49 protein-coding genes (2 of these 49 running past the window's edge) are annotated in these 57,671 nt (G+C 61.0%); 25 read left to right on the top strand and 24 right to left on the bottom strand.

Going from position 1 to position 57,671, the window contains the following annotated elements; genetic code table 11:
• The 3 genes in view from E0502_RS14580 to acsA are tightly spaced (each overlapping or abutting the next) and all read right to left on the bottom strand, a layout consistent with a single transcriptional unit that may run on beyond the window.
• On the bottom strand, positions 1–688 hold the 5' portion of the coding sequence (locus E0502_RS14580; RefSeq protein ID WP_137678697.1) for an alpha-ketoacid dehydrogenase subunit beta. Its footprint begins 287 nt before the window's first position; the window shows 688 of its 975 coding nt (coding positions 1–688); its start codon is at positions 686–688; the stop codon falls past the left edge of the window.
• A complete protein-coding gene (gene pdhA, locus E0502_RS14575; RefSeq protein WP_240049139.1) occupies positions 685–1,677 on the bottom strand; it encodes a pyruvate dehydrogenase (acetyl-transferring) E1 component subunit alpha in 993 nt (330 codons plus the stop codon). Before pdhA ends, E0502_RS14580 begins: the two co-directional genes overlap by 4 nt.
• On the bottom strand, positions 1,674–3,425 hold the full coding sequence (acsA, locus tag E0502_RS14570; protein ID WP_240049137.1) for an acetate--CoA ligase: 1,752 nt from the start codon (positions 3,423–3,425) through the stop codon (positions 1,674–1,676). The genes pdhA and acsA overlap by 4 nt, the downstream gene beginning before the upstream one ends.
• A 212-nt stretch (positions 3,426–3,637) precedes the next feature.
• On the opposite strand from acsA, the gene E0502_RS14565 reads away from it, so the two are divergent.
• A complete protein-coding gene (locus E0502_RS14565) occupies positions 3,638–4,081 on the top strand; it encodes a baeRF12 domain-containing protein (protein WP_161593793.1) in 444 nt (147 codons plus the stop codon).
• Between the two features lie 71 nt (positions 4,082–4,152).
• On the opposite strand, the gene E0502_RS14560 is transcribed toward E0502_RS14565, so the two are convergent.
• Positions 4,153–5,049, bottom strand: a complete 897-nt coding sequence (locus tag E0502_RS14560; RefSeq protein ID WP_137678694.1) for a fructose bisphosphate aldolase — start codon at positions 5,047–5,049, stop codon at positions 4,153–4,155.
• Positions 5,050–5,079: 30 nt separating this feature from the next.
• A complete protein-coding gene (locus tag E0502_RS14555) occupies positions 5,080–6,255 on the bottom strand; it encodes a DUF8173 domain-containing protein (protein ID WP_137678693.1) in 1,176 nt (391 codons plus the stop codon).
• Positions 6,256–6,496: 241 nt separating this feature from the next.
• Between E0502_RS14555 and E0502_RS15225 the strand changes: the two genes are divergently transcribed.
• Positions 6,497–6,673, top strand: a complete 177-nt coding sequence (locus tag E0502_RS15225; protein WP_192895967.1) for a hypothetical protein — start codon at positions 6,497–6,499, stop codon at positions 6,671–6,673.
• Here E0502_RS15225 and E0502_RS14550 read toward each other — a convergent pair whose 3' ends face one another.
• From E0502_RS14550 to E0502_RS14540, 3 genes are all read right to left on the bottom strand, one after another.
• A complete protein-coding gene (locus tag E0502_RS14550; RefSeq protein ID WP_137678692.1) occupies positions 6,674–7,495 on the bottom strand; it encodes a universal stress protein in 822 nt (273 codons plus the stop codon).
• Between the two features lie 532 nt (positions 7,496–8,027).
• Positions 8,028–8,651: a response regulator transcription factor gene (locus tag E0502_RS14545; RefSeq protein WP_137678691.1), complete on the bottom strand. Its 624-nt coding sequence runs from the start codon at positions 8,649–8,651 to the stop codon at positions 8,028–8,030.
• Complete coding sequence (locus E0502_RS14540; protein WP_137678690.1) at positions 8,644–9,801, bottom strand: two-component system sensor histidine kinase NtrB; 1,158 nt, start codon at positions 9,799–9,801, stop codon at positions 8,644–8,646. The genes E0502_RS14545 and E0502_RS14540 overlap by 8 nt, the downstream gene beginning before the upstream one ends.
• A 261-nt stretch (positions 9,802–10,062) precedes the next feature.
• Between E0502_RS14540 and E0502_RS14535 the strand changes: the two genes are divergently transcribed.
• Entirely contained in the window at positions 10,063–10,551 is a 489-nt protein-coding gene (locus tag E0502_RS14535; RefSeq protein ID WP_137678689.1) for an Hsp20/alpha crystallin family protein, read from the top strand.
• A 232-nt stretch (positions 10,552–10,783) separates the two neighbouring features.
• The gene (locus tag E0502_RS14530; RefSeq protein WP_137678688.1) at positions 10,784–11,227 is read left to right on the top strand and encodes a DUF2267 domain-containing protein; all 444 of its coding nucleotides are present in this window, start codon (positions 10,784–10,786) and stop codon (positions 11,225–11,227) included.
• A 25-nt stretch (positions 11,228–11,252) separates the two neighbouring features.
• On the opposite strand, the gene lptB is transcribed toward E0502_RS14530, so the two are convergent.
• Positions 11,253–12,056, bottom strand: a complete 804-nt coding sequence (gene lptB / locus E0502_RS14525; RefSeq protein ID WP_137678687.1) for an LPS export ABC transporter ATP-binding protein — start codon at positions 12,054–12,056, stop codon at positions 11,253–11,255.
• A gap of 307 nt (positions 12,057–12,363) precedes the next feature.
• On the opposite strand from lptB, the gene E0502_RS14520 reads away from it, so the two are divergent.
• Both E0502_RS14520 and E0502_RS14515 read left to right on the top strand, forming a co-directional pair.
• On the top strand, positions 12,364–15,045 hold the full coding sequence (locus E0502_RS14520; RefSeq protein WP_338047331.1) for a cation-translocating P-type ATPase: 2,682 nt from the start codon (positions 12,364–12,366) through the stop codon (positions 15,043–15,045).
• Positions 15,046–15,098: 53 nt separating this feature from the next.
• Complete coding sequence (locus tag E0502_RS14515; protein ID WP_204517971.1) at positions 15,099–15,689, top strand: CC0125/CC1285 family lipoprotein; 591 nt, start codon at positions 15,099–15,101, stop codon at positions 15,687–15,689.
• Here E0502_RS14515 and E0502_RS14510 read toward each other — a convergent pair.
• The 4 genes from E0502_RS14510 to E0502_RS14495 form a co-directional block, all read right to left on the bottom strand.
• A complete protein-coding gene (locus E0502_RS14510; RefSeq protein WP_240049133.1) occupies positions 15,686–16,819 on the bottom strand; it encodes an efflux RND transporter periplasmic adaptor subunit in 1,134 nt (377 codons plus the stop codon). The two genes, E0502_RS14515 and E0502_RS14510, sit on opposite strands and share 4 nt — an antisense overlap.
• Before the next feature lie 32 nt (positions 16,820–16,851).
• Positions 16,852–19,215 (bottom strand): ABC transporter permease, encoded by a 2,364-nt coding sequence (locus tag E0502_RS14505; protein ID WP_137678684.1) that lies wholly within the window; start codon positions 19,213–19,215, stop codon positions 16,852–16,854.
• On the bottom strand, positions 19,212–19,952 hold the full coding sequence (locus E0502_RS14500; protein WP_137678683.1) for an ABC transporter ATP-binding protein: 741 nt from the start codon (positions 19,950–19,952) through the stop codon (positions 19,212–19,214). The genes E0502_RS14505 and E0502_RS14500 overlap by 4 nt, the downstream gene beginning before the upstream one ends.
• Positions 19,953–20,029: 77 nt before the next feature.
• Positions 20,030–21,064, bottom strand: coding sequence for a sodium:calcium antiporter (locus E0502_RS14495; protein ID WP_240049131.1), 1,035 nt, complete (start codon positions 21,062–21,064; stop codon positions 20,030–20,032).
• A 320-nt stretch (positions 21,065–21,384) separates the two neighbouring features.
• On the opposite strand from E0502_RS14495, the gene E0502_RS14490 reads away from it, so the two are divergent.
• From E0502_RS14490 to E0502_RS14475, 4 genes are read left to right on the top strand one after another with little or no spacing between them, the layout of a single operon-like run.
• Positions 21,385–22,338: a universal stress protein gene (locus E0502_RS14490; protein ID WP_204517969.1), complete on the top strand. Its 954-nt coding sequence runs from the start codon at positions 21,385–21,387 to the stop codon at positions 22,336–22,338.
• Positions 22,335–30,557 carry a GH36-type glycosyl hydrolase domain-containing protein gene (locus tag E0502_RS14485; RefSeq protein ID WP_137678680.1) on the top strand — a complete coding sequence of 2,741 codons (8,223 nt, stop codon included), beginning with the start codon at positions 22,335–22,337 and terminating at the stop codon, positions 30,555–30,557. Before E0502_RS14490 ends, E0502_RS14485 begins: the two co-directional genes overlap by 4 nt.
• Positions 30,554–32,965 (top strand): phosphoenolpyruvate synthase, encoded by a 2,412-nt coding sequence (ppsA, locus tag E0502_RS14480; protein ID WP_137678679.1) that lies wholly within the window; start codon positions 30,554–30,556, stop codon positions 32,963–32,965. Before E0502_RS14485 ends, ppsA begins: the two co-directional genes overlap by 4 nt.
• A complete protein-coding gene (locus E0502_RS14475; RefSeq protein ID WP_137678678.1) occupies positions 32,965–33,891 on the top strand; it encodes a 1-phosphofructokinase family hexose kinase in 927 nt (308 codons plus the stop codon). Before ppsA ends, E0502_RS14475 begins: the two co-directional genes overlap by 1 nt.
• A gap of 4 nt (positions 33,892–33,895) precedes the next feature.
• Here the strand turns inward: E0502_RS14475 and E0502_RS14470 are convergent, their stop codons facing one another.
• The 4 genes from E0502_RS14470 to E0502_RS14455 all read right to left on the bottom strand — a co-directional run bounded on the left by E0502_RS14470 (position 33,896) and on the right by E0502_RS14455 (position 37,282).
• Entirely contained in the window at positions 33,896–34,570 is a 675-nt protein-coding gene (locus E0502_RS14470; protein WP_137678677.1) for a phosphoribosyltransferase, read from the bottom strand.
• A complete protein-coding gene (locus E0502_RS14465) occupies positions 34,567–35,223 on the bottom strand; it encodes a dienelactone hydrolase family protein (protein WP_204517966.1) in 657 nt (218 codons plus the stop codon). The genes E0502_RS14470 and E0502_RS14465 overlap by 4 nt, the downstream gene beginning before the upstream one ends.
• Before the next feature lie 12 nt (positions 35,224–35,235).
• Entirely contained in the window at positions 35,236–36,564 is a 1,329-nt protein-coding gene (locus E0502_RS14460) for an erythromycin esterase family protein (RefSeq protein WP_137678676.1), read from the bottom strand.
• A gap of 130 nt (positions 36,565–36,694) precedes the next feature.
• The gene (locus tag E0502_RS14455; protein ID WP_161593791.1) at positions 36,695–37,282 is read right to left on the bottom strand and encodes a Crp/Fnr family transcriptional regulator; all 588 of its coding nucleotides are present in this window, start codon (positions 37,280–37,282) and stop codon (positions 36,695–36,697) included.
• A 212-nt stretch (positions 37,283–37,494) separates the two neighbouring features.
• Here E0502_RS14455 and E0502_RS14450 point away from each other — a divergent pair, with 212 nt between their 5' ends.
• Positions 37,495–37,914: a CBS domain-containing protein gene (locus E0502_RS14450; RefSeq protein ID WP_137678674.1), complete on the top strand. Its 420-nt coding sequence runs from the start codon at positions 37,495–37,497 to the stop codon at positions 37,912–37,914.
• A 270-nt stretch (positions 37,915–38,184) separates the two neighbouring features.
• Here the strand turns inward: E0502_RS14450 and E0502_RS14445 are convergent, their stop codons facing one another.
• On the bottom strand, positions 38,185–39,003 hold the full coding sequence (locus E0502_RS14445; protein WP_137678673.1) for a universal stress protein: 819 nt from the start codon (positions 39,001–39,003) through the stop codon (positions 38,185–38,187).
• Positions 39,004–39,471: 468 nt separating this feature from the next.
• On the opposite strand from E0502_RS14445, the gene E0502_RS14440 reads away from it, so the two are divergent.
• Together E0502_RS14440 and E0502_RS14435 are read left to right on the top strand one after the other, a co-directional pair.
• On the top strand, positions 39,472–40,848 hold the full coding sequence (locus E0502_RS14440) for an NAD-dependent succinate-semialdehyde dehydrogenase (protein WP_137678672.1): 1,377 nt from the start codon (positions 39,472–39,474) through the stop codon (positions 40,846–40,848).
• A 50-nt stretch (positions 40,849–40,898) separates the two neighbouring features.
• Positions 40,899–41,498 (top strand): SDR family oxidoreductase, encoded by a 600-nt coding sequence (locus E0502_RS14435; protein ID WP_137678671.1) that lies wholly within the window; start codon positions 40,899–40,901, stop codon positions 41,496–41,498.
• Positions 41,499–41,580: 82 nt separating this feature from the next.
• Here E0502_RS14435 and E0502_RS14430 read toward each other — a convergent pair whose 3' ends face one another.
• Positions 41,581–42,366: an enoyl-CoA hydratase-related protein gene (locus tag E0502_RS14430; RefSeq protein WP_137678670.1), complete on the bottom strand. Its 786-nt coding sequence runs from the start codon at positions 42,364–42,366 to the stop codon at positions 41,581–41,583.
• A gap of 185 nt (positions 42,367–42,551) precedes the next feature.
• Here E0502_RS14430 and otsB point away from each other — a divergent pair, with 185 nt between their 5' ends.
• From otsB to E0502_RS14415, 3 genes are read left to right on the top strand one after another with little or no spacing between them, the layout of a single operon-like run.
• Positions 42,552–43,295 carry a trehalose-phosphatase gene (gene otsB / locus E0502_RS14425; protein ID WP_137678669.1) on the top strand — a complete coding sequence of 248 codons (744 nt, stop codon included), beginning with the start codon at positions 42,552–42,554 and terminating at the stop codon, positions 43,293–43,295.
• The gene (locus tag E0502_RS14420; protein ID WP_137678668.1) at positions 43,280–45,097 is read left to right on the top strand and encodes a glycoside hydrolase family 15 protein; all 1,818 of its coding nucleotides are present in this window, start codon (positions 43,280–43,282) and stop codon (positions 45,095–45,097) included. The genes otsB and E0502_RS14420 overlap by 16 nt, the downstream gene beginning before the upstream one ends.
• A 10-nt stretch (positions 45,098–45,107) precedes the next feature.
• Complete coding sequence (locus E0502_RS14415; RefSeq protein ID WP_137678667.1) at positions 45,108–46,496, top strand: alpha,alpha-trehalose-phosphate synthase (UDP-forming); 1,389 nt, start codon at positions 45,108–45,110, stop codon at positions 46,494–46,496.
• Positions 46,497–46,499: 3 nt separating this feature from the next.
• Here the strand turns inward: E0502_RS14415 and E0502_RS14410 are convergent, their stop codons facing one another.
• Positions 46,500–46,964, bottom strand: a complete 465-nt coding sequence (locus E0502_RS14410; RefSeq protein WP_137678666.1) for a response regulator — start codon at positions 46,962–46,964, stop codon at positions 46,500–46,502.
• A gap of 159 nt (positions 46,965–47,123) precedes the next feature.
• On the opposite strand from E0502_RS14410, the gene E0502_RS14405 reads away from it, so the two are divergent.
• Both E0502_RS14405 and trxB read left to right on the top strand, forming a co-directional pair.
• Positions 47,124–47,918 (top strand): tyrosine-protein phosphatase, encoded by a 795-nt coding sequence (locus E0502_RS14405; protein ID WP_137678665.1) that lies wholly within the window; start codon positions 47,124–47,126, stop codon positions 47,916–47,918.
• Between the two features lie 40 nt (positions 47,919–47,958).
• On the top strand, positions 47,959–48,933 hold the full coding sequence (gene trxB / locus E0502_RS14400; protein ID WP_137678664.1) for a thioredoxin-disulfide reductase: 975 nt from the start codon (positions 47,959–47,961) through the stop codon (positions 48,931–48,933).
• 21 nt (positions 48,934–48,954) lie between these two features.
• On the opposite strand, the gene E0502_RS14395 is transcribed toward trxB, so the two are convergent.
• The 3 genes from E0502_RS14395 to E0502_RS14385 form a co-directional block, all read right to left on the bottom strand.
• Complete coding sequence (locus tag E0502_RS14395) at positions 48,955–49,398, bottom strand: MAPEG family protein (RefSeq protein ID WP_137678663.1); 444 nt, start codon at positions 49,396–49,398, stop codon at positions 48,955–48,957.
• Complete coding sequence (locus tag E0502_RS14390; RefSeq protein WP_137678662.1) at positions 49,395–49,844, bottom strand: MAPEG family protein; 450 nt, start codon at positions 49,842–49,844, stop codon at positions 49,395–49,397. The genes E0502_RS14395 and E0502_RS14390 overlap by 4 nt, the downstream gene beginning before the upstream one ends.
• A gap of 62 nt (positions 49,845–49,906) precedes the next feature.
• The gene (locus tag E0502_RS14385; RefSeq protein WP_137678661.1) at positions 49,907–50,869 is read right to left on the bottom strand and encodes a threonine ammonia-lyase; all 963 of its coding nucleotides are present in this window, start codon (positions 50,867–50,869) and stop codon (positions 49,907–49,909) included.
• A gap of 62 nt (positions 50,870–50,931) precedes the next feature.
• On the opposite strand from E0502_RS14385, the gene E0502_RS14380 reads away from it, so the two are divergent.
• From E0502_RS14380 to E0502_RS14360, 5 genes are all read left to right on the top strand, one after another.
• Positions 50,932–52,143, top strand: coding sequence for a saccharopine dehydrogenase family protein (locus tag E0502_RS14380; RefSeq protein WP_137678660.1), 1,212 nt, complete (start codon positions 50,932–50,934; stop codon positions 52,141–52,143).
• Positions 52,104–52,565: a hypothetical protein gene (locus tag E0502_RS14375; RefSeq protein ID WP_137678659.1), complete on the top strand. Its 462-nt coding sequence runs from the start codon at positions 52,104–52,106 to the stop codon at positions 52,563–52,565. The genes E0502_RS14380 and E0502_RS14375 overlap by 40 nt, the downstream gene beginning before the upstream one ends.
• Positions 52,566–52,719: 154 nt before the next feature.
• Positions 52,720–53,412: a hypothetical protein gene (locus tag E0502_RS14370; RefSeq protein ID WP_137678658.1), complete on the top strand. Its 693-nt coding sequence runs from the start codon at positions 52,720–52,722 to the stop codon at positions 53,410–53,412.
• 9 nt (positions 53,413–53,421) lie between these two features.
• The gene (locus E0502_RS14365) at positions 53,422–54,069 is read left to right on the top strand and encodes a hypothetical protein (protein ID WP_137678657.1); all 648 of its coding nucleotides are present in this window, start codon (positions 53,422–53,424) and stop codon (positions 54,067–54,069) included.
• A 94-nt stretch (positions 54,070–54,163) separates the two neighbouring features.
• Positions 54,164–55,351 (top strand): carboxynorspermidine decarboxylase, encoded by a 1,188-nt coding sequence (locus E0502_RS14360; protein ID WP_137678656.1) that lies wholly within the window; start codon positions 54,164–54,166, stop codon positions 55,349–55,351.
• Here the strand turns inward: E0502_RS14360 and E0502_RS14355 are convergent.
• On the bottom strand, positions 55,348–56,298 hold the full coding sequence (locus E0502_RS14355; protein ID WP_137678655.1) for a DUF3137 domain-containing protein: 951 nt from the start codon (positions 56,296–56,298) through the stop codon (positions 55,348–55,350). The two genes, E0502_RS14360 and E0502_RS14355, sit on opposite strands and share 4 nt — an antisense overlap.
• Before the next feature lie 72 nt (positions 56,299–56,370).
• Here E0502_RS14355 and E0502_RS14350 point away from each other — a divergent pair, with 72 nt between their 5' ends.
• Complete coding sequence (locus tag E0502_RS14350; protein WP_137678654.1) at positions 56,371–56,928, top strand: LemA family protein; 558 nt, start codon at positions 56,371–56,373, stop codon at positions 56,926–56,928.
• A gap of 204 nt (positions 56,929–57,132) precedes the next feature.
• Positions 57,133–57,671 carry the beginning of a type III PLP-dependent enzyme domain-containing protein gene (locus tag E0502_RS14345; protein ID WP_137678653.1) on the top strand. It continues 664 nt past the right edge of the window, so 539 of the gene's 1,203 nt are visible here — the first part of the coding sequence; its start codon is at positions 57,133–57,135; the stop codon falls past the right edge of the window.

Here is a 57,671-nt window from a genome sequence, read left to right as displayed (position 1 = left end):
CGGCAGAAATGCCCTGGGCAGCAAGTGCATCGGCAGCGCTCAGCGTCTTGCCGAGTGAGCCGCCATAGGTAATCAGGCTGATGTCGGCGCCTTCGCGGCGGATCGCGCCGTGATCGATGTCGACCTCAACCAGATCTTCCACATCATCGGTGTCGTTGTAGAGCAGCGCGTTCTCGAAGATCAGGACCGGATCGGGATCTTCAAGCGCCGGGCCGAGCATGCCCGCCGCATCCTCGACCGTGGCCGGGGCAAGCACCCTGATGCCGGGAATATGCGCATACCAGCCTTCGAGACTGTGCGAATGCTGCGCGGCCAGTTGCCGACCTCCGCCCGTCGCCATGCGGATGACAACCGGGACAGTAAACTGCCCGCCCGACATGTGCCGGATGGTCGCCGCATTGTTCATGATCTGGTCGAGCGAGAGCAGCGAGAAATTGCAGGTCATCAACTCGACTATTGGACGGATCCCGCCCAGCGCGGCGCCGATGCCCGCACCGGTGAAGGCGCTTTCAGACAGAGGGGTGTCGCGGATGCGCTCCGGGCCGAATTCCTCAAGCAGACCCTGCGAAACGGCATAGCAGCCGCCATAGCGGCCGACATCCTCGCCCATCAAGAAGACTCGCTCGTCCGCCTGCATCGCCTTGCGGATCGCTCTGCGTACGGCTTCGCGATAGGTCATCAGCGTCATGTCCGACGCTCCGCCCCAACGTGCTGCAGCAGATGTTCGGCAGGCTCAAAGGTCCCAGCCTCGGCGAATGCGACCGCTTCGGCAACCTCGCGCGCGACTTCTTCTTCGATCTCTTGCACGTCCTCCGGGTGCAATTCACCAGAGGCCAGCGCCCATTCCTGAAACCGCCTGATCGGTCCGCGTTCCTTCCACTGCTCGACCTCCTCCTTGGCGCGATAGAGCTGCGGATCGTACATCGAATGGGCGCGGAACCGGTATGTCCGGCACTCAAGGAATTGCGGCGCACCAGTTTCATGAAGTGAGGCAACCGCGCGCCGTGCGGCCACCTCGACCGCGACCACGTCCATTCCGTCGACCGTCTTGGCACCCATGCGGTAGCACGCCGCTTTGGCCGCGATGTCGGTCTCGGACTCGCTCAGGTCGAGAGCAGTACCCATCGCATAGAGGTTGTTCTCGCACACGAAGAGGACAGGCAGCCGCCACAGCGCTGCGAGATTGAGGCTTTCGTGGAACTCTCCCTCTGCCGCCGCGCCTTCGCCGAAAAAGCAGGCTGTCACTCGCTTGCGGCCGGACAACTTGTCGGCGAGAGCAAGGCCGACTGCGATCGGCAATCCGCCCGCGACAATGGCATTCCCGCCATAGAACCGCGTCTCTGCGTCAAACAGGTGCATGGAGCCTCCGCGCCCGCGGCTGCAGCCTTCCTGCTTGCCATACATTTCGGCCATGATCGCCTCGGCGGATACACCTTTGAGCAGCGCATGACCGTGCTCACGATATGTGGCGACGACCGCGTCCTCGGGGCCCAGTGCCTGCATGACACCGGTCGCGACGGCCTCCTCGCCAATATAGAGATGAAGGAAGCCGCGGATCTTTTCCTGTGTGTAGAGTTCGGCGCATTTCTCCTCGAACCGGCGAACGCGCAGCATCTGGTGGAGCAACGTGCGGCAATGCTTGCGCGTGAGCCGGACCTTGATCGCCGGGTCGCTCACCCTGGAGCCTCGAGAGTGGAGGTGTCGCCTTCAGGCAGGCCCAGTTCGCGCGCTTTCAGCAGGCGCCGCATGATCTTGCCCGAGCGCGTGCGCGGCAGGTCATCCCGCACTTCTATCTGCCGCGGCGCGATTGCCGCGCCCAGCTTCTTGCGCGCGTGGCCGAGCAGGTCCTTGATCAGATCGTCGGATGCTGCGAACCCTGCATTGAGCGTTACGAACGCCTTTACGATCTCGCCCGCGCGTTCGTCCGGCACGCCGATCACCGCAGCTTCGGCGACCGCAGGGTGCTCGACCAGCGCACTTTCGACTTCGAACGGACCGATCAGGTGCCCGGCAGACTTTATGACATCATCGGCCCGCCCGACGAACCAGAAATAGCCGTCGGCATCCTGCATCGCGAGATCGCCGGTCAGATACCAGCCATCGCGGAACGATTTTTCGTAGCGTTCATGCTGATCGAGATAGTCACGGAACATCGATGGCCAGCCGCTGCGAATTGCGAGATGCCCGGGGGTCATGGGTTCTGCAATCGGCGTCACGTAATCTTCGCCGACTTCCAGGATACCCGCTTCAACGCCCGGTAGCGGTTTGCCCATCGAACCTGGTTTGACGTCCATTGCCGCGTAGTTCGCGATCATGATCCCGCCGGTTTCGCTCTGCCACCAATTGTCGTGGAACGGCATGCCGAAAGTCTCGTTGCTCCAGACCACCGCTTCGGGGTTGAGCGGCTCGCCGACGCTGGCGAGGAAATGCAGGTGCGAAAGGTCGTGCTTGCGGGCAAGCTCGGCGCCTGCGCGCATCAGCAGCCTGATCGCGGTTGGCGCGGTGTACCAGATAGTGACCCGCTCCCGCTCGAGCAGCGCATACCAGCGCTCCGCCTCGAATTCCGCTTCTTCGATAACCAGCGTCGCGCCGACGCACAAAGGTGCGATGATGCCGTATGAAGTGCCGGTGACCCAGCCGGGGTCGGCAGTGCACCAGAAGATGTCTTCAGGCCTCAGGTCGAGCGCGAGCCGGGCGGTCGCATTGTGCATCACCACAGCTTCATGGACATGGAGCACACCCTTCGGCTTGCCCGTTGTTCCGCTGGTGAAATGGAGCAGCGCCGGGTCTTCGGGCATGGTCTGAACACATGTGAATTCAGATGAGGTTGCATCCAGAGCTTCGGCCAAATCCACCGTATCAGGCACGAGCTCCTCGGTGCCTGGCGTGAGCAGGACGAGTTCAAGGTCAGGCAGTGTCTTGCGAGCTTCGGCGATTTTCTTTCTGTAGTCCTGCGGACTCACGAGCAATACCTGGGCCCTGCCCAGTTCCATGCGGGCCCGGATCGGTTCCGGCCCGAATGCCGAGTAAAGCGGACAGAAGATACCACCTGCCTTCAAGGTGCCGAGCGCGGCGCAATAAAGCTCCGGCACCCGCCCAAGCAACGAGAAGACCCGCGTTCCCATACCGAAGCCGCGATCGGCGAGCAGGCGAGCGAACCGATCCGTTTCACGCTCGAGATCGGCATAGGTAAGCGATCGGCGCTCGCCATTCTTGCCGAACCAGCGCAAGGCGTCCTTGCTTCCACCACCATGCATGACATGAGCGTCGACCGCCTCGTGAGCGATGTTGAGCCAGCTGTCGGGCTCTGAATCGAGCCATGATCGGAAAATGTCCCAACTCAGCTGTCTGGAAGCGGTTTCATATTCCTGCATGACAGCCGCACGCTTGGCGGAAGTGGGTTTGGTTATGGTGGCAAAAGCCAAGCCAATTCTCCCTGTTCCGAGAAATCCTGACTGCGCTTTCATCGGGCAGGGGCGGGACAGGTGTAACTACGCAATGTTCCGCAATCACGGGAGGCAACTGCCGTGGCGGCAGATCAGGAGCTTCCCGTAATGAGCGGCGACGTTGCGCCGATTAGCATCAGCCAGGCCAGGCATTCTGGCGCATGGGTATTCTGGAAACCGGGAGAGGTCAGTTGAAGATCGCACATGGAACGCTGGTCATGGCCTTGGATGGCGGGAAAATGCTGCTGATGCGCAACACAGGGGATGTGCCGACACCTGTGCTCCAGACTGTCGAGGAACGGGCGACGGAGAATCCGCGGACGAGCCTGAAGGGTACGGATCGTCCGGGGCGTTCCTTCTCCCGCATAGGGTCGCGGCGCAGTGCAGTGGGCGATACGGATTGGCATGAAGAGGAGGAGCGCCGCTTCGCCATCGATGCGGTCCAACTGCTGGCCGAAGCTCAAGCAAAAGAAGGCGCTTCGGTGATCGTGCTCGCCGCACCATCGGTCCTCGGCACTTTTCGCAAGCACTGCCCGCACATGCTTGAGCAAAGCATAATTGCGGAAATCGGCAAGGACGTTGTCAATTTGGCGGCTGACGACATCGTCAAGGTCGTCACAGCCTACGAGCCATGAATCGCGCACCCGGCGACATTCGCCACAAGGCGCCATGCCCGACCATGCCCGACGATGCCCTTGGCAAGCATTCAAGTCTCGATCGCGTTTGCCACCTTTTCGGTCGAGGCGCGGTAGATTTGCTCGATGGCGGCCCCAAGGGTGCGATCGAACTCGGCGTCGCTCATCGTGCTGCGCAGATCTTGGAGCAGTGCGCGCGAGAAACTCGCGATCATGCCGCTATTCCTGGCCAGCTCAGCGCAGGCCTGCTTGCGCGAGTGGCCACCGGAAAGCGCCGCGACGCGCGCGGTTCTCGGGTGGTCTATCAGGTCTTCATAGAGGTTGGGGTGGACAGGCAATGATAGCTTCAGGATAACCTGCCTGTCCTCTGAAAGCATATCGAGCTGCGTCGCCAGCTCCCGCGTAAGGATGGCGTCGCATCGTTCGCGATCCTCACTCTCCAGATGCACTTCCGGCTCGATAATGGGCACGAGTCCACGATCCATAATGCGTTTCGCGAGCATGAACTGTTGCGCAACAACCGCCCTTATGCCACTGGGCGAGGGGGCATGAATGAGTGAGCGAGCCTTCGTGCCCGCCATGCCCGCCGAGCGCGCGTTGTGGAGCACGCGATCAAGATCCGGTATGGACCGCATCAGCTGCACACCGTCGGCCTGATCTTCCAATCCCTTGTCGATCTTGAGGAAGGGGACGATGTCACGTTCACGCAGAAACGCGGGCACCGGCTGACCGTGAACGGCGCCTTCAGCAGTCCGGTCGAAAAGGATCGCGCCGATGATCTTGCCGTTCCCGAAGCTGGGGGATGTCATGATCCGCACTCGCATTTCATGGATCAGCGCAAACATGGTGGTTTCGTCCGGATAGACATCGCGGCGGATTCCGTAGACTTCGAGTGCGCGCGGCGTCGATCCACCGCTCTGATCAAGCGCTGCAATGAATCCCGGTGCGCTCTGGATCCGGGAGAGCATCCTCCGGTCGACTGCGTGCGCAGCCACTGGTCAAGCGTTCATGGCAAGAGCGCGACCTCCCCGGCTTGCTACTGCGCCCAGGCCGAAGAGCAGAGCGAAGAGCCAGACGAGGATGCCCAGGAAAGGTATCATCCCGAGCAGCAGTATCACCAGCGCGCCCAGCCCGGGCCAAAGCACGCGTCCGCCCCAACCGGTCGGGGGCTCCTCCGCCTTGGTCGCGACCCTGCGACTTTCCATGCCAACGAAGAACGCGGTCGCCGCGATCGCCACTGGAGTAATCGCCAGGCAGATAGCGATCAGGAGCATGGCGAGGGGAGCACCGATCACGCTGGCGAATAGCAGGACGATTGCGACCGGCGTGCCGATCGCTATCAGTGCGCCGATCCCCGCGCTCTGCAGGGGCCTGGATTTGATGAACGCTGCGGAGGATCGCATGAGGCTGGGAACAGCTGCAGCGACTGCCAGGACGAGCACGGCAAAACCAAGCGTCGCAGCAAGGAAGAGCTTGCCGAAAAGTTCACCCGCGCCGCGGCCCCAGGTTTCGAATGTGGAATGGTCCTCGGCCGGCATAGCCCTGCGCTGACCGGTTACGACCGCACCGGGCTCGATCACCAGATTCTCCGTCTGGTAAAGAAGATCGCCATCAACCACCGCTTCGGGTCCGAGCGTGACCGTATCGCCGCTAAGGCGTGCATCGCCGCCCACACGGGAATTGAGGTAGACTGTCCCTGCGCCAACGCGAAGATCGACGGGCACGGGTGCTTCGATCAGCGCCTCTCCACCCGCAATCACGGCGGAGCCACCTATTTCGAATGTCTTTCTCACTGTGATCTGACCGCCCGCCACGACGATATCGTCAGCGACTGTTCCGGTCACCAGATCGAGTTCACCGCCGGCGGCGAACAGGTCCTCGATGGTCACGTTTCTGACCTCAACTTCGCCGCCGGCGATGACCAGATGATCTGCACTAGTCGTGTTTACATTCACCGTACCACCAGCTGCAAACACATCGTCCGAGCTGTTCACCTCGAGGTTGATCTTATCGGCCGAAAAAAACGACATGTCGGGCGCTTTCAGCCCGATATCGATGTCTTCCCCGATTTCCCCGGTGATTTGCGGGTAGCTCCTGCTGGCGAGGAAAACCGCGAGCAAGATCACGGCAAGAATGGCCGCCATTCGCGCGATTGTCTTGATCTCGAAGGTCATGATGGTCCTTTCTTCATCGGCGCAGGAATTGCCCTTGGAACATGGTCTGCGCGCGATTTTTGGCGGATTTGCCCGATCGGTCTTTAGGGGATGCTCCTTAGACTGGGGGGCGCCCGGTCGGTGAGCTCCTGCTGCCGCGAAGTAGTTTTTTGATGACCATGCGGGAGGTTACGTATCGATCATCAAAGTCCATGGACCGAAGGTGGCGTGATCGGACCCAAGCCAGGACAAAGGACGCCCCATGGCAAGTACTCCGCCGCACGAGCCCGACCGGATCGAGCCGCAGTCGCCGCCTGAAAGACCTGTGCCGCCCGACCCGCCTGCTCCGGCCAGCCCACCGGAAATTGAGCCACCTGCGCCGGATGTTGCCGAGCCGGATCGGGGCCCAGACGAATTCCCGCAAGAGGCAGTGGGATAGCTAGTGGCTGAGCAGCAGAGGTGTTGCCGGATCGCACAGCATGTCGCGGGTAACCCCGCCAAGCACGCGTTCGCGGAAACGGGAACGGCCATAGGCGCCCATCACGAAAAGCCCGACCTTGCGGACCTGTGCAGCGTCAATCAGCGTGGCCGCAATCGAGTTGCCATCCTCGTGTGATAATTCGGTGATGATCGGCTCGATTTGATGTCTCGAGAGAAATTTTGCGGCATCCATCGCGGACAGGCGCTTGCCGTTGTTTCTCGTTTTTCTCTCGCGGACCGGAAGTATATGGACCTCCGCCGCCTGCCGAAGCAGTGGCAACGAAGCCTGCAGCGCATGGGCACACTCGGAAGAACCATTCCAGGCAATAATGGCTGGCGCGTCAAGCTTGAGGCTTGCAGCAGTCGGCGGAACCAGCAGGACCGGCGGCCTGACGCTCACAACCGTTTCGGATGCAAGGCGCGAGGGAAGTCCCGGTTCGCCAGTGGGATTCCGCGCGCCGAGAACGACGATCTCGGAAAGTGGCGCCAATCGTGCGATCTCATCGAATGCATCGCCGCTGCTGCGGATCCAGTCCCACCTGACATCCTCGCCCGCCAGTTTGCTCTCCAACTCTTCCTGGAACCGATCTGCGCTTGCGCGGAAAGCAGCCGCCATCTCCATCGCCTTGGAGAGATACGAGTCGCTCGGCACTCCGAATTCGAATGGCACCGCCTGCACGCAGGTCACATGGCCATCGAAACTGCGGGCCAGGTCTAACGCCGCCTGCAGCCGTGCCTCCAACCCTTCATCATCAAATATGTGGAGCAATATCGAGCGCATGGCATTCCCTCCGCCTATTGGCTTGCAGTTCCGGTTTTTAGCGATCGCAAGGACATTTCGAATTACGCAATTGTCCTGAAATGAACTCAGGCAATTTGCGTATTCGCAGGGGTGATGTCCGCTCCGATAGTGGCTGCCAGAAAGGCAAAGCAGCACCACATGAGCAGTTGGAGTCTTGTCACACTCGAGCTTGCCCCTTCAGCCGACGTTCGCGAGGGATCAGCCTGTCGAGGCTATCTGCTGCGCATCCCCGTGGACGGTTCGGGACACATTGACGAGGCTATGGTCAGGAACGAGCCCAGGAGGGCCACGGTGCGAAGATTTTGGCCCAGCCAGCGCGACCAGTCCGGATACCTCACAAAAATCCCGCACGGTTGGCGGTTCTGCGATGTAGGCGATGACGCGACCGAGTGTTGCTTTGCAAGCATGTCTGATTGCAGGATGGTCTTGGGCGCGACAGTTGAAGTGACCGAGCCCGACAATCAGCTCTTGCCGTTCATAGTCGCAAAACTGGTGCCGGAATGAGCCGCGCCTAATCCTCGGCGACGTCACCCACGCCTGCAGCAAAGGCGACACGCAACAAATCGGACAGATTGTGCACTTCGAGCTTGGACATGAGATTGGCGCGATGGATTTCGACTGTGCGGGGGCTGATGCCAAGGTCGTAGCCAATGGTCTTGTTCGGATAGCCGTTGACCAGTCCTTCCAGAACCTCGTATTCGCGTGTGGTGAGGGGTCCGAGCCGTGCCCGTGCTTCGGCCCGGGCTTCGCTTCGCCGGTGCTTGTTATTCAAGCGCTGCGATGCTTCGTTGATCGCAGCGAGCAGGACGGGTTTGTCGAACGGCTTTTCAATAAAGTCGACCGCGCCGGCCTTCATGGCTCTGACGGCAATATCCACGTCTCCGTGTCCGGTCATGACGACGACCGGCAACCCAATTCCCCGATGTACAATCTCTTCCAGAACTTGCAGGCCGTCGGGTCCGGGCATCCGGACATCGATGAGTATGCAGCCGGGATCGAGTTTGTCGACCTTGCCGAGCAATTCGGTTCCGCTGTCAAAGGTCTGGACCTGGTGGCCGGAAGTGCGCAGCATGAACCCGACCGAGCGCCGGATGGATGGATCGTCATCGACCAGATAGACCGGATATTCAGTCATTGTCGCCTCCAAGTTCCGCGCTCTTGAGGGTGAACGAGAAATCCGTCCCTCCCAGTTCCGAGGGTCCAGCCTCGATCCTGCCGCCGTGAGCGTTGATGATCGTATGGCATATCGACAGTCCCAGTCCCATGCCGCTCGCTTTCGTGCTGATGAAGGGATGGAAAAGGCGTTCAGCAATATGCGGATCCAGCCCCGGACCGCTGTCGCTGACGGTGACACGAACCATTCCTCTCGGCTCGTAAGAACTTGATACCCGGATGCGCTTGCTGGCCGTTTCATGCATGGCTTCGAGCGCATTGCGGATTAGATTGACGAGGACCTGTTGTATCTGGACCGGGACAGCCAGCACGTTTTCGCAGCGCGGATCGAACTGACTTGCGAAGTCAACGTCACGTCCATCGCCATTGACAAGCGCAAGAGCCGTTGCCGAATTCACCAGCCGGCGCAGATCGGCTATCTCGAGAGTAGTATCCCCGTGCGCAATGAATTCACGCAGTTTGCGAATGATGTCTCCCGCACGAAGAGCTTCTTTGCGGCATTCGGTCAGGGCGTGGCGCACATCATCGATATGGGATGCAGAGGCATCTTCCAACAGATCGATCGCCGCAGCGGAATAGTTCGTGATCCCCGTAAGCGGCTGGTTCAACTCATGTGCAATCGAGTTGGCCATTCCGCCCATCGACGAGATTCGTGACACATGCGCAAGATCGGCCTGCAGGGCCTGCAGCGTTTGCTCCTTTTGTTTGGAATCTGTCAGATCGCGGATGAATCCCGAAAAATGGCGTTTTCCTGACACAGGCATTTCGCCCACCGACAATTCGATTGGAAAAGTGTTGCCGTTGCGTCGGCGAGCGGTCGTGATGCGCCGCGTCCCGATCATGCGTTTCTCGCCGGTGCGAAGATAGTGACTGATGTAGCCGTCGTGGGCTTCGCGATCGGGTGAAGGCATCAAGACGCTTACGTTTTCGCCCAGCACCTGTTTTTCGCTATAACCGAACATGTGTTCCGCACCCTTGCTGAACGCCTTGATGGTGCCTCTTTTATCGATAATCACCATCGCGTCCGGGATCATATCGATAAGAGCATGCAGTCTTTCGATCTCGCTGAAGGCCTCAGCGAATTGTTCAGAACCAGCTGCAGTATCGGTCATTTATCACGCTCTCGTAACTTTCCTCCGGCTGGACATTGATTGCCAGCATATGCGTATCGGAAGTCAAGCCCGATACGATCCGATTCGTGCATAGAGGACTTCATGACATTTTACGATACATCTGAATTGCCATCGGTTCTCGTCAATATGAAAGTGATCGGCCAGGCGGAACAGGGTTGCTGCTACGGAAGTTTGCGTATCGTCGGGGCCCGTCTCCGCAGGTAGCCAGGTTTGATAGTTCTCGGAAGGAAGGATCAGACCATGGAAAATCAGACACAGGTTGCACCGCGCCGAAATATTCAGCCCAGCTTTGCCGAGCGTTTTTTCGAACCACTCAACAGAGTGCGGACTGGCGTAGATCATCTTATCGAGGACCTTCCCACCCGGTGGTCTGCGTTTCAGTTCCCGGCTGCGCCCGCGATCGAAATGACCGAGACGGACAAAGCCTATACGATCACTGCCGAGATCCCCGGAGTATCAAGCAAGGATATCGAGCTGCAGATCGACCGCGACATGCTGATCCTCAAGGGAGAGAAGAAGGAAGAGCGCCGCGAGGAAGACTGTGACTATGTGATCAGCGAGCGCGCTTACGGATCGTTCGAGCGGCGGATTTCCCTGCCGGCCGACGCGCTTACCGAAGACATCGATGCGGAAGCTTCAGACGGAATGTTGCGCATCTCGATACCGCGCAATTCCGATTCCAAGGCGCAGAAACGGAAAATCGAAGTTCATACCAAGACAAGTGCTTAGGCCGGGCTGTCCGGGGGTTTCGGAATTCCGTTCCCCGTCTCCTGACAGCCGTTAAAGAGCGAGATGGTTGATGCCGCTCGCTACGGCTTTGGCCCCGGTGTCTCAGCGAGCCGGGGCCATGTTCCTTCGATGCTCCGCTTGCCCGGACCAAATCCGGAAGTTCCCTTAGTGTGGCGTCGCCAAGGCCGGCCTAGACTGATTGGATCATGGCACCGCAACCAAGGAAATGATCATGAGCACGACCGGCCTCGAAGTCTTCGACAAGACCCTGCAAGCGACGCATATCTGGCTCGATGAAATCATGGAGGAGATCGGTCCGGACCGGGGTCTGGCCTGGAGGGTGCTTTCCGTCGTTCTGCAAACGCTGCGTGACCGTCTTCCGGTCGAACTGGCGGCCCACTTCGGTGCCCAGCTTCCACTGCTTGTTCGCGGTACCTATTACGCAGGATTCGACCCATCGAAAATGCCGGCAGGATGGCATACGGCCGACGAATTCCGCCAACACATCGCCGATGGTCTTGCCGACGCGCGAACGGTCGGTGCAACGGCGGCTATCGAAGCCGTTGTCGGAGTGCTCGACCGGCATCTGTCCACCGGGCAGGTCGAAAATGTTTATCGCGCCTTGCCCAAGCCTATTCGGGAACTGTGGCCGACTTTTGCGCCATGGGATGCCTGATCAAACCGGGGCGGGCAGGCAGCGCTCAATCCTCGGAGCCAAGATAATGTTCGATCACGATCGGATTTTGCAGCATTTCCTGCGGCGACCCCTCGAAGATCGGCACTCCCTCGTCGATGACGCAGGCACGATCGATCAGCTCCATCATCACGTCGACGTTCTGGTCTGTCATTAGCACTGCGATGCCGCGTCTCTTCATTGCCAGTATCAAATGCTCGATGCTTTCGATTGTGAGCGGGTCGATTCCCGCAAAGGGCTCGTCCAGCAGCATGATGACAGGTTCCGCCGCGAGTGACCGCGCAATCTCGCAGCGTCGCCGTTCCCCGCCTGACAGGGCGGTGGCGCGCGTGTCTCGCAAATGTGCGATACCGAGGTCGGCAAGCAAGCCGTCAAGGCGTTCGGCCCGCAGCCGCGGATCGGGTTCTACAGACTCGACCATTGTCATGATATTTTGAGCGACCGTCAAACCTCTGAAAATCGACGGCTCCTGCGGCAGAAACCCCATTCCGAGAAGCGCCCGGCGATAGAAAGGGAGCCGCGTCACGTCCTGTCCCTGGAGAATGATCTGACCCCGATCGGCCTTCATCAGACCGAGGATGCATTGCAGTGCGACTGTCTTTCCTGCACCGTCCGGACCGAACAATCCGAGGATCTCGCCCTCGCAAATCGACAGGGAGAGCCCGTTGAGCACGGACCGCTTTCCCAGGATCTTGAAAATTTCTATGACGTCCAGAATCGCGGGCTTGGCCAGTCTGTGTTCTGTTGCACCCTGATTGCCAGCGGTCTCGATTGCAGGATCGGCTGCCCGCTGGTTCACTTCGCGTTCCATTCCTTTCGGTCCCGATAGTTCAGGCGACGAAAAACCTGCTCCATCATCGCAAGCCATCACCGGTTAGGCATCAGGAATGTCCCCTAGGCCTTCTCGTCGATGCCAAGACCCGGTGAGCGGTTGCTGACCGCCGACCTAGGGCATTTACGGATAGTTGCACCCAGGTTGCCAGGGCAGGCTCCGCATTCCAAACCAGGTGACAATCCATGACCGAAGTTCGAGACGCATCCGAGTTGCCTGCCGGGTTTTGCAGGGGCGCAATTGTGGATCGAGCGTGACATGTGCCGCTGAATAGCGATGGGTCCGGGTGACGCATGTGAAAGGCTCTTGGAAGAAATCTCCCGTTCCGCGTGAGGAGCCACCCGCTGTTGGTGGCTGGCATGCAGTCGGCGCAATGGACGCGCTCGCAAAGCTCGACGCTTCGTATAGCGGACTCAGTCACACTGATGCGGAACGGCGCCTCCTCACCGGCGGACCCAACGTGCTGCCGCAGCCGAGCCAGGTCGGACTCTTGGCGATATTCCTGCGACAGTTTGCCAGCCCCCTGATTTATCTCCTTGTTTTTGCTGGCGCGCTCTCACTTGCCATCGGAGATCGATGGGACGCGCTGTTCATTTTCGGAGTTCTGATCTCGAATGCGCTGGTCGGCAGTTATCAGGAGTTCAAGGCCGACGCCGGCGCGCGTGCCTTGCGCGATCTGGTCCCTCAGGTTGCCCGGGTCAGACGCGAGGGATCGATACAGGAAATCCCTTCCGTCGAGATCGTACCCGGTGATATCGTCGAGCTGGAAAGCGGGATGAAGGTAACTGCCGACCTGCGCCTGGTGGACGCTCATGGCCTCCATATCGATGAAAGCTCCCTCACCGGTGAATCCTTGCCTGTCGTGAAGGATGCGGCTCTCGTTCTCGACCCGGGGACTGTCGCTGGCGACCGGCGGAACATGGCTCACGCCGGTACGATCGTGGTTGAAGGGCGCGGGGCGGGGGTGGTCGCCGCAACTGGACAGGCAACTTTGCTCGCCGGTATCGGATCGATGCTCTCCGACAGTGCTCGCAGCGCTGTCGATACCCCCTTGGTCAGGCGGATGGCCAAACTTGCACAGCGCATTGCCGCGGCGACCGTGTCTCTGATTCTCGTGCTCTCGCTGTTGCTCGCGCTGCAGGGAGAAGGGTGGCGCGAGATCGTGCTGCTTGCGATCGCGCTTGCCGTTGCCGCGATTCCCGAAGGCCTGCCGATCGCGGTCACTATTGCCTTGTCCGCCGCCGCCAGCCGCATGGCCGATCGCAACGTCATCGTCCGGGCGCTTCCTGCGGTCGAAGGTCTGGGATCCTGCACGCTGATTGCCACCGACAAGACGGGGACCCTGACGCTCAACCGATTGACCGTCAATCGGATCGTACTGCCTGACGGAACGACGGTAGATCGCGAGCAATGGCTGGATGGGACGCGCCATGAAATTCTCGGCGAAATCGGCTGTGCGGCCGCAATCTGTAATGAAGCCCATCTAACAGACACAGGCAGCCCGGTAGGCGATGCGGTCGATATTGCGTTGCTCGACCTTGCGCGCGAAACGGGCAATGACCCGGAGAAATTGCTCGGCATTCACCGACTGGGCATCGTGCCCTATGAACCGGTTGCCAGATTTGCAGCGGTCGAAGCGGATTTGCCCGATGGCAGTCGTCTCGTAGTGAAGGGGGCGCCCGAGACGGTTCTGGCTATGTGCTCCGACCTTCCCGACGATGTGCTGGACCTGGCCGAGCGGATCGCGCGCGATGGATACCGTGTGCTGGTGCTGGCGGATGGAAAATTTTCGCAAAGCTCCGGACCCATCTCCAACCGTCTGCACGGGCTCCGGCTGTTGGGCTTTGTGGGCTTGTCGGACCCTCTGCGATTTGGCGTGGTCGAGGCGATCGCAAAGTGCCGTGAGGCGGGGATATCCGTTCGCATGATAACCGGCGACCATCCAACCACGGCGTTGGCGATCGCCAAGCAGCTGGCCCTCGATGAGGGCGGCGAACACGTCACCACGGGGGCCGATCTCGCCCGCATGCAGGAGGGCAGCCGGTCTTTCATCGAGGCAGTGGAGGAAGCGGAAATCTTTGCGCGCATCGAACCGGCGCAGAAGCTGGCCATCGTAACCGCCTTGCAGCGCAGCGGTCATATCGTGGCGGTCACCGGTGATGGGGTGAACGATGGTCCAGCTCTGCACGCAGCAGACATCGGTGTGGCGATGGGCAAGGGCGGGACCGATGTGGCCCGGGCCGCCTCGGATCTGGTCATCGCCGACGACAATTTCGCGACCATCCTTGCGGGGATCGAAGAAGGCCGGGTGACCTTCCTCAATATTCGCAAGATCGTGATCTTCATGCTGGCGACGGGCTTGGCGGAAATTCTCATGTTCATCGCGGCGCTTGCCGCCGGCCTTCCGATGCCGCTCACGCCGGTTCAACTGCTCTGGTTGAACCTCGTTACGAATGGCATGCAGGACGTGACGCTGGGCTTCGGCAAGGGCGAGGGCGACGAACTGCGCCAGGCACCGAGGAGCAAGTTGTCCTCACTGATCGATCGCGATGCTCTCATTCTGATGCTGCCCGGAACGCTGGTCATGACGTTGGTGGCGGTCTGGTTGATGGCGGAGCATCTCGCGGCGGGCAAAAGCGTGGACGAAGCCCGCAATGCGGTCCTCTTTCTGGTCGTTGTTTTCCAGAACGCCTTCCTCCTGAGTGTGCGAAACCTGCATCTGCCATTCTGGCGGTGGCATCCTCCCGAAAACGGGTGGCTATTCGCAGGACTAAGCACGGCTCTCCTGCTGCATCTTGCTGCTCAACATGTGCCGCTGACACAGAAGCTCCTCGGCGTCAGCCCGATCGGGATCGAAGTTGCACTGCAGAGCCTTGCTGCCGCCCTGGCAGTGCTTCTGGCAACCGACGCTGCAAAATGGTGGCTTGGACGCCAAGCGCCAGCCACCGGAACATTACTTATGGAGTGACCCATGGCCATTGCCGACAATGCTCCCATGTCCATTTGTCGGGGAGAAATACCATGCGCCGAAAAACCCGCAAAGCTGCACTGGCAGCCCTAGTGGTCGGCCTGCTGGTGACAACTGGCTGCGTTTCCACCAGCACGCCTTACCAGCCTCTCTCATCGGCCAACAGGATTGCCGGCGGCTATAGCGATCAGCAACTGAGCGAGAACCGCTTCCGTGTGTCATTTGCGGGCAATTCGCTGACCTCTCGCGAGCAGGTGGAAAGCTACCTTCTGTTTCGCGCCGCCGAATTGACACTCGAACAGGGGCACAGATGGTTCGTCATCGAGGACCGTCTGGTGGAACATGATGTCCAGCGGACGGCCAGGCGCGACCCGCTCTACGATCCCTGGTTTCACACCTACTATGGCTATTGGCGGCCCTACTGGCGTTACTACGACCGGCGCGGCTGGCGCCCATGGTACCCATATTACGGCCATTCCTTCTGGACCGACCACGTCGACATCCGCGAGGTTGAACGCTTCGAGGCGATTGCCGAAATCCGGCTGGGCGATGGCCCGCTGCCAAACGGAAATTTGCGATCCTTCGACGCACGCGAGGTGATCGAGCGTATCGGCCCGCGCGTGGTCTATCCCGGCGAGCGCTAGTCGCGGGGCGCAATCCTCGTGCCGTCCTCGATATTGCCCGACGGGTTGAGCACGACCCGCTGATCCTGCTCGAGCCCTTCGAGGACCTCGCCGAAATCCTCGTTCAGCTGGCCGATCCTGATATCGCGCAAGCGTGCTTTGCCGCCTTCTTCGACGAACACCTGCCACCCGCCGTTACCGCCCCGGAACAATGCGCCGACCGGTACGCGCAGGGCATCGGAGGCCTGCCACAGGATGACCGTGGCATCGATCTGGTAACCATGGCCGAGTCGCGCGACCTGCTTCGCAGCTTCCGGCGCAAAGTCGATAATGACATTGACGCGTTGCTCCTCAATTCCCAGTGCGGAAATCTTGAGCTGGCCGAATGGTTCGATACGGCGGACCCGGCCGGGCAATGCTCCGTCTCCGCCCCACCGGGTGATCTTGACGGCATCCCCCGGTTCGATCTGCGCTGCCTCGCGCGAGAGAAGATCGGCGACAACTTCGATCCGCGCCGGATCACCGATCTCGACAAGCGCCGCGCCCTGTCCCACCACGCCTTCGCTCTCGACAAGCCGCCTCAGAACGACGCCGCTTTCCGGCGAACGGACCGCGATGCTACCGCCTGATGGCGTGCCGGCGGCGGCGGGTTCGGTCAGCAGGCTACGCAGGCGACGCGTTTCGGCTCGGTTGCGGGCGAGTTCACTGCGGGCCGAGGAGGCGGCGGCACGGCGCGCATCAAGGTCGGCTTTGGACAGAAAACCGCGTTCCGCCAGCGCTTCAGCGCGCTCCAGATTTGCTTCCGCAAGCGTTAGCGCAGCAGCAGCGCTGGCCTCGCCGGCCCGAGACGCCGAAACAGCGTTGCCAATCTCTGCCCGGCTGCGCCTGTCGAGCGGCTGCGAGGGGGCTCCTGCCATGCGGGCGATAATTGTCCGGCCGGCGACAACCTCGTCTCCCGGTTCGAGCTCGATTCGAGTGAGATAGCCGGTCACCGGGGCAGTGACCGTGTAGAGATCGTGCACGCGCGTGACCCCGTCATCGGTCAGGCCGACCTCCATCAGTCCCTTGCTTACGGTTCCGAGATCGACCGCCTCCGCTTCCGGCCAGAAGCTGTAGGCGAGGCCGCCCACCAGCAGTGTCGTGATTGCCATGGCCCAACGCCAGCTCCTGATCCGCTCCCACATCAGTCGCGCGCCTTCAACACGCGGACCATATCCAGCCGCGCCACCCGCCGCGCAACGATCAGCGCGGTTGCACCGGCTGCGGCGAGGATCACCAGAGAGGCAAAGCCGTAGCTTGACCTATCCGGTGCAAAAGGCAGCCGAAAGAGATCTGAGCTGAACATTGTCACCATCAGTTGCGCGAGCCAGTAACCGGTCAGGCATCCGACCGGCACGGCAACCACGACCAGCAGCGCCAGTTCTCCCAGCAGGACAAGGCCGACTTCGCTGCGATGATACCCCAGCACGCGCATGGTGGCGAGTTCGTGCGCGCGCTCTGAGAACAGGATACGCGCACTGTTGTAGACAACGCCGACCGCGATCGCCGCCGCAAAGGAAATGTAGAAACCCATCATCGACATGATATTCTCCTCGATGATTTCCTCGAACAGATTCATCGCCGCATCGCGCTCGGTCAAGCCAAGGACTTGAGGCATGTCGCCCAATTCGGCGATCAGCTCGTCGCGGTAGAGCGGGTCGATCAACAGGTTTGCGCTACCCACGGGGGTTCCGTCGCGCGTCAGATGGGTCAAGGCTTCAGGCGTTGCATAGGCCCGCGTACCGATCAGCTCGTCGATTATGCTGGCGACGGTCAACGTCGTTTCGGTCTGCCTGCCACCCAGCAACTCGACTTGCGTCCGGTCGCCGGGAGAAAGGTCCAGCTTGGCAGCAAGCGACCGGCTCAGCATCAGTCCGGAAGCGGGGATGGGGACCTCGTAACCGTTCGCATCCACCCGTGCCGTCAGCCGGTCAGTTTCACCGGCAGATTCGATCGCAACGCGTTCGGACCGGGCGCCGTTGCGAAGCAATACCGGAACCGCACGCGCAGCCTCGACTCTTATGACGCCTGGCAGCGACGCCAGTTCCGTCAGGATCTTCTCGTTCTGCGGCTCGATGAAAGTCACGGAAAGATCCTGTCGCTGCGCGCGAAAGAAGTAGTTGTCCAGCATGGCCCGCGAGCTGTCGATGAACTGGATTGTCGCGAACAGCAGGCCGAGCGAAAGCGCCACTCCGAAAACGGTCACCGCCGATCGTCCCGGCCAGCGTGCGATGTGCCGGACGATCATGTTGCCGACCGAAGACAGCTTCGCCCAGCTGCCCAAGCGCTCGATAAGACCAGCGCGATAGATCGGCGGGGGCGGAGGCGACATTGCGACGGCCGGTGTAAGTGAAACAGCTGCGCGTACTCCGCCGATCGCTCCGATGGCCGCGGAACCGAGCGCGAGAGCGGCGCCCGTCGCGAAGACATTGGTCGACACCTGGTAAAACAGGAAAGGGAACCGGTAGTATTCGGCATATTGCTCGGTCATGGAAAGGCCCATCCACCAGCCCACTGCCGATCCCATCGCGATCCCGATGAGGGCGACGGCTATGGCAAACTTGAGATAATGCCAGCCGATGGCACCGTTGCCGTAACCGAATGCCTTCATAAGGCCGATTTCCTCTCGCTCGGTGCGGATGGTGCGTCCGAGGACGACATAAACGAGGAAGGTCGAGACCAGCAGGAAGATCGGCGGGATGATCGTAGTCATCGCCTCGAGCTGGTCGAGCTCGCTCGTCAGGAAAGCATTGGAGACATGGTCCTGACGCCCGACCGCTCCGGTGCCGCCATATTGTGCCACGATGCTATCGACATGGCGGATAACCTCCGGCTCGCGCGCGCCGTGCTCCAGTCTGAGCGACAGCGCGTTGATGGCGCCCGTGCGGCCCGAAGCTGCCTCAAGCGCTTTCTCGCCCATCCAGAATATTCCGAAGCGGCTGGCATCGGGGACCAGTTCACCCGGTGCAATCGACCAGATGTAATCCGGGGCAAGGCCTATGCCGACCACTTCCAGTCGGCTGTGGCTGCCGTAAATGACTGCGTCAATCCGCGCGCCGAGCTCGATGTCGTTGGCGTCGGCAAAGGCCTTGTCGATCACCACTTCCGCCTCATTGTCGATCACTGGCCCGCGTCCGCGCAGGATAACCAGGTTGTTGAGCCTGCTTTCGCCGCCGCTTGCCACTGAGTTGATGATTGCGCGGATCGGCTCGATCCGTCCGGGCAATTCGAGCGTGGCGAACTGCTCGATCCGGCCTTCAGCCACCGCGACGCCTTCGATTGCCTCGACCCGTCCCGCGACGCTGCGCGGGGCCCTGGTCATGCTGACGAAGACATCGCCGTACTGGTATCGATCATAATAGGCGTCGCGCGTCTGCGTGAGTGAATGATGGACGCCCATCGCCATGACGAAAGTCGCCATCGCGGCCCCGATCACCAATCCGATCGCGAAGGCCTGTCCGCGCAGCCGCCACAGGTCGCGCAGGAGCTTGGTGTTCAAAGCGTTCACCAGACCATCTCCGCAGCAGATATGCGCGTGTCGTTGGTCTGGATCGACGCAATTCGGCCATCGAGGAAGTTGAACACCCGGTCGGCCATGGCGGCAATGCCGGCATTGTGGGTGATGAGGATCAAGGTCGTCCCGAGTTCGCGGTTCGCCTCGGCCAGCGTTTCAAGCACTCTCACTCCGGTCGCGCTGTCGAGAGCACCGGTAGGCTCGTCGCACAGCAGGACGCCGGGGCGTTTTGCAATCGCCCTTGCCACCGCCACCCGCTGTTGCTCGCCGCCGGACAGCTGGGCCGGAAAATGGTGGCGACGAGGTGCGAGGCCGACGAGGTCGAGGGCTTCCTCTGCGGACATGGGATCCTCCGAAATATCGGTGACCAGCCTGACGTTTTCCTCCGCAGTGAGGCTTGGAATGAGATTGTAGAACTGGAAAATGAAGCCGATATTCTTCCGCCGGAAGCGAGTCAGGTCAGCATCGTCGAGCGAGGTCAACTGCGTGTCGCGATACCACAGCCGGCCCGAAGTGGGCCGGTCGAGACCGCCGACGATGTTGAGCAAAGTCGACTTGCCGCTACCGGAGGGGCCGAGAAGGACCAGTATTTCGCCCGCGAAAATCTCGAGATCGACTCCGCGCAAGGCTTGAACTTCAGTCTCCCCGGTAACGTAGATCTTGCGCAAATTGTCGCCCACAAAGGCGGTCTCGCGTCCGGGCGCTGGCTGGGTTTTGACCGCAGGTGGCATAGGTCGAGCCTAAGGCGGAGAATCCCGTCTGCGCGTTACGCAACATTCCTTATTCCAGCGACCCGCGTTGCAGCCTGTCAGAGAACCGGCGACACACCCAGAAGAAAGGCGAGGCCAACCGCGTAGACCAGCAGAACGGCGAGCGAATCTTCGCCCATGCGAAAGATCGTGCGATCCCGGCGCTCGACCAGTCCGAGCACGAAGACCCCTGACATCAGCAGCGCAAGCAACGCGGCCATCGCCTCGAATGCGCCCGCCCGCATGAGGACCGGGTCACCTGAGGCCACCACTTCGATGACCAGGATCAGGGCAAAGTTGAACAGGTTGGACCCGAATACTTCACCGATCGCGAGTTCGTAGCGCTTGTGGCGGATGGCCCCGATGATGGCGGAAAATTCCGGCAGCGACGTCGCCGCCGAAACGAAGAGAAAACCCATCAAGCTTCCGCCGATCCCGGTTTGTCCGGCAATCTGCGTCGCGGTCGCGGCCAGGATCGCCCCGGCAGCGAGGATGATCAGGGCCAAACCAGCGAGCCAGAGCAGCAGGCGATGCCATCCGATGTCGCGCTGCTTTGCGGCTTCTGTGAAAGCGAGCTCCGGCTGGTTGATCACCTGCCACATTGGCCGGCGCTCGGCCCGGTCGGCGATGTGGATCGAACCGAGTGCCGCCACGAATATGATGATCGGCCAGATGTAGGAACCGGCCAAAGGCGCGCGACCGTCAGCGGTTATGGCGGCGATAATGAGCGCCAGGACCATCATTCCCGAGACGCCCTGAATCAGGGTCACGGGCCGTGCGACAACCGATGTCAAAGGGCGTGGACCGAGGAGCATGTCTGCCACTGCGAGAAGCAGGACATTGAAGGCCGCGCTTCCCAGGACATCGTTCATGGCCAAGAGCGGTGCACCGATTGCCGCAGCAGTCGTCGCGGTCGTGAGTTCAGGCAGCGAGGTGATTCCGCCAAGAACGAGCATCCCCGCAAACCCCTGTCCGAGGCCGGTTTTGTCGCTGAGTGCGACGACATAGCGTGGCAGCCGCGTGCCTGCCCACCAGACTGCGCCTGCCGCAAGGCCGAAAAAAAGAACCAGCAGGGCAAGCGGAAAGGGACTCACCGACAGTTATCCGTCTGTCCTGCGCGGGGCAGGGGTGGCGCGCTGCCCGGAAATCCAGTCGAATGCATGATGACCCAGCCTCGCAGAGGCAGGCGGCCGGTTTCCATCCGTAAGTGTCCTGACTGACCCACTTACGGAGGGTTCCGTATAGGCTGCCTCCCGGCCCGATCCCATCCTTGATGAAATGGCGGGAGAATCACTTCCGCCTCCAATTTTTCGAGGAGTTCGTTGTGATCGCGAGTCAGTCCAGAGATTATGTAGAGACCGGGCCGCGAGCCGCCCCCGCTTCTTTTCACACGCGGGCATCGTCGCGAGCAAACTTGCGGGCGGAAAACAGTGTACCGCGTCTTATCGCCTGCATCGATGACGGCGAAATGGCGCGCTCGATATCGTCGCATGCCTTGGCAATCGCCTGCAGTCTTGGCCTTGAGGTCACCTTTGCGCGGGTGATCGACGCACCTGGCCAGTTCGCATCTCCGGCCGACCCGATCGAATGGCAGCTGCGCCGGCGGGCGCAACAAGACAGCCTGCGGCACTTCGCAGGTCGCAAGGAGACGCAAGTCGTTGCCAACAGCGTCCTGCTGGCCGGCGCGCCGGCCCAGGAACTTTCCGATTGGGCGCTGGAGCATGGCGGGACCATGCTGGCGACAGGCCGGCGTCGCAGTGAGGATGGAAAAGGGCTGGGTTCCACCGCAATGTCGCTTCTGGAACGCGGCGAACACTCACTGTTGCTGATCCCGCCCGGATCTGAGCGCGACGCCGGTTATCGCAGGATATTGGTTCCGGTCGACGGATCGGATCGCGGCGACGCGGTTCTGCCCGTCGCTCGCCGGATCGCGCGAACGCACGGGGCGGACCTGATTTTTGTCCATGTCGTGCCGCAATTGGAACTTAACGGAAAGGGGCAGGGCGGGCAGATCCATCATCTCAGCAGCGAACTGCACAAGCACAGGGAGCGGTGCGGCATCGAGCACCTGGAAACGCTGCGCCGCCGAAGTCAGGAGGATGGGGTCGGGGTGCGTACGATCATTCGTGGACCCGGTGATCCGCGTTCGATTTTGCGGGACGTCGCGGTCAGCGAGCAAATCGATCTTATCGTCATGGCTTCGCACGGCGTCACCGGCCTGAGCGATGTCGCCTGCGGCAGTGTTGCCGAGTACCTCGCAGGTCATTCCCCGACCCCGCTACTGATCGTCAGGCCGAATCTGCGCTGCAGCTTCGGTCCGGAAGTAGCTGACTGCCGAAATCAGTCCGCGTTCCGCTTCGACGGGTGACGGCGTCACTCGATCTGGAAACGCCGCTGAAGCAAGCGGCACACGATCTGGCTGCGCAACACAGGCTCGCTGGATCCTCGCCGGAACCTATTGCGCTGTTGCGGGAAGTGCCCCGGACCAAGCTTTGGCTGAAGGCGGTGCGGCAGGCTTCGGTCGATCCCCCGCCGGGTGCCGAAAAGGCGGCCGAGTGGCTGCTCGACAACGATTATCAGGTCTTTCGCGCTCTGCAGCGTATCGACGAAGACCTGCCCATGAATTTCTATCGGCAACTGCCCGCGCTGCATTCTGACCAGCGCAGGGTTCCGCGAATTCATGCCGTGGCGATCGCGTATCTGCGGGTCAGCCATATGCAGGTCTCGACCGCCAGTCTGGCTACCTTCGTCGAGGCCTATCAGGACCATTTTCCGCTGAACATCGCAGAGATATGGGCGCTGCCCACTATGCTCCGTGTGGCCTGCATCGAGCAGCTCATGACTTCCCTTGTTTCGCTCTTGCCAAACTTGCCTGATCTGCCTTTTCAACCGAACGACGCATGTCAGGAAACGCTGTCGCTCGACGCGACCGAACGGACTGCGCGGTCAATCTCGAATCTCGCCAGCGTCGCCGCAATCCCGTGGGATGACTTCTTTGATCGGGTCAGCCTCGTGGAAGCCATATTGGCCCGCGATCCGACACAGCACTATGCTCACATGGATTTCGAAACCCGCGACCGTTACCGCGATGCCGTCGAGCAATTGGCGCAGGCCAGCAGTCGCGACGAAATCGAGATCGCCGAAATGGTCGTCCAACGGGCGCGTCTGAGCCATGATGATCGAGCGGAGAGCCATGTCGGGTACTGGCTGATTGATCGGGGCCGCGCCGAACTGGAACGCGAACTTGGAGCCGCGCTTCACATGGAGCAGCGCCTTCGCCGTATGGTCGGGAGGCATCCCGGAAAATTCTACGCGATAGCAATTCTCTCGAGTGGTCTCGCGACTATGATCTTGCCCGCGCTTTATCTCGCGTTGGTCGGCGCGTCCCTTGCCGGTTGGATCGGCGCCATGCTGGTGAGCACGGTACCGGCCTCTGTGCTCGCAATCACCGCGGTCCACTGGACGATCACGCGCGTCGTCCCCCCGACCGTGCTACCGAAGATCGATTGCCGGGAAGGACTGCCGCGGGACGCAGCATGTATCGTCGCAGTTCCGGTGCTGGTCTGCGCAGCCGAGGAAGCCGCCGACCTTGGCCGACAGCTCGAAACACATTGGCTCGCAAATTCCGACCCAGGGTTGCAAGTGGCCCTGCTGGCCGATCCGGCAGACGCATCAAGCGAAAGCACACCGCAGGATGAGGCAATCGAGGAGGAGCTTGCCAGGGTTATCGGTGACCTCAATCGTCTCCATGGCGACGGGCCTTCGAAAGGGCCGTTCCACCTGTTTTTGCGTTCGCGCCGGTTCAATCGGTCGCAAGGCTGCTGGATTGCCTGGGAACGCAAGCGCGGAAAGCTCGAGCAATTCAACCGGCTGCTGGTCGAAGGAGACTGGGGCGGGTTCACGCGACACATCGGAAACCGGGAGGCGCTGGAAGACATCCGCTACGTTGTGACAGTGGATGCCGATACCATGCTGCCACCGGGCGCTGTCGCACGGCTTGTCGGAACGCTTTCCCACCCGCTCAATCGTGCGCGTTTTGATCCCGGAACCGGCAAGGTCGAGCGTGGATATGCGCTGATCCAGCCACGAGTGGAGATTTCACCGCAGGCGGGCAATCGCAGCCTTTTTACAAGACTGTTCACCGGCGACACGGCCATCGACATTTACAGCCGCGCCGTCTCGGACGTCTATCAGGACCTGTTCGGCGAAGGCATCTTCGTGGGCAAGGGGATCTACGACGTATATGCCTTTCATGCGGCGGTGGACGGTCGTGTGCCGGAAAACCGCATCTTGAGCCACGACCTGTTCGAAGGGGCGCACGGCCGCGCCGCCCTGGCGACAGACATTGTGCTCTATGAAGGCTTTCCGACCAGCTATCCCGAATACGCCCGCCGGCTGCACCGCTGGATCCGCGGCGACTGGCAACTTCTTGCGTGGCTCTGGCCGCGTGTCCCCGGGCCGGATGGAACGCGGCTGATCAGCCGGATCAGCGGGATTGACCGGTGGAAGATGCTGGACAATCTACGCCGTAGTCTGGTCGCCCCCGGGCTCGTGCTGATGGCTATTGCCGGATGGTTCGTGCTTCCGGGGAACCCGCTGTTCTGGACCGCTCTCGTCATCCTTGCACCCGGTTGGCAACTGATGACCGATATTGTGAGCGGGATGGCACGCGGACGGCGGCTGGGGGCCACCTTCGGCTTGCGTGCGCAGCTGGCGGACCAGACGGGGCGCTGGCTGCAACTGATCGTCTATCTCATGAACGAGGCGGTGCTTTCGCTGCACGCGATCGTGATTACCTTGTGGCGCACATTCGTCAGCGGCCGCAACATGCTTGAATGGACGGCAGCTGCGCACGTCGCCTCGCGCATGGCGCAACAAAGCGCGCGCATACTCGTGTGGCGCGAAATGTGGTTGGGATCGGTATTGGCGGCTGTCATCGGCGTGATGCTGGCCGTGCTGCGGCCAAGCGCCTTGCCGGTTGCACTTCCGTTGCTCGCGGTCTGGCTGGCGGCACCTGAAATTGCCCTGATCAGCGGTCGGCCGCGCCAGTCGCAGGCAAGGCCGCTGGACGAGGGCGACAGCAATTTCCTCCGGTTGCTCGCGCGCAGGACCTGGTATTTCTTCGAGCGGTTTGCCGGCCCCGAAGACAACTGGCTGCCGCCGGACAATTATCAAGGTCCGCCCCACGAAGAGATCGGTCATCGAACATCCCCGACCAACATCGGAATGCTTCTGGTCTCCACCGCCGCGGCATGGGATCTGGGTTTCCTGGGCCGGGCCGAGCTTTTGGCGCGCGGCAGCAACGTGCTTGACGCGCTGGACCAGCTGGAGCGGTATCGCGGGCATTTTTACAACTGGTATGACACGCGCCACTTGCGCCCGCTCGAGCCCCGCTATGTCTCGACTGTCGATAGCGGGAATCTGGCTGTCAGCCTGATCGCCTATGCTGAAACACTCCGCCAGGCCGCTTCGGGTGTCGGGATAGAGGCGCAGCGCTGGCAGGGTCTGGACGATGTTTTCGAATTGCTCGACCAGGCCGCCACAGACATTCCCGAAACGGCCGATCTTCGCGCTCTGGTAAGTGCAATCCGCTCGCGCGCGAAAGTCGTCGCTGCGACGGGTGAAGAAGCCGAGCATGCAGCCTGCATCCATCGCATGAGAGACCGCGAACTTCTGGAGCTCGCCGAATGCGCCGAGGCGATCGTCGATGCCGTCGGGGAGGAAGCGACCGAGCGGATGGGTGATATGCTCGTCTGGCTGGATCGGCTGCGTCACCATGTCGATGAGATGCATCGTGATCTCGAGCCGCAAGCTGCCCAAGCCGGTGCGCTTCACGCGCTGGCAGAAAAAGCGGTCGCACTGGCATGGTCGATGGACTTCAGCTGGCTTTATGATCGCGACCGACGGCTGTTCTACATCGGCCACAATGTCACCGCCAGCCGGTTGGATACGCACCACTACGATTTGCTCGCCTCGGAGGCCCGTCTGGCAAGCTACTTCGCGATCGCAAAGCGTGACGTGCCAATCGACCACTGGTTCCACCTCCAGCGCCCCGTGACGCGCGCACAGGGCGGTCTCTCGCTCGTGTCGTGGAATGGGTCGATGTTCGAATATCTCATGCCGCGCCTCCTGCTGCGGGGCGAACCGGAGACATTGCTCGGAGAGAGTGAGCGCGTGTCGGTGGCAATCCAGCAGCGACATGCCCGTTCGCTCGATATCCCTTGGGGCGTATCGGAATCCGCCTATGCCGAGCGCGATCCGGAGCACCGCTATCGCTATCAGGCATTTGGGACGCCGGGTCTCGGCCTCAAACGTGGGCTCGCGCGCGATCAAGTGGTATCGCCCTACGCCTCAGCTCTGGCCTTAGCCGTCGCTCCCGCAGAAGCCACGGCGAACCTGAGGAAGCTTTCCGATCTGGGCGCGCAAGGCCGCTATGGAATGTGGGAAGCGCTGGACTTCACGCCCGAACGCGCGCCTGCGTCCCAGCGCTTCATGCCCGTGGTCGCCTATATGGCGCATCATCAAGGTATGATCCTGTGCGCGATTACCAATGCGCTCATGGCCGACCGGATGGTCCACCGATTCCTGCGCAATCCGCAGATGAAACTTGTTTCATTGCTGCTCAGCGAGCGCGTCCCCAACGAGATTCCGCCCGAGATCGAACGACTCGAGACCATCACAGAAGGCGCTGCCGTGGTCGACGCCGCTTCGATCGGACCGTGGACGCCGGAGGCCACGCCTTTCCCTCAGATGCACGTGCTCGGCAACGGCCGCCTGTCCAGCTGGATTGGCGAAAGCGGCGCAGGCGTTCTTCGCTGGCAGGGACAGGGCCTGACACGCTTTGCCCCCGACGCGACGCGCGAGGCGGATGGTATATGGCTCTATCTGGTCGATCTCGACAGCGCGAATTTGTGGTCTGCGACGCGCCAGCCAACCGGCGCCATTCCCGACGAGTATCGGGTCCAGTTTCAGCCCCATTGCGCCGAGTTCCATCGCCGGGACGACGGCATCGATTTGCGGCAGGAAGTGTGTGTCGGGAGCGGCGAGGATATCGAGATTCGCCGGGTCACGCTGATCAACGAAACCGCACGTGTGCGCCGGTTGCGCCTGACCAGCTATGCCGAAGTGGTGCTCGCTAGACCGGTGGAGGATGAGCGGCACCCGGCCTTCAGCAAGCTTTTCGTGGCCGGGCACCATGTGCCGCGGATGGGCGGGTTGTTGTTCACGCGCACACCGAGAAGCGCAAGCGAGACTCCTGCCGCAATGGTCCAGTTCGCGATCGACGAAAACGGACCGATCGAAGGTCTTTGTTACGAGACGGACCGCCGTGGCTTTATCGGGCGCGGCCGCACGCTCGAGGCTCCGCTTGGCGCATCGCGGAATCTGTCAGGAACCAGCGGCTTCACTCTCGATCCGGTCTCGGCGCTTCAGTGGGAGGTCGTGTTGCGCCCCGGCGAGATGAAGGTCATGTGCCTCGTGACCGCTGTAGCCGCCAGTGCCTCAAGTGCGCTGGAAGTGGCAGAGCGCCATGCGACGCTCGCGGCTATGGAATGGATCTTCGGGGACGCGGCACTGGAGGCAAGCCGCACCGTTGCCCGCTGCAAGCTTGCCGGGTCCGATCTTCCGCTGGTGCAAACACTGGGATCACTGATGATCCTGCCGCATGGCACTCTGCGGGCCGAGCCTGCACGGATCAGGGAGAACCGGCTCGGACAATCAAGCCTGTGGGGCCTTGCCCTTTCTGGCGACCTCCCGATCCTTCTCTTGCGCGTCAATCGCGGAAACGAGGCATTGCTGCCGCTTCTGGCAAGCGCGCACGAACTCTGGCGGCGCACAGGTTTGCCGGTCGACCTCGTGATCTTGCAGAACACCGGCTCCGCTTATGTCGAACCGCTGCGCGGCGAACTGATCGAGCTTCTGAGAGATATGGGCGCGACCGACATGCTGGGGCGAAACGGGGGCATTCACTTGCTGTTTGCGGACCAGAGCGGTGCGGACCAGGTGCGCATGCTGGAGGCGGTCGCCTGGGCCATACTGGATGATACTGCCGGTTCGCTTGGGCAACAAATCGCTGCCACCCGGCACCCCGGGCTCATGCCGCCGCCAATCCTGCCGACTCTGCCGCAGAATGGCTCTGCGCCCGCGGATCCGTCAGAGGATGCCGGCCAGGCGGCGGCCAAGGTCCTGGGAAGTTTTTCGCCAGATGGCCGCGAATATGTCATCCGGCTGGGGCCGGGCCAGACCACGCCCGCGCCTTGGTCCAACGTACTGGCCAACGATGATTTCGGCACGCTTGTGACCGAGACTGGCGGCGGCTTCACCTGGTCGATCAACAGCGGCGAGAACCGCCTTACCCCATGGACCAACGACCCGGTCTGCGATCCGCCTTCGGAGGCGCTCTATTTGCGCGATGAAGAAACCGTGGCGATCTGGACGGTCACACCGGGACCATCCGGACAGCACGGTGCCTGCGAGGTCACGCATGGCCTGGGTTATTCCGACTGGCGCAGGAACTCGCATGGCCTGGAACAGTCGCAACGGGTGTTCGCCGCGCCCGACGCGCCGGTTAAACTGATCCGCTTGCGGCTTCACAACAGGACCGACCGCAACCGCAGGCTTACTGCCACCTATTACGCGGAATGGCTGCTGGGTTCGCTGCCATCGGTGTCCCGGCGGCATGTCCGCTGCCGGTTCGACGAGAGCGCTCAGGTATTGCTCGCGTCGAACCCGTGGAACGCCGATTTCGCCGAGCGCAGTGCTTTCCTGTCTGCCACGGTCGGAGCACACAGCTTTACGACGGATCGGGAAGAGTTCCTTGGGCGCGAGGGCCGTTATGCCGAGCCTGAAGGTCTGCGACGCTGGGGTCTTGCCGGCACGCAAGTCGCCGGACCGGATGCGTGCGGCGCCTACCAGGTCCATCTCGATCTGGCACCGGGTGAAAGCCAGGAAGTGACCTTTCTGCTCGGGCAAGGCGAAAGCGAAGCACAGGCCGTTGCTCTGGCCAAGAAGTGGAAAGATCCTGCCACTATCGCGAGTGCGGAAAGCGCCTTAGCCGGCAAATGGGAAGAGCGACTGGGCGCGGTCCAGGTCGAGACTCCCGACCCTGTCTTCGACACGATGATCAATCACTGGCTCATCTACCAGTCGCTTTCCTCCCGGATTATGGCCCGGGTTGGCTTCTACCAGGCGAGCGGCGCGATCGGTTTCCGCGACCAGTTGCAGGATGTGCTCGCGTTGTTGCCCAGCGATCCCGCACGAACCCGAGCGCATATACTCACTTGTGCCGCCCACCAGTTCGAGGAAGGCGATGTGCTGCATTGGTGGCACCCTCCTGCCGATCGCGGCGTGCGCACGCGCTTTTCCGACGATCTGTTATGGTTGCCATATGCGGCGGGGACTTATGTCCGCGCGACCGGTGACGCGGCTATCCTGGAGGAAAGCGTGCCGTTCCTCTCCGCGCCGCCTCTCGGCCAGCAGGAAAACGACCGTTACGCTCAATTCCCGGTTTCCGGGACGAGCGCGTCCCTGATCGAACATTGCGAGCGAGCCCTCGAACGGGTGTCTCTCGGCGCTCATGGGCTCCCGCTGATGGGTACTGGTGACTGGAACGACGGCATGGACCGTGTCGGAGATCATGGCCGCGGCGAGAGCGTCTGGCTGGCCTGGTTCGCTTCGGTGGCTGCGAGCATGCTATCCGATCTCGAAGCACGATTGGACCGCGTGCATCAATCAGAGCACTGGTCCCGATTGGCCGGTGAATGGCGGCGTAACGCCGAGGATGCAGGCTGGGACGGCAGTTGGTATCGCCGGGCGTACGACGACGAGGGGCATCCGCTTGGTTCGGCTCGCAACGAAGAATGCCGGATCGATTCCATTTCGCAGAGCTGGGCGGTGTTCGCCGGCGCTGACCGGCAGCGCACCGCCCGGGCAATCGAATCCGCGCGTGGGGAACTAATCGACCGGGAGGCAGGGCTCGCCCGACTGTTGTGGCCGCCGTTCGACCGAAGCGCCATCGATCCCGGTTACATCGCCGCCTATCCGCCGGGTCTGCGCGAGAATGGCGGGCAATACTCCCATGCGGCTGCCTGGCTCGGCCTTGCGCTTGCGCAAAGCGGAGAGCCCGAAGAAGCGCTCGAAATATTCCACATGATTTGCCCGGGCCGGCGAACTGCCAGCAGCGAAGGCACCGAGCATTACAGGATCGAACCCTATGTGATTGCAGGCGATATTGCTTCGGCCCATCCGCATCGCGGGAAGGGCGGGTGGAGCTGGTACACCGGCGCGGCCGCATGGACATGGCGTCTTGGCGTTGAAGGCCTGCTCGGTCTTACTCTCGAGGATGGCAAGTTGCGCGTTGCGCCATCGCTGCCTGCGGATTGGCCAGGATATCGCGCAGTCATGCGGCGGGGCGACGCAAAAATTGTCGTTGAAGTTTCGCGTCACCGCGAGGGACGCGAGCTCACAATCGTGGTCGATGGCGAAGACTTTGCCGGGGATGCAATCGCCTTCCCTGCGGAGGGCATGACGCGGCACGTCCTGGTTCGCTGCGGAGCGGCGCAACGCGAGCCGGTTGGAGAACCAACATGACAAACGCTCTCGTCCTGAAATTCGAAGACGTAACCAGAGAGGATGTGGGCCTGGTCGGGGGCAAGAATGCCTCGCTCGGCGAATTGATCGGCGCGCTCGTCCCGAAGGGCATTGCGGTTTCACCCGGCTTTGCCACCACCGCGCACGCGTTCGGGTTGTTTCTCGAACACAATGGTCTGCGGGCGGTGATCTCTCAACACTTCGCCCGGTTCGAAGCGGGCGAAGTCGATCTCGCGAAGACCGGCGCAGCGATCAGGGCCGTCATCTCCGGCGGTGAATGGCCGGAGGAACTGCGCGAGGCGATCTGCGACGGCTACATCCAGATGGCCCAGGAAGAGGGCGAAGCCGAGCCCGCGGTGGCGGTCCGGTCAAGCGCCACGGCCGAGGACCTGCCAGAAGCGAGCTTTGCAGGACAGCAGGAGACATATCTCAACATATCCGGGGAGGAAGCCCTGCTCGATGCGTGTCGGCGCTGTTTCGCATCGCTCTATACAGATCGGGCAATCACTTACCGCGCTGCGCATGGTTTTGCCGAGGGCACGGTCGCGCTCTCGGTCGGAGTGCAACGAATGGTCCGCGCCGATCAGGCTTGCTCCGGGGTGATGTTCACGATCGATACCGAGACCGGCTTTCCTGACGTGGTGATGATCGACGGAGCTTGGGGGCTGGGCGAGAATGTGGTCCAGGGCGCGGTCGATCCTGATGCGTGGCAGGTGTTTAAACCGCTACTCGGCAAACGGGAATTCAGCCCGATCATTGCGCGTCGGTGCGGTGCCAAGGCAGTCAAAATGGTTTATTCTCAGGCCGGCGGCGCTTCGACGATCAATGTCGAGACCAGTCCGGAGGAACGCGATGCGTTCGTCTTGTCCGATCCGGAGGTGCTTCGGCTGGCTCGATGGGCGGTTCTGATCGAAGACCACTACGGCCGTCCGATGGACATCGAATGGGGCAAGGACGGCGCCGACGGAGAGCTTTTCATTCTCCAGGCGCGGCCCGAAACCGTCCACTCGCGCATCGCGCCCGGCACCCTCAGGACTTACGCGCTCTCCCGTACCGGCGAGGAGCTGGTCACCGGGCTCGCGATCGGCGGTTCCGCAGCCCATGGTCCGGTGTGTCTCATCAAGACTGCGCAAGACATTGCCGATTTTGTCGACGGTTCGGTCCTCGTCACTTCGACCACCGATCCCGACTGGGTACCGGTCATGAAGCGAGCTGCTGCCATCGTGACCGATCATGGCGGCCGCACCTCGCACGCCGCCATCGTCAGCCGCGAATTCGGTTTGCCTGCCGTTGTCGGGACCGGCAACGCAACCAAAGTCCTGCATTCGGGCGAGGCGGTTACGGTCAGTTGTATCGGCGGCGAAAAGGGCATCGTCTATGCGGGATCGGCCGATGTGACGAGCGAGGAGATCGACCTAGCCTCCGTGCCAGACACTGAAACGAGGATCATGCTGAACCTGGCCGATCCCGGAGCCGCGGCGCGCTGGTGGCAATTGCCCAGCGACGGGGTTGGGCTGACCCGAATGGAATTCGTCATCGCCAACACGATCAAGATTCATCCGATGGCGCTGGTGCAGTTCGACGACCTTCGAGACGTTGACGCAAAAGCGCAGATCAAGCGAATGACCGCGCAATATCCCGACCGGCGTGACTTCTTCGTCGATCAGCTGGCGCAAAGCCTTGCCCGGATAGCCGCAATGCAGTTTCCGCGAACGGTGATCGTGCGGATGAGCGATTTCAAGACCAATGAATATGCCGGCCTCATCGGCGGGAAGGAATTCGAGCAGCGGGAAGAAAACCCCATGCTCGGCTTTCGCGGCGCTGCCCGCTACACTTCGCCGCAATACCGCGCCGGTTTTGCTCTGGAATGCCGCGCGATCAGGGACTTGCGACAGGATTTGGGTTTCACCAACGTCGCCATCATGATCCCGTTTTGCCGGACGTTGGCCGAGGCCGACGCAGTGCTGGCGGTTCTGCGCGATGAAGGGCTGACACGGGGGGAGAACGGCCTCGAGGTTTACGTGATGTGCGAAATCCCTTCCAACGTGGTGCTGGCGGGGGAGTTCGCTCAGCGCTTCGACGGGTTCTCCATCGGCAGCAACGATTTGACGCAGCTGACGCTCGGCATCGATCGCGATTCCGAGCTGCTCGCCGATCAGTTCGATGCGCGTGATCCCGCTGTCGAATGGATGATCCGCCATGTAATCGAACAGGCACACCGCCACGGCACCAAGGTTGGTCTGTGCGGGCAGGCACCGAGTGACGATCCGGAGTTCGCGCACTTTTTGGTGGAGTGCGGGATCGACTCGATCTCGGTGACACCCGACAGCTTTTTGGCAGTGAAACAGCATGTCGCGGCGGCAGAGAAGGCGCGGAAGGCGCGCAGTACCCGGAAGGAGGCAGGGTGATGTTCGATATCGGAACGCTGACCATGAACCCCACGCTCGATGTCGCGTGCGAGGTCGAGCAGGTTCTGCCCATGCGCAAGATGCGCGCACGAGGCGAGCATTACGACCCGGGTGGGGGCGGCATCAACGTGGCGCGGGTATTCGTGCGACTGGGCGGAAACGCCCGTTGCTATTACCTCTCCGGCGGCGCGACCGGTGCCGCACTCGACGGTTTGCTGGACCTGCACCAGCTCGTGCGGTCGACCATCAGCATCGGCGGTGAAACGCGTGTGAGTACAGTGGTGCACGAGCGGAGCACCGGCCACGAATACCGCTTTGTTCCCGAAGGCCCGATAGTCGCTGAATCCGAGTGGTCCGAATGCCTTTCACGACTGGGCGACGCGCGTCACGACTATATAGTGGCAAGCGGATCATTGCCGCGCGGCGTCCCGACCGACTTCTATGCCCAGGCAGCGGCCATCGCAGCCGACCGGGGGCAGCGCTTCGTACTGGATACGTCGGGTGATGCGCTGAAGGCCGGGATAGACGGCGGACATGTTTTCCTCGCCAAGCCAAGCCTCGGCGAATTTCGCGCGCTGATCGGTTCCGAACTCGCCGATGAGACATCGATCGCAGCCGCCGCGATGGAGCTTGTGGGGCGCGGACAGGTGACCTTTTTGGCAATCACTATGGCAGAAAAGGGTGCGCTGCTGGCGCATCAGGATGGCACTCTGCGCTTGCCGGCGATCGCCGTAGAAACGAGAAGTGCGGTCGGGGCGGGCGACAGTTTTCTTGCTGCCATGGTTCATGCGCTGGCGAGCGGCAAGCAAGTCGAAGAGGCTTTTCGGTTCGGGCTCGCGGCCGGCGCTGCAGCTGTCCTGACACCAGGCACCGATCTGTGTCGGGCCGAAGACGTCAAGCGACTGTACGAGGGCTCGGGCGATTGACCGCCTACCCCTGTATCTCGCTCGCCATATGGCGACGCGCCGATGCGAGTAGCTGCACGACTTCCGCATCGGTGGTCTGACCAAAGTCGGAGTAATGCGCGCCGACCGCGTGAAAAGGCTCTGGAACGGCGAGACAGACAATCTCGTCGCAGAAGCTCCTCAGACGGTTCAAGGTGTCGCGCGGGGCCACTGGAACGGCGAGCACAACCCGTGCCGGGGCGGCCGCCGAAAAGGCCTGCAGTGCGACCATGACGGTGTTTCCGGTTGCGATGCCGTCATCGACCAGAATTGCGGTTCGCCCCTTCAGGGCAAGCGGAGGTCCCGTTCGATAGGCTTCCCGGCGGCTCTCGATAAGCTCGAGTTCCTGCGCGACCTTGCGCTCGATGTACTCCGGAGTTGCTCCGACCATCCGGGCGGTGGCCTCGTCGATGACAGTCTTCGGAGCTGAACCATCTACGACTGCGCCGATGCCGTACTCCTCGTGTCCCGGTGCACCAATCTTGCGCACCAGAATAACATCGAGCGGGGCGCCCAGAGCCTTGGCAACTTCATAACCGACGGGCACTCCGCCGCGTGGCAGGGCCAGGACAACCGGGTCGGGCAGGCGCATGTCCCGGAGCCGGCGGGCCAGTTCCTGCCCGGCTTCGGTCCGATTGCGAAAAACCACAGATCCTCTCATCGTGTCGCTCCGTTGAAATTGATGTGAAACCAGTCCCCGGCGAGTTCGACGACCCGATCGAGTGTCCCCGGTTCCTCGAACAGGTGACCTGCTTTGGGCACGATCACGATTTCATGGGGGCAGAGCAGCGAAGATGCCGCGTGTTGGTTCAGTTCGATCACCTGCTCGTCGCGCGAACCGACGATTAGCAAAGTCGGTGCGGTGACCGCTGCGAGTGCGGGTTTGCCGGCAAGGTCCGGGCGCCCACCGCGCGAGACGACGGCGGCGATACGGTCGTCTCCCGCAGCCGCGCGCAAAGCGGCACCTGCCCCTGTGCTCGAACCGAAATAGGCGGGCTTCAATTCTCGCGTTTCACCGTAGTGCGACGCCCAGTCGGTCGCCCGGACGAGGCGCGAGGCGAGCATGACTATATCGAAGACATTGCGGCGATCGAGTTCCTCGGCATGCGATAGCAAATCCAGCAGGAGAGTTGCCAGCCGCCTGTCACGCAAGCGCTGCGCGACATAGCCGTTGCGCGGGCTCAATCTGCCGCTGCCGCTGCCATGCGCGAAAATCACCAGGCCAAGTGCGTCGACCGGCACGCCGAGAAGGGCATGGAGCGGCGGATCGCCGGGCAGCACCACGTCGTGAAAATCCTGGACCGAATTGTGCATCTTGCAACTCCTTTAGAGACCGAAGGGCCAGGTTTCGGGCGCGCCATGGGGCCGTTCAGCGCCCAGGGGCGTGACCGCGCGGGTTTCCTCAAACCATATGAAAGCATCGAATTGTTCGCCGAGCACCGACTGGAAATAGTGGCTCAGAAACTCGGTCTCCGGCCGATAGACGACGCCTACGGCGCGCTCCAGCAGCACTTGCGAAAGAGCCTCCTTTAGCGCGGCGTCGCCGGATTGACGCCAGTCGACCAGGCAGCGCATTTCGCCGATGGCACGAAACACCGCCTCCCAACTGTCTGCGCGTGCCGGCCGCAACTCCATCACTCTCATCGCCGCGCCCCAATCGGTTGCAGCGGCAACGTGCCCGCGATCTGTCCCAAAACCGATCAGCACCGCGTCCTCGCGATATGCGGCACGCACCAGTTCTCCGATGTTGAATTCTCCGCGCCAGCCCATCGCCGTTGCCGCGGCATTGCCGACATGGGAATTGTGTGCCCAGACGATGGCGCGGGACTCTTCGTGATGGGCCATCAGTGTCTGGAGCGTTTCGAACATGTGACGATCGCGCAGGTTCCAGCTTTCTGCCGCCCCGCGATAGATCGAACGGTAGTATTGCTCGGCAGCGCGCACGATCCGCGCGTTGCGTTCCGCATCGAAGAATGCCTCGCCGTCCTGCGCTTCCCAGTCGATCCGGCGGGCGAGGAGGTCCTGCAGCTGCTCGACCACCGCGTCCTCGCAACTGGCCGCCTGACGGCCACGTTCGACAGCATGACCATAGAGCTGCGGTTCATCCTGCCAGGGCGTCAGGCAGCCGTAACGACGCCGCGCCTTCTCTGCGGCTTGCGGGTCATGGCCTTCGAGATATTCGATGACCGCATGGATCGATTCGCCCAGGCTGTAGACGTCCAGACCGCGCAGGCTGACGCGCTTGTCTTCTGGCAATCGCTGGTTGTGGCTTCGCAACCAGTCGACAAAGCCGAGCATTTCTTCGTTGCGCCACATCCAGGTGGGAAAGCGAACGAACGGCTCGCCCAGACGCGGCCGCGGGCCACGGTGACGCACATAGTCGTCCAAACGTGCAATATCGGGCCAGTCCCCCTCAACGGCAATGACGTTGAATCCGTGGCGTTCGATCAGCCGCCGCGAAATTGCAGCACGGGCGGTATAGAACTCGTGCGTGCCGTGGGTCGCCTCGCCAAGCAGGACGATTCGCGCATCGCCGAAGCGTTCGAACGGCAGCGCGAAATCCGGATGATCGGGCGCTGCCAGATTCTCGGCTCGCGCACGCAATTCTGCGGTGATGTCCGATCTGGCCGCCAGGGTCGGTTGGTGAATTGTCATGGCACCTCGCTCTGCAGCGCACCATACCCAGAGAATTCCATACAGGTGACGCCGGTGTCTTCACGAAGCGGAGGATGCCGAATTCACCTCGCCCGCTGCTATACGTATTCTTCCGAAAGGACCGCGTTCGTCATTCGAAAATGCCCTCTGCGAGCAGTTCGAGCCGGGCCGGATGCTCGATCGCGAACCGATCCCTTCGCGGCATGGCGATGATTTGCATCTCGCGCAGGCGTTTGAGGCCGCGGCAGATCGTCTCAGGCGAAGCCGCCAGATAGGATGCGATGTCGGTCTGAGGCAGCTCGAGTGCGCGAAGCCCATGGACCGGTGGCAGGTGCCTCGACAGCACGATCAGAAAGGCAGACAGTCGGGCGAGGGCTCCCACACGGCCGAGGATCAGCCCGCGCTCGATAAAGGCTTTTTCTTCCCGCCAGACGGACTTCAGTATCGTGGTGTCATCTTGACAGGTCCGGGCGAGCGATTCCTGCCATCTCCGGGTCGAATGCCTGATATGAACGAGGTCGGTCGCTGCCTCGACCGAATATCTGTGATATTGCGCAAGAGGCAGTCCGATGGAATCTCCGGGAAAGAAAAAGGCAAGGATCTGCCGGTCGCCCTCGTGCGTCATCGAAACTGCGCGAGCCACGCCTTTCCGGATCTCGAAGACATGATCGCAGGGCTCGCCCTCAAGAAAAAGGGTCTCTCCAGCCGATGCAGGCATGCCGATCGTTTGTTGGTCAAACTGGTTGTGCGTCAACATTCGCAGTGGCCCGCGCGGTTCCTGATCCGTGAATCTCAAGCGCTACAAGCGAGGGGCTCTGACGGGCATCGGTAAACCTACTTAGGATATCTCTCGCGCCTGACTTGACGACCACCAATCGGTGTCTCGGGATTTGGTGGAAAATGGATCTTCACTCAACCCGGGAGGCCAAGATGAAAGTACGCGATGCAATGCACGAGAATGCGGTCTGGATCACGCCAGACACGCAATTGCCCGATATTGCCCGGATCATGCGGGAGCAGGATGTCGGGGCCTTGCCCGTGGGCGAGAACGACAGGCTTGTTGGCATGGTAACCGATCGCGACGTCGTCATGCGCGGTTTTGACGATGCGCGAGATCCGATCCAACTGACTGCCCGAGACGTCATGTCGGAACCGATCCTGTTCTGTAGCGAAGAGGCCGACCTGGAGCAGGCGGCGCATCTTATGGAGAAGCACAAGGTGAGGCGGCTTCCGGTCATCGGCGACCATCGCCGGATGGTCGGCATGCTCAGCATCGGAGATTTGGCGGCCGCCTCCTCACCGGCGCTTTGCAGCGAAACGATCCAGGCGGTTTCCGCACATCACGCTTGACGATCGTCAAGTCGCCCCGTGCGACTCGTGCTACATAGAATGCGTCGAATGGGGAGTAAGCGAGAGCGAACGATGATCCATTCGCAAAGGCTCGCGGTGATCTGCGCATGACATTGCCGGAAAGCAATGAATACAGCGAGGGATCGCCGCGGGCTCACTTTTGTCTCTCCCGAAAAATGCGGTGTAGGTGTTCAGGCTTGCTCCGAGCAGGTCACGCCGGGAGCACGCGATGACGCGCTCTCTAACCAGCTTTCACCGATATCAGTTAATCTAATTCGAAAGAAAGAGGGGGATCGCAGGATCCTTCAGCATATCACGAGTAACACCACCGAGCACCCACTCCCGGAATCTAGAGTGGCCGTATGACCCCATGACAATATAGCCAGCTTGGCGTGCCTGCGCAGCTTCGACCAGTATTTCAGCAATTGATGCCGACCCGTCTTGCGGCAACTCGGTCAAATCGCTCTTGATATCGTGATCGGCCAGATACTCTGCTGCCTTGGTCGACGGCAAGTCGAACAGCTCGGTGTCCTTCTTTTCGCTGACGCTCAGAATATTGACAGAGTTAGCCAGCTTGAGGAATGGCAAGGCCGCGCGCAACGCGTGGGCGCTTTCGGCCGAACTGTTCCAGGCGACTGCCGCAGGCCCATCCAGGTCGAACGAGCGGCTTTTTTCCGGAACGACCAGGATTGGCGATCGCACCCTTTCAAGCAATTCATTCACGAGGTGGGAAGGCACTGCCGCTTTCCCATCAGGATTGCGTGCTCCGACCACGATCAGATCATGGAGCGGGGCGTGTTGCGCTATCGCGATTGCCGCTGATCCATTGCCCTTGATCCAGCTCCACGGCACATCCTCTTTGGCCAAGCGAGCTTCGATTTGCTCCCTGATCTCCTTCGCCATCCGTTCGAATTCGACGATCATCTGTGCGGCCGTTGTGCCATAAAAGTCGCCCGGCATACCGTAGTCGTAAGGCACAGCCTGCATACAGGTAAGATGTCCGTTGCATCGCCGGACAATGTCCAGTGCGACCTGGAGTCTCGCCTCGAAACAATCGTCGTCGTAGATGTGAAGGAGTATTCTGCGCATGATCCTCTTCTCGCTTTGCCGCTGTGAGAACGCAGAACCTGAATAGTTGCCGTAGAGAAATCGGAACTACGTAGATCGCCGTAAGCTGATATGCTTGCCCGAATCTGATCTGGACCAGGCACTGCTGCGAGCAGCAGCAATACCGAGCAGCGGGGCCGCGCCACTCGGACGCCGTCCGTTAGCGGCACGCTGCGTCCCTTGCGCCCAGATAATCCCGACCTCGCAATTCGAACGCTTGGCGCCGCTCCGGCTCACTTGGCCCTTACGCGACCGATTTCAGAAATTTCCGCCTCGTTTGCAGTGAACCCCGTCTTGCAGAACCCCGTCTTGCAGAGCGCTGTCGCTGGACCACCAAAGTCGGAACGTTAGTTCGTAGTGCTCGTTCGCAATACGAACCCTAAACTCGGGACCAGCGCAATTCGTATCGAGTGATTGCAATTGGTTGGTACGGAAACATCGGAAACCCACATGACCCAGATTCAGACCTGCAATCCTGCCACCGGCAAAAAGCTGGAAACTTATGATTTGATGAGCGAGCAGGAGGCATTCGGCAAGCTCGAAGCGGCGCATGCGGCCTTTCTTGAATGGCGCAAGAAGAGCCACGAAGAACGCGGGCCATACCTGCGCAAGATCGCACAGGTGTTGCGCGAGAACTCTGATGAAATCTCGCAGCTCATGACGAATGAAATGGGCAAGTTGCTGCGTGATGGCGCGACCGAGGTCGAAATCTGTGCGAGCATTTTCGAATACACCGCAGACAACGGCCCGGGTGAGCTGGCCGATGAGGAACGCAAGCACAGTGGCGGCGAAAAACGCGGTATCGTTTCATTTTCGCCGATCGGAGTCATCTACAGCATCCAGCCGTGGAATTTCCCGATCTACCAACCCGCGCGAGTGCTCGCAGCCAACCTGATGGCCGGGAACGGGGTGATCCTGAAGCATGCTTCCATCTGCACCGGCAGCGGTTTGCTGTTGCGCGACCTGTGCCTGAAAGCGGGGCTGCCCAAGGGACTGTTCGATGTCATACTTGTCGACCATGATCTGTCGGACAAAATAATCGAGCACAAACTGGTGCGCGCCGTCACGATGACGGGAAGCGACGGGGCAGGAAGCCATATTGGGGAAATTGCAGCCAAGAACCTCAAGAAGACCGTACTCGAGCTAGGTTCGAACGATGCGTATCTCGTGCTGGAAGATGCCGATCTCGAGCTTGCGATCGAGACCTGCGTGCAAGGCCGCCTGTACAACAATGGCGAGACGTGTGTGTCGGCCAAGCGCTTCGTTGTGGTCGATGCCCTTTACGACCGGTTTGTGTCTGGCTTTGTGGCCAGGATGGAGGCCGTGAAAATGGGTGATCCGAACAACGAAGACACTCAGCTCGGGCCCGTTTCCGGGAAGGACCAATTCGATACTCTGGTCGAACAGGTGGGCGAGAGCGTCGAAGGCGGCGCGAAACTGCTTTGCGGCGGCAATCCTGAAGGCGGCAAAGGGTTCTATTATCCCGCCACGGTCCTGGCTGATTGCAGGCCTGGCACCCCTGCCTATGATGATGAACTGTTCGGCCCGGTCGCATCGGTCATCCGCGCCACGGATGATGATGATGCGATGCGGATCGCCAACGACAGCCGATACGGCCTTGGCGGCGGGATCTTCTCAGAGAACGAGGACAAGGCCATTCGCCTCGCGCGGGATCATTTCGATACCGGGATGATACGCATCAATTCCTTTGGCGCGGCCGATCCCAACATGCCATTCGGCGGGGTCAAGGATTCTGGATACGGCCGTGAGCATGGCGGCTTCGGGATGAAGGAATTTGTCAACGCAAAGGCGATTTTCCTGCCCTGACCGCGCGATCCACCCAGCGGCATCCAACCTTTCCTCGGAGACTTTTTCTCATGCAGATCCTCATCGCCGGCTCCACCGGCAAAACCGGCCAAATTCTTGTCAGTGAACTACAGAAGCGGGGGCACCAACCGGTCGCGATGGTGCGAGAAAGCTCCGACACCAGCGGTCTGCCTGAACAGGTTGAGCAGCGTCAGGGAGATCTCACCGCGCTCACCGACGATGTCGTAGATTCGTGCGAAGTCGTGATTTTCGCTGCGGGCGCCGGGGGTGGCTCTTCTCCCGAGATGACCGATAAGATCGACCGTGAAGGCGCAAAATCGCTGATCGACCTGTCAGTGGAAAGGGGCGTTCGGCGATTTGTCATGCTGAGCAGCATAGGCGCGGGAGACCCCGATCCCGAGAGCGAGCTGGCGCATTACCTCAAAGCCAAACATGCGGCAGACGAGTACTTGAAGGCGGCTCCGCTTGAATATGCCATTCTGCGGCCGGTTGCCTTGACCGACGATGACGGCACGGGTTACGTGCAGCTCGGCGACCAAGTGGATCCTTCCGGGAAAGCCAGCCGGCAGGACGTTGCAAAGCTGCTTGCCGACGCTGCAGAAGCACCCGAGTGGGTAGGCAAGGTGCTGACGATGGAGAGCGTTCTGTAAGGCGCACGATGTCCGTACCGGCGGGAAGGGCGGGCTCCTCCGCCGCTGGCATTTTCAGTCACCGATCCGGCTAATCCGCGCCTCAGCTGCCGGTGAATTGTGCTTTGCGTTTTTGCAGGAAGGCCATCCCGCCTTCCATCGCATCTTTCGAGCTGCCTGCCTGGCGCTGGGCGGCGGCTTCAGCGGCCAGGGTTGAACCCATGTCCGACTGCAAACCGTCCCGCATGGTCTTCTTCATCAGGCCGAGAGCAACGGTCGGGCCGTTGGCGAGCCGCGTCGCGAGCGCTTTGGCTTCATCGGCCAGTACGTCGTCTTCGACGCATTTGTAGATCAGCCCGATACGCTCTGCCTCTTCCGCATAGATCTTTTCGCCAAGCATGATCATCCGGGTCGCCTGCGCGGTGCCGATGAGGCGCGGCAGCATCCAGCTCGACCCGCCATCCGGAACAAGGCCGATATTGACGAAGGCCTGAAGGAAATATCCGCTCTTGCCTGCAATCACGAAGTCCGCCGCGAGCGCGATCGAGCAGCCGACCCCGGCCGCGGGGCCCTGAACGGCGCTTACCACCGGTATCGGCAAATTGGCCAATGCGGTGATCATCGGATTGTAGTGCCGCGAAAGCGACTGGAACGCACCTTCGCCGCCGCTGAGCGATGCCTCCCCCCGCGACGCGAGATCCGCGCCCGAACAGAATGCACGGCCCGCGCCCTGGATCAGCACCGCGCGGGCATCTCCGTAATCACGGATGGCGTCGAAAATCTCGTCCGCCATGTGCGGCGGGCACGCATTGAGGCGGTCAGGCCGGTTGAGCGTAATGGTGAGAAGGCTGTCGTCCCTTTGCGTCAGGATGGTTTCGAATGTGCTCACAGTGCTCTCCCTCGCTCAAATCATATCGCCAGAAAGGCCTGAGGCTGCCGGCGTCTGAGCGCGTCTATTCGCGCGATCGGTGCGTTATTGCAACCAGTCTGTCACCTGTCCGATTGGCGGCAGCATACGATTTCATCACTTGACGCTTTGACGCAGTGCAGCATGCCGCGTAAGCCTTCACGTCGATGGTCCAACCGCGCCAACTCCCTCCGCCTCCGTCACTTGAAGAGATTGGCGCCGCGTCACCGATTGCCCTGTTTCTCGATTTCGATGGCACGCTGGTCCCGATTGCTTCGACCCCCGACGGCATCGATGTGCCGCTCAATTTGGCGGATCGGCTCGAACGCCTCTCGATCAGACTTGAGCACCGCATGGCAATCGTCAGCGGTCGCTCGCCAGACAATCTCGCAGAGCATCTCGGGCCGGCGGGTATCGCTGTTGCCGGATCGCATGGTGCGGCGCGGATCACACGGGATGGTTCGCCGCTGGGTTCGGCCGCTCGGGCTCTTTCACAGGATGCAATCGCCGATATCGACGCGGCGGCGAGGCGTGTGAACGTCCTGCTGGAGAAGAAGTCACACGGGCGGGCGCTGCATTATCGCGCGGCTCCTGAGCGCGAAGGCGCTGTGCTGGATCTGGCCAATGAGATCGCGCAGAAGCACGGTCTCGCTACCAAGCGCGGAAAATGCGTGGTCGAACTGGTCGTACCGGGGTCGGACAAGGGCAGGGCTGTCAAAGCCTTCATGGCCGAAGCCGAATTTGCCGGAGCCCTGCCGATTTTCATCGGTGACGATGTGACCGATGAGGACGGATTCCTTGCTGCCAGCGAAATAGGCGGCTTCGGAATTGCGGTCGGCGAGCGGCCGAGCAAACACGCGCGATACAATCTCTCTCAAACTTCGGATGTCCATGCATGGCTGAACCTGTGAACCCGCGCCAACCCGACCTTGAGCTTTGGCCGATCGGCAATTGTCAGGTCAGCGGGCTGATCGACGAGGCCGCGGGTCTCGTATGGGGCTGCGTGCCGCGGGTCGACGGCGATCCGGTATTCTGTGCACTGCTTAACGGAGAGCAGGACAAAGCCGGAGTCTGGCGTTTCGAACTGGAGGGGCAAGTGTCCGCGAGCCAGCACTACGAACGCAACACGCCGATCCTCGTGACGCGGCTGGAGGCGGGCGATGGCAGCGCGGTTGAGATTCACGATTTCTGCCCGCGCTTCGAACGTTCGGGCCGGATGTACCGGCCGGTGGCCTATGCCCGCATAGTGCGCCCGGTCGCGGGAACACCGCGTCTCAAGGTGGCGCTTCACCCGATGAAAAATTACGGGGCGCAATTGGCGGAAACGACGCACGGCACCAATCATGTGCGCTATCTGGTCGGTCCGCAGGCAATCCGCCTCAGCACCGATGCGCCTGTCGGTTACATTCTCGAGGGGCGCAGCTACCGGGTCGAGAGCGATCAGCACTTTTTCCTCGGCCCGGACGAGCCGTTCAGCGGCAATGTCCGCTCCGAAGTGCGCCGGATGGAAGCGCTGACTTCCAAATACTGGAAGAACTGGGTGCGCGGGCTGCACATCCCGTTTGAATGGCAGGAAGAGGTGATCCGCTGCGCGATCTCGCTCAAGCTTTGCCAGCATGAGGAAACCGGAGCGATCGTTGCGGCGCTGACCACTTCGATCCCCGAAGCGCCGCATAGCGAGCGCAACTGGGACTATCGCTACTGCTGGATCCGCGATTCCTATTACACCGTCCAGGCGCTCAATCGCCTCGGCGCGCTCGATGTGCTGGAGAAGTATCTCGCCTATCTGCGCAACATCGTGGACAGCGCCCAAGGCGGGCAGATCCAGCCATTATATTCCGTTATGGGCGAGGGGGAACTGAACGAGACCACGGCCGCGCATCTTGCCGGTTACCGCGGGATGGGGCCGGTCAGGGTCGGCAACGCAGCCTACAAGCAGGTGCAGCATGACTGCTACGGCCAGATTGTCATGCCGACCGTTCAGAGTTTCCTTGATCGCCGGCTGATGCGCGTGGCTGACGACCATGATTTTGCCAGCCTCGAACAGGTTGGCGAGATGGCCTGGAAGATGCACGACCAGCCCGACGCGGGCCTGTGGGAATTCCGCACGAGGCAGGAAGTGCACACCTATTCCGCCGTCATGTGCTGGGCCGCTTGCGACAGGTTGGCAACCACCGCGCATTACCTCGGCAAGGCAGAGCGCGAGACATTCTGGCGCGATCGCGCGGAGAAAATTCGTGAAACAATCGAGACCGAAGCATGGGTGGAAGGTCGGGACGGGGAGGGCGGCCACTACGGAGCGAGCTTCCAGAGCGATTACCTCGATGCAAGTCTGCTTCAGATGGTCGAACTGCGTTTCCTCAAACCGGACAATCCGCGTTTCCAGTCCACCTTTGCCGCGATCGAGAAGGTTTTGCGCCGCGGCGAACATATGCTGCGATATGCCAGCGAAGACGATTTCGGGCTGCCGGAAACCGCCTTCAACGTTTGCACCTTCTGGCTGATCGAGGCGCTCCATTTGGCGGGGCGCGACGAGGAAGCGCGCGAATTGTTCGAGACGATGCTCCGGCACTCGACGAAATCCGGCCTGCTGTCGGAAGATCTGGACTTCGAGACCGGCGAATTGTGGGGGAATTTCCCGCAGACCTACTCGCTGGTTGGAGTGATCAACGGCGCGGGCCTGCTGTCCAGGCCGTGGAGCGAAATCCGCTAGGGGAATCAGTATGAGCCGCCTTGTCATCATCTCGAACCGGGTTGCGGTTCCGAAAGCACGCGGTGCAGCAGGGGCGCAGGGCGGACTTGCGGGGGCGCTGAATTCAGCGCTCAAGAAGAACGGCGGCATCTGGTTCGGGTGGTCCGGCGGCGAAGTCGACGAATTCACCGGCAAGATAGATATCCAGCGCAACGACGGAGTGACCACCGCCACGCTCGATCTGGCGACGCAGGACATTGACGAATATTACAACGGCTATGCCAATTCGACCCTGTGGCCGCTGTTCCACTATCGGATCGACTTGACCGAATATGAGAACGAATTCGGCAAGGGCTACGAACGGGTCAATGAACGCTTCGCTGAAGCAGCTGCGCCGCTGATAGAGCAGGATGACCTCGTCTGGGTCCATGACTATCACTTGCTGCCATTGGGCGAACGCTTGCGGTCGCGCGGGATGAAAAACCGCATCGGTTTTTTCCTTCACACGCCATGGCCGCCAACACGATTGTTCGTCTCGCTGCCGTATCACGAGCGATTGGTGCGCACGATGCTGGAGTACGATCTGATCGGCTTTCAGACCGATCCATGGCTCGACAGCTTCCTGCACTATTGCCGCAAGGAACTTGGCGCGGATGTCGACGAGGAGAGCGGCCGGATCGTTTTCGATGGCCGTACCACCTATGCGCGGGCCTATCCGATCGGCATCGACTGGGATCATGTCCAGTCGCAAATGAATACCGGCGAAGCGCGCCAGGCCGGGCAGAGACTGCTAGCCAGCACCCGCCACCGGACTGCGATGATTGGTGTCGACCGGCTGGATTATTCGAAGGGCCTGCCTGAACGGATCGACGGGATCGGACGATTTTTCGATCAGAATCCGGAGCGGGTGCGCGACCTGGTCTATATTCAGATCGCGCCGCCCAGTCGCGAGGATGTCGACAGCTACCAGAAGATTCGTGCGGAGCTTGAACAGAAAACCGGCGCGATCAACGGCGCGCGCTCCGAAGTGGACATCGTGCCCATTCGCTATGTCAACAAGGGGCATAGTCTGGCGGAGCTTTGCGGCTTTTATCGCGCGTCGAAAATCGGTCTGGTGACGCCGCTGCGCGACGGAATGAATCTGGTTGCGAAGGAATATGTCGCAGCGCAGGACCCGGAGGATCCGGGTGTGTTGATCCTTTCCAGTTTTGCTGGCGCTGCCGAGCAGCTGACCGACGCGGTGCTGGTCAATCCGCACAGTCGCGACGATTTGTCCCGCGCCATCCGTGCCGCGCTCGATATGCCGCTCGAAGAACGCAAGCGCCGTTACCAAGCGATGGTGAAGAGCGTGCGCGAAGAGAATGTCCAGCAATGGACGGAGAATTTCACCGCCGATCTGGCCGGGGTTGGCACCGAATAATTTTCACAACACCGAACGCGCGCCCTGATCTACGTCAGCTGGCCATTGGCCGCTGCTGCGCTCCATCAATTCGCTGAGCTCGAGATGCTTGGGGCGTTCGGCTCGGGCGCGCAGAACCTGATTGACCCGCCAGACGAGGAATTTCGGGTCGAACGGCTTGCGGATATAGTCCTGCGCACCGTGATACAGCGCCTGCTCTTCGTCTTTCGCGCCGGTCATGGCCGTGAACATGATCACCGGCAGATCATACAGGCTGGGCGAAGTGCGGATTTTCCGCAGCACCTGAGCGCCGGAGTACTCCGGCATATCCTGATCAAGCAGCACCAGGTCGGGCCGCCGCCATGCGAGCAGTTTCAGGGCTTGAGCTCCGTCAGTGACCCATCCGCATGCGTGACCAACATTGATCAGCACATTGGCGGCCATTTCCGCAATCATCTCGTCGTCATCGGCAATGAGGATGTAAGCCATTGGTCTTCGCTCCATTTTTCCGGGTTCTTGGTAGCATCTGCTCCCAGTCAGGCGGTGAACCGGCGGCTAGGGACTAATACGCAGAGATCGGACCGCGATCGGGCCGCGATTGATTGGGTGGAGCTTGAGTCTCCCGGGCAACGCTGGCAAGCGCTCCACATGAACCAGACCGACAGAGCTCTCCCGCTGGAGGGCGTCCACAATTTCCGCGACTATGGTGGCTACGCGACAAGCGGCGGCAGCCGGATGAAGCGCGGACTGCTCTGGCGCTCGGGCCAGCATCTTGAAGCGACTGATGCCGATTTGAAGGCAATCGCGGCGCTCGACCTCCAGCACGTGATCGATTTTCGCGGGCGGAGCGAGCGGACAAGCTATCCTTGTCGCCGGCACGCGGATTTTGCCGCTGATGTGGTATTTTACGACGGGGAAACCGCTGCGCTGGCGCCGCATGTCGAAGCCGCCGAGGGCGTCCTTGATGTGGGTGCTGCGCATGCGAAGATGGAAGCGCTTTATGCCCGGCTGCCGCAGCGCGAGCCGGTGCTCTACGTCATGCGCCGCTATTTCGAGGTGCTGTCAAAAGGACCCGGGCAGGATGGCGGGCCATCGCTGGTGCATTGTCTTGCCGGGAAAGACCGCACGGGGATGGCGGTCGCCCTGCTGCACCACGCGGTCGGCGTTCACCCGGACGACGCGATGGAAGATTTCCTGCTTACCAACACGGTGGGCAACATCGATGCGCGCATCGCTGCGGGCGCTGTGGCCGTGCGCGAAAAATGGGGCAACCTCAGCGATGACACCATCCGGGTGCTGATGGGCGTGGATGAACGGTACCTTGTGGCCATGCGCAAAGCTGTGGAAGCGGAGCACGGCTCACTCGACGCTTTCCTGAAAGACGTGCTTGGGGTCACGCAAGAAAGGCGTGAAGCTTTGCGCTTGCACCTTACCGAAGCATAACCAGATCGGGTCACTGACCCAGACGACGAAGGTAAATTCCATGGCTACCCATCGCACCAAGATGCTGATCATCGGTTCGGGCCCCGCAGGCTATTCTGCGGCAATCTATGGCGCACGTGCGATGATGGAGCCAATCGTGGTGCAGGGCCTCCAGCCCGGCGGCCAGCTGACGATCACCACCGATGTCGAAAACTATCCGGGCTTTGCCGATGTGATCCAGGGCCCGTGGCTGATGGAACAGATGCAGAAGCAGGCCGAGCATGTCGGCACGAAGATGATGTGGGATACGATCGTCGACGTCGACATCGCGGGCGGGTCTCCGTTCCGCGCCGTGGGCGATAGCGGTGACGAATATATCGGCGATGTGCTGGTTATCGCGACAGGCGCACAGGCCAAATGGCTTGGCGCGCCGGGGGAGCAGGAACTGGGCGGCAAGGGTGTGTCCGCCTGCGCGACTTGCGACGGTTTCTTCTATCGCGGCAAGAAAGTTGCCGTCATCGGCGGCGGCAACACTGCGGTCGAGGAAGCGCTCTATCTGACCAATCATTCGCAGGACGTGACGCTAATCCATCGGCGCGACGAGCTGCGCGCGGAAAAGATCCTGCAGGAACGGCTGCTCAAGCACCCCAATATCACTGTGCAGTGGAACAAGGCGGTGTCGAGCTTCGAGGGCGACCCGATGGGGGCAGGCCTGACCCATCTTGCGCTGAAGGACACTGTGACCGGCGAAGAGAGCACGCTGGATGTTGACGGGGCTTTTGTCGCCATCGGTCATGCCCCGGCAACCGAACTGTTCAAGGGCAAGCTGCCGATGGACGATGGCGGATATCTGCTGGTCGAACCCGGCACACCGATGACTTCGATCCCCGGCGTTTTCGCTTGCGGCGATGTGATGGACCACACCTACCGGCAGGCGGTCACCGCTGCGGGCACCGGGTGCATGGCTGCGCTCGATGCCGAACGCTTCCTGGCGACGCTGGATTTTGCCGAGCAGGAAGCCGAAGCGGCGGAATAAACCGCTCCGGCCTCACTGCCGTTAAAGGTGAATGTCGAACACCGTGATCGCCGCGTGGAAGATCAGCGTGATCAGCACGAGGCTCGACAGTGCGAATAGCACGAAACGCACCAGCACCTTGTTGGCTGTTGCCTGAATCACCGAGTGAATGACGCGCAGTCCGACATAGATCCACGCCAGCAATGCGTTCATGCCATCGCCTTGCCCGACCAGGGCAAGCACCAGGGCAACTGCATAAAAGATGGTCGGTTGCTCGTGCAGGTGATTGTAATTGTGCGCTTTCCACTGGACGCTGGCAGGCAGGACCGCGTCGAGGTCTTTGCCGGTTCCGCCAACCAGATTGGCAGTATCGATCTCGGGCGCTTTCGACATCGCAGGAATGCGTGTGGCATACATCCACACCCACATGACCATGGTCCAGATCGCCAGAGCGACGACCGGTTGCAGGATATCGGATTCGATCATGTGAGCACTCCGGGATCGGCAAAGAGGGTAGCCATGACTGCGCGGACCGCGAGGATGACGAGCGCCAGCGAAGACAGAAGGAAGATGAGGAAGCGGATCGAGACGACATTGACGGTCGCCTGCCAGACGGAATGGACGATCCGCAACGCGACATAGATCCAGGCGAGCAGGATATCCAGCTGACCCGCGCCCATCATCGCCAGAATGACAACCGTGGGATAGAAAATCGTCGGCTGTTCCATCAGATGCGCATAATTGTGCGCTTTCCAGTTTACCTTGTCCGGTATCACCCCTTCGAGATCGACCCCGCGACCGCCGGGTTTTGCTTCACTCAGGCCGCCACCGGATTTCTTGATCGCGGGCAACCGCGTGCCTGCCATCCAGAACAGCATGATTAGCGACCACAGCACCAGCACGGCTGCGGGTGCGAGCATTTGAGCCTGCATGAAAATTCCTCCCTGTTTCGGCGCGGACCCTGCTGTCCGGCCGTTCGATTGTCAAACGCTGGCTAGCCCGTGCTTGCCAGCATGGCTGCGAAGCTTTCCGCATCTGTGTTGCCGCCGGTCAGCATGATGACAGTGTCTGCGTCGAGCGGGACTTTGCCGGCAAGCGCTGCGGCAAGCGCGGCTGCGCCTCCGGGCTCGACGACAAGATGCAAGTTAGAGAAAGCAAAACGCTGCGCCGCGCGCACTTCATCGTCATCGACCGTCACGCCGGGTTCGGCGCGATCTTTGAGAATCGACAGATTGACGGGTTTGGTCGCAGGTGGCTGAAGCGCATCGCAAATCGTTTTCGGCGCGTCGTCCGCGACCTGCACGATCTCGCCGGCCGCCATCGCTTGCCCAACCATGTCCCAACCTTCAGGCTCGACCGGCACTATCGCGCTGTCGGGGCAGGCGAGGGCGAGGCCCGCTGCCAGCCCGCCACCGCCGCAACACGCCAGAATCTGGCTTGGTTGCCGCCCCAGCTGCTGCGTGATTTCGATCCCTGCGCTGCCTTGCCCTTCGATCACCCACGGATCGCCGAAGGCATGGACCAGTGTTCCGCCGCGCTCCGCAATCAGCCGGGCGGCCACTTCGTCACGGTCTTCACCGGGTCGCTCGTAGAGCACGATTTCCGCGCCCAGCGCATGCGTGGCTTGCAGCTTAACTCTGGGCGCATCGCGCGGCATCACGATAGCGGCCTTGATGCCGAGCCGCGCAGCGGCCCACGCGACGCCCTGCGCATGATTACCGCTGGAGACAGCAACGACCCCGCGCGCCTTTTCCTCTTCCGACAGGGCGGAGAGCCGATGCCACGCCCCGCGGATCTTGAACGCGCCGACCGGTTGCAATGTCTCGGCCTTCACCCAGCAGCGCGTATTCCCGATCCGGACCGGCAACAACGGCGTGGGCGGCAGGATTGCAGCCACTTTTTCCGCCGCTTCGATTACCCCTTCGCGGGTTGGCATGCGCATATTGTCTCGGATCATTTGGCGGCATTAGCGCATTTCGCTAGGGGGACGACAAGATTCGAATTCGGAGAAAGCCCAATATGTCGACAGTTCTCGTAATCGGTGCCGGCGGTGTCAGCTCGGTCTGTGTCCACAAGATGGCGATGAATGCGGAGATTTTCTCCGCGATCCATCTCGCAAGCCGCACCAAAAGCAAATGCGATGCTATCGCCGCTTCGGTCAAAGATCGGACCGGGCAGGATGTCAGCACCTATGAGATCGACGCAGAAGAAGTCCCGGCGATGGTCAATCTGATCAAGAAGGTCGGCCCGAGCCTCGTCGTCAACCTCGCGCTGCCGTATCAGGACCTGCCGATCATGGACGCGTGTCTCGAAGCGGGCGTCGACTATCTCGATACTGCCAATTACGAGCCCAAGGACGAAGCGAAGTTCGAGTATAAGTGGCAGTGGGCCTACCAGGACCGATTCAAGGAAGCGGGCCTGATGGCGCTGCTCGGTTCGGGCTTCGATCCGGGCGTGACCAGCGTCTTCACCATGTGGCTCAAGAAGCACAAGCTGAAGACCATCCGCCAGCTCGATATCCTCGATTGCAATGGCGGCGACCACGGACAGGCCTTCGCGACCAATTTCAACCCGGAAATCAACATCCGCGAAGTGACTGCGCCTGCCCGTCATTGGGAGAACGGCGAATTTGTCGAGACCCCGGCCATGGGCAAGAAAGTCGAATTCGACTTCGAGGCGGTCGGCCCGAAGAACATGTACATGATGTATCACGAGGAGCTGGAAAGCCTCTCGAAATTCAATCCCGAGCTGGAGCGTGCACGCTTCTGGATGACCTTTGGTGATGAGTACATCAAGCACCTGACGGTGCTGCAGAATGTCGGTATGACCCGCATCGACCCGGTGCGTTATCAGGGCAAGGACATCATTCCGTTGCAGTTCCTCGCTGCCGTACTGCCCAAGCCGGAATCGCTGGGCGAGACAACCAAGGGCAACACCAATATCGGCGTCATCGCAACCGGTGAGGCGATGGACGGGTCAGGCGAGAAGACGTTCTACATCAATAATATATGTAGCCACGAGGCCGCTTACGAAGAAACCGGCAATCAGGCGGTCAGCTACACCACTGGCGTGCCCGCCATGATCGGCAGCGCGATGATGGTGACCGGCAAATGGGACGAGGACGGCGTGATCAACATGGAACAGATGGACCCCGATCCGTTCATGGACATGCTCAATGCGCACGGCCTGCCATGGCAGGTGAAGGAACTGGACGGTCCGGTCGATTTCTGACGATGCGTTTCGGGCCGCACGCCATTCTGTACTCGCTGGCATTTGCGGGTCTCGGAACCCCCGCACACTTGCATGCGCAGGAACTCAATCCGGACAATAGCGGCAAGCCTTTTACTCAGCGGATGCCTGATGAGTACCGTGGGCTTTGGGCGCACGACTGGTCGAGATGCGATAGTGAGAGCGGCTATCCGGTGGATGGAATTTTCGTCGGCCGCGTGAGCTTCGGTTCATGGAAAGGCGGAGAGAAACAGCCGGGTGAAGGCATGCTGGAGCAGGTTGAGTTCCGTGAAAGCGGAACCATAGCCATCAAGCTGTCCGGGGTTGATGAGCGGCAGATTCTGACGCTTCATGGCGATGGCCGATTGACCATCGTTTGGGGCGCACAAGGGCCGTTCAAATTCACGCGATGTGACGCAGGCTGAATGCTCGCACTGCGCACGCTGATTTGTGCTGGATTTTCACAAAAATGTCGCGCAGATACATGACTGTCGTGTCCAAAAATTGCATTCGGGCGTGACCGACTGAAGCTGCCCCAAAGGGGAGGGCAGGGTCGAAAATTGTAGGGGTTGTGATTTCATGAAAAAGACATTCGTGCTGCTTGCAGCACTCAGCCTTGGCGCGTGCGCGAATCCGTACGTTGCCACACCTTACACCGCACCGGCAGGTGGCCTGACTTCGGTCGGTATTGCCGATGACAGTATTCCGGAAGACGCGATCGCCGGCGAAGCCGCTTCGACCATGTCGAACTTCGGCCTGCTGGGCGCTTTGGTTGATGCCGGTGTGCAGGCGAGCCGCAAGAGCCGCGTGAACGAAGCACTCGATAGCGTGAATTATCAGCCGGAAGAGATGTTCGAGGCGTATCTGATCGAAGCGTTCAAGAAGAAGAACATCAACGCCATGCTGCTGGCCGGACCGGACCGCGAGAAACGCGAATTCCTGACGGATTACCAGGATGCAAATGGTGCGCAGGCGGTGCTCGACTTCAACGTGACCGAGCACGGCTATATCAACGCCGGCAATCAGCTGTGGCGCCCCGCCGTGGCTGCAGATGTCCGCCTGGTCGACGCTGTTTCTGGCAAGACGCTGATGGAAAACCGCATCGTTCTGAACCCGATCGTGGTTCAGGAAGGCACCATCACCCTCTCGCCGAACCCGGATTATGTGTTCCAGAACCGCGAAGACATGATTTCGCAGCCGGAGCGCCTTGCAGCGGGCATCGACGATGCTCTGATGAAGGTCGCCGACGCGGCTGTGAATCTGCTGCAGTAAGGCCGGATCATGCGAACCAAACTCGCTCTCGCGGCGGCTGTCTCGGTGCTGGCTACGGCCTGCACCCAGACGCTGCCTCCGATCCTGCCGCCGACCCTGACGTTCGACGGTACGGACTGCGCGCTGACGCCTGATCTGGCGGCAGCGGTCAGCATGCTCCCGTCGGAGAAGGATCAGAAAAAGAAGATCTACACGATCTCCAGTCCTGTTACCGGTGAATACGGCTGTCTGACTCAGAACGATGTCAGCGGCCCGTATGTCGTCTACGACATGCCGCAATACGGCACGGTCAAGATGATCGAACTGGGTTCGGCGCTGGAAGGCGCACGGATTTTCTCGCCCATCGTAACCTTGCTCGACGAGAATGGTGAAGTGACCCGGTTGATCGAGCCGAAGAGCTATATGTTCCGCGGCAACATCTACTCGGCACAGTTCGCCCCGGCGGAGGGCGAACGCTTTGCGCTGGTGACAGTCAATCCCGATCTGATCGGTGAGCGCTACGAAGCCATCCGGCTCGGCATCAGCACCAACACGATCTACACCGGGTATGGCGCGTCGAACTGGTATTCCGGTTTCGAAACCGCACTTTCGCAGGGTTATTCCTACGAAGGCACGATGCAGGCGAAAGTCTACAAGGCCGACGAAGAGGACGATTAAGTCTTCCCCAATCGGTGAACTTATGAAGTGGGCCCGCTGGCAATGTTCAGCGGGCCCTCTTTGCGTCCCGGACCATTGCGTCTAGAGGCGGCATATGGAAACCAAAGCCGGTGATCCGGGCGCTTTCGCCCATTTCGATCTCACTCGTGTCGACAGCCCTGCCTTCGTGGTGGATGCCGCGAAATTGCGCGCCAATTGCCAGGTGCTGGCCGAGATTCGCGACGCGGCGGACATCAAGGTGCTTGCGGCGCTCAAGGCGTTCTCCATGTGGTCGGTCGCGCCGATTATCGGGGAGTATCTGGACGGCGTCTGCACCAGCGGGCTGTGGGAAGCGCGGTTGGCTAGCGAGTTCTACGATGGCGAAATCAGCACCTATTGCGCGGCCTACAAGCCGGAAGACATCGAAGAAGTCTGCCGGCTGTCGGATCATGTCATTTTCAATTCACCGCAACAAATCGCGCGCGCGCAGCTGATTCTCGATCAGGCCAAACTGACGTCGGGCGATTTCGAAATCGGGTTGCGGCTCAATCCGCAAGTGCCAACGGGCGAAGTTCCGCGGTATGACCCGTCAAGCCCCGGAAGCCGTCTGGGCTTCCCGATCGATCAGCTCGAGCCGGAGATGATGGAAGGGGTGGACGGGATCCATTTCCACAATCTGTGCGAACAGGGTTTCGAACCGCTGCAACGCACCTGGGACGCTGTGTTCGACGCGATCGAACCGTATTTCGACCAGCTCAAATGGATCAATATGGGCGGTGGTCACCATATCACCCGGGCCGATTACGAGCGCGAAGAGCTGATCGAATTCCTGCGCGATGCGAAGGAAGACACCGGCGCAGAGATCTATCTCGAACCGGGCGAGGCGGTTGCGCTTGATGCGGGAATTCTGGTCGGATCGATCCTCGATACAGGAGCCAACGAAGTGCCGTTCGCGATCACGGATGTGTCCGCCACTTGCCATATGCCCGACGTGATCGAAGCACCTTACCGCCCGGCGATGCTGGGTGAAGAGGCTCGGCAGACTGCGCAAGCCGGGCAGCCGGTCCGGCTTGGCGGGCCTTCGTGCCTGGCGGGGGATATCATCGGCGATTACGCCATGCCGGAAGGCCTGAAGCCGGGTGATCGCTTCGCGTTTCTCGATCAGGCGCATTACTCGATGGTCAAGACGACCACCTTCAACGGTGTGCCGCTGCCATCGATCTGGTTGTGGGACAGCGAAAGCGATGCGCTCGATCAAATCAAGAGCTTCGGCTATGAGGATTTTCGCAATCGTCTGAGCTAACGCTCGGATTCATTGAGCGACTGCGCCAGATTGGCCAGGGCGCGGAACTGGCTAATCGTCAGATCGACCTTATCACGGTCCTTGCTTGCGTCCATGCCCCCGCTTTCGAACATGTTCGAAGCCTCCACGACGACGGTCAGCTCTCCGCCGCAGAATATCGCGCGCAATTCCTTGCCCTTGAACGCCTGTTCCACTTCCAGCATCCGTTCGACATAGGCGGGATGCACCAGATAGCGCGCTTCGACCTGGTCGGTAGCATAAATGTCGAACGCATCTTCGAACTCGGGGTGCACAATATCCACTGCGTCCATGGTCTTGCCGGCTGCGGATATGCTGTCTTTCTTGCCGCCGAAGAAGCCGAACTTCTTGTGGGTGCCCGCACGCTGGATCAGCGTGGTGCCGTGGAACTGGCGAGCAAACCCGACCGACAGGAATGGACCGCGAAACTTCGTGACGGTTTTTGTGCCGCCATCACTGTCGCTGGTTTCGTTTTCCAGATGCGCCTCGAACAGCTGGAACGGCCGACCGGCAACCTCACCTTGCCAGAAATCCTCGAACGCCTGCTTGTTATGGCTCGGCAGCATCTTGTGTTTCTTGCAACGTTCATAGGCCGGGCCGCCATCACCTTTAAGTGAATAGGTGATTCCAACCGCGTCGGCGATTGCTTCGTTGATGCCGATCTTGACCTTCTTGATTGCCTCGGCGCGCGGGTAATAGGCCCAGATGCCGGCTCCGATGCACGCGGCCAAAAAGAAGAATCCGCTGAAGCCGAATTGCAGGAAACGGAGCAGCGCCAGCACTATAGCAAGCGGGACCAGCACTCCGAAGCTCACCAGGAACCGCTGGTTTGATTTGCGCGCGGCCCGATCTCGCTCCACCGTCTGGTGCGCCAGCCAATTACCCAGATTACCTGACATGAGCCTGTCGGTATCGAGATTTTCCATCATCCGGGTTTCCCTCCCCCTGGGCCAGTGATAGCCTCTGTTCTACAATCTGCCAAAGGGATGGGGGAAGCCGGAATGACTGTTGTTTTGATCGCACTCGGGATCGCGGTTCTAGCGCTGCTCTTAATCGTGGTCGGTATTTACAACCGTCTGGTTGGTCTGCGGCAGAATGTGAAGCAGGGCGTGGCCGATATCGACGCGCAATTGCGCCAGCGGCATGACCTTATACCCAATCTGGTCGAGACGGTGAAGGGCTATGCCAGCCACGAGCAGGACACGCTCGACGCCGTAATCGCTGCGCGCAACAATGCCGCGCAAGGCTCCGTCCAGTCGGGCGATGAACAGCAATTGCGCGTCGCCCTCGACCGGCTGCTGGCGTTGGGCGAAGCCTATCCCGATCTCAAGGCCAGCGCCAACTTCCAGGAATTGCAGAGCGAGCTGGCCGATACCGAAGACAAGCTAGCGGCAGCGCGCCGCGCACTGAATGCTGCCGTGTCACGCTACAACACCGGGCGCGAGAGTTTCCCGGCGGTGCTTTTTGCCGGTGCGCTGGGCTTTCAGGAAGCGGATTTCCACCGTCTGGACAACAGCGAAAAAGGGACAGTGGACCAGGTCCCCAAAATCGGCTTCTGACCCCTGGATGCAGGCCAGCGCGCTTGCGGCGCCGTGAGCAAGCGCGGACATTGAACAGTAGAGGGCGCTTGGCGCACCGTCGGCGCTGGTGCGCGTTTTCACTTGCGGTTCACAACAACGCGATTATAGGCGCGATCACTGCCCCAAGGGACTCAACCGCAAGGCAGCCTTGACCGTAAAGCTACCTTCAGGGGGTCCCTTGAGTTGCACATCTATCCTGACGCAAAATCTGTAGTCCGCGATCTGACGCCGGACGAGCCGGTGATCCTCAACCGGCCGCACGCGGCTGCGCGCGCTGCGCGTTTCTTCGTCGATAAATTTCCCGGCAAATCGCTTTACGCGGTGAAGGCGAACCCTTCGCCTGAACTGCTGCAGACCCTGTGGGACAACGGCATCACCCATTACGATGTCGCGTCGATCGCTGAAGTGCGCCTCGCACGGACAACGCTTCCCGACGCGACGCTGTGCTTTATGCATCCGGTCAAGACCGCGCGCGCCATTCGCGAGGCGTATCACAACCACGGCGTGAAGACCTTCAGTCTGGACACCACCGAAGAGCTGGAAAAGATTGTCGATGCTTGCCGCGATGACGAAGGTAATGCGGCGAGCGATCTGCGCCTGCTGGTCCGCCTGCGAGTTTCCTCCGAATATTCAGAGCTGTCTTTGGCATCGAAATTCGGCGCTGAACTGGGCGAGGCGGCCGCTCTGCTCCAGCTGACCCGGCAGCATTGCGACTGGTTAGG

Origin of the sequence: Parerythrobacter lutipelagi, from assembly GCF_005434975.1 — a bacterium.
GTDB lineage: Bacteria > Pseudomonadota > Alphaproteobacteria > Sphingomonadales > Sphingomonadaceae > Parerythrobacter_A > Parerythrobacter_A lutipelagi.
The sequence above is the reverse complement of the archived record's forward strand: the minus strand, read 5'-3'. Positions and strand labels throughout refer to the sequence as shown.

Coding starts and splice junctions, on each gene's coding strand:
- E0502_RS14460 (WP_137678676.1), bottom strand. CDS start 36,564: ATGACAATTCACCAACCGACCCTGGCGGCCAGATCGGACATCACCGCA.
- E0502_RS14500 (WP_137678683.1), bottom strand. CDS start 19,952: ATGCCACCTGCGGTCAAAACCCAGCCAGCGCCCGGACGCGAGACCGCC.
- E0502_RS14395 (WP_137678663.1), bottom strand. CDS start 49,398: ATGATCGAATCCGATATCCTGCAACCGGTCGTCGCTCTGGCGATCTGG.
- E0502_RS14380 (WP_137678660.1), top strand. CDS start 50,932: ATGTCGACAGTTCTCGTAATCGGTGCCGGCGGTGTCAGCTCGGTCTGT.
- E0502_RS14470 (WP_137678677.1), bottom strand. CDS start 34,570: ATGAGAGGATCTGTGGTTTTTCGCAATCGGACCGAAGCCGGGCAGGAA.
- E0502_RS14405 (WP_137678665.1), top strand. CDS start 47,124: ATGAACCAGACCGACAGAGCTCTCCCGCTGGAGGGCGTCCACAATTTC.
- E0502_RS14510 (WP_240049133.1), bottom strand. CDS start 16,819: ATGGCAATCACGACACTGCTGGTGGGCGGCCTCGCCTACAGCTTCTGG.
- E0502_RS14435 (WP_137678671.1), top strand. CDS start 40,899: ATGCAGATCCTCATCGCCGGCTCCACCGGCAAAACCGGCCAAATTCTT.
- E0502_RS14445 (WP_137678673.1), bottom strand. CDS start 39,003: ATGCGCAGAATACTCCTTCACATCTACGACGACGATTGTTTCGAGGCG.
- E0502_RS14370 (WP_137678658.1), top strand. CDS start 52,720: ATGAAAAAGACATTCGTGCTGCTTGCAGCACTCAGCCTTGGCGCGTGC.
- E0502_RS14475 (WP_137678678.1), top strand. CDS start 32,965: ATGTTCGATATCGGAACGCTGACCATGAACCCCACGCTCGATGTCGCG.
- otsB (WP_137678669.1), top strand. CDS start 42,552: ATGGTCCAACCGCGCCAACTCCCTCCGCCTCCGTCACTTGAAGAGATT.
- E0502_RS14545 (WP_137678691.1), bottom strand. CDS start 8,651: ATGACTGAATATCCGGTCTATCTGGTCGATGACGATCCATCCATCCGG.
- E0502_RS14350 (WP_137678654.1), top strand. CDS start 56,371: ATGACTGTTGTTTTGATCGCACTCGGGATCGCGGTTCTAGCGCTGCTC.
- E0502_RS14365 (WP_137678657.1), top strand. CDS start 53,422: ATGCGAACCAAACTCGCTCTCGCGGCGGCTGTCTCGGTGCTGGCTACG.
- E0502_RS14515 (WP_204517971.1), top strand. CDS start 15,099: ATGCGCCGAAAAACCCGCAAAGCTGCACTGGCAGCCCTAGTGGTCGGC.
- E0502_RS14450 (WP_137678674.1), top strand. CDS start 37,495: ATGAAAGTACGCGATGCAATGCACGAGAATGCGGTCTGGATCACGCCA.
- E0502_RS14540 (WP_137678690.1), bottom strand. CDS start 9,801: ATGACCGATACTGCAGCTGGTTCTGAACAATTCGCTGAGGCCTTCAGC.
- E0502_RS14555 (WP_137678693.1), bottom strand. CDS start 6,255: ATGACCTTCGAGATCAAGACAATCGCGCGAATGGCGGCCATTCTTGCC.
- E0502_RS14440 (WP_137678672.1), top strand. CDS start 39,472: ATGACCCAGATTCAGACCTGCAATCCTGCCACCGGCAAAAAGCTGGAA.
- E0502_RS14375 (WP_137678659.1), top strand. CDS start 52,104: ATGGCAGGTGAAGGAACTGGACGGTCCGGTCGATTTCTGACGATGCGT.
- E0502_RS14410 (WP_137678666.1), bottom strand. CDS start 46,964: ATGGCTTACATCCTCATTGCCGATGACGACGAGATGATTGCGGAAATG.
- trxB (WP_137678664.1), top strand. CDS start 47,959: ATGGCTACCCATCGCACCAAGATGCTGATCATCGGTTCGGGCCCCGCA.
- E0502_RS15225 (WP_192895967.1), top strand. CDS start 6,497: ATGGCAAGTACTCCGCCGCACGAGCCCGACCGGATCGAGCCGCAGTCG.
- E0502_RS14535 (WP_137678689.1), top strand. CDS start 10,063: ATGGAAAATCAGACACAGGTTGCACCGCGCCGAAATATTCAGCCCAGC.
- E0502_RS14550 (WP_137678692.1), bottom strand. CDS start 7,495: ATGCGCTCGATATTGCTCCACATATTTGATGATGAAGGGTTGGAGGCA.
- E0502_RS14355 (WP_137678655.1), bottom strand. CDS start 56,298: ATGATGGAAAATCTCGATACCGACAGGCTCATGTCAGGTAATCTGGGT.
- E0502_RS14420 (WP_137678668.1), top strand. CDS start 43,280: ATGGCTGAACCTGTGAACCCGCGCCAACCCGACCTTGAGCTTTGGCCG.
- E0502_RS14560 (WP_137678694.1), bottom strand. CDS start 5,049: ATGCTCTCCCGGATCCAGAGCGCACCGGGATTCATTGCAGCGCTTGAT.
- E0502_RS14415 (WP_137678667.1), top strand. CDS start 45,108: ATGAGCCGCCTTGTCATCATCTCGAACCGGGTTGCGGTTCCGAAAGCA.
- E0502_RS14385 (WP_137678661.1), bottom strand. CDS start 50,869: ATGATCCGAGACAATATGCGCATGCCAACCCGCGAAGGGGTAATCGAA.
- E0502_RS14390 (WP_137678662.1), bottom strand. CDS start 49,844: ATGCAGGCTCAAATGCTCGCACCCGCAGCCGTGCTGGTGCTGTGGTCG.
- E0502_RS14455 (WP_161593791.1), bottom strand. CDS start 37,282: ATGCCTGCATCGGCTGGAGAGACCCTTTTTCTTGAGGGCGAGCCCTGC.
- ppsA (WP_137678679.1), top strand. CDS start 30,554: ATGACAAACGCTCTCGTCCTGAAATTCGAAGACGTAACCAGAGAGGAT.
- E0502_RS14360 (WP_137678656.1), top strand. CDS start 54,164: ATGGAAACCAAAGCCGGTGATCCGGGCGCTTTCGCCCATTTCGATCTC.
- lptB (WP_137678687.1), bottom strand. CDS start 12,056: ATGGAACGCGAAGTGAACCAGCGGGCAGCCGATCCTGCAATCGAGACC.
- E0502_RS14530 (WP_137678688.1), top strand. CDS start 10,784: ATGAGCACGACCGGCCTCGAAGTCTTCGACAAGACCCTGCAAGCGACG.
- E0502_RS14465 (WP_204517966.1), bottom strand. CDS start 35,223: ATGCACAATTCGGTCCAGGATTTTCACGACGTGGTGCTGCCCGGCGAT.